We start from the raw sequence: 40,691 nt of genomic DNA, 5'->3' as shown, positions 1-40,691 counted from the left end.
TCAAGCTATTGCTAGCTTTCCGTTTTATTGTTTTGTTTTGTCATTGACGATTTATCCTTAGATAAATCACCCTGCACGTTTGGTTCGTCTTCTTTAATTTTCAAAGGTCTTGTTGTTATCGCGCTCTCGCGACAACTATCTTAGTTTATCATTTCTTGTGAACTTTGTCAACACTTTTTTGAAACTTTTTTTCGTTCCTCTGTTAACCAGTCCCTCAAGAGACAACTCAATCATTCTATCATCTTCTGTTGGTCTTGTCAACACTTTTTCGAAACTTTTTTTCGTTCCTCTATTAACCAGTCCTTCAAGAGACAACTCAATTATTCTATCACGACTTATATACATTGTCAACAGGTTTTTTGAGATTTTTTTACCTTTTTTTAACACTCCCTATTCTCTCTATTCTTCCAGTTCGTGATTCCCTTCTTGTAGAACCCATACGGACATGCTCTCTCGTACAACTCTTAATGTCAATCCAAGTTTAAATGTTCGATCTTGGAAAAATCTTCCACATCAATACACAGTTTATTTTTGACAACGTTCCTTCTTTGTTAACTTTTCAACAGCAATGTGAAGAGCTATATAGCTGATATTCTTTCCTGTTTATTATGTAGTGGTCGAATTTGCTCCTCATCGACTTTATAACTAGGCTATTTTTTCCAAAAACAAAAGTCGCTAGATTTTTCTAACGACTTTGTCATTATACGCGTTCAACTTTGCCTGATTTTAATGCACGTGCTGAAGCCCAAACTTTTTTAGGTTTACCATCAATCAAAACAGTTACTTTTTGAAGGTTTGGTTTAACTGCGCGTTTAGTTTGGTTCATAGCGTGTGAACGGTTGTTACCTGATACAGTCTTACGACCAGTGAAATAACATACTTTAGCCATTGTATCTTCCTCCTCATTTGATCAAATATATCGGATGTGCTAGCACCACATACCATACTATTCTAACAGAAAAGATTGGACTTGGCAAGAATTATTTTCATTTTTATTTTTTTAAAGTATCTATACTCATAGGTAAATATTTTAACACTACCGTTTGCGCCCCATCCATAATTCTTCGTTCTCTAAGTTATTACAGTCATGAAAACTTTGGAGCGGTTTATATTTTAACTGTTCTCTGCTCACTTCTATCGTAGATTTCTTCATAGCGAGAACTAGATCAAACTTAATCAACTATTATAATAAAAAGGATTCTCGAAAGAAAATCCTTTTTGGTTTAATCTAAGAAACTTATGCTTTGTTTGCTTGAAATCTGAGATTTCTTCGCAGTTACATTAAGCTTTGTTCGCTGAACCGAATACGTCGATACGCTCTTCAACAGATGCTTGGATAGCTTTCACGCCGTCTGCCAAGAATTTACGTGGGTCAAAGAGTTTTTTCTTATCGTATTCTGCTTCGTTTGCTTCATAAGCTGCTGCAAACTTACGAGTTGCGTTTGCAAATGCGATTTGGCACTCAGTGTTTACGTTAACTTTAGCAACACCCAATTTGATTGCTTCTTGGATTTGTGCATCTGGAATACCTGAACCACCGTGCAATACGATTGGGAAACCTGGTACAGCTTCAGTTAATTTACGCAAGTGGTCAAGGTCAAGACCTTCCCAGTTTGCTGGGTATGGACCGTGGATGTTACCGATACCTGCTGCCAAGAAGTCAATACCAGTTGCAACCATTGCTACTGCGTCTTCAATTGGAGCCAATTCACCAGTACCTACGATACCATCTTCTTCACCACCGATAGTACCAACTTCAGCTTCAACTGAGATACCTTTAGCGTGCGCCAATTCTACAACTTCTTTTGCTTTTGCAAGGTTTTCTTCTACTGGAAGGTGTGAACCATCAAACATGATAGAAGTGTAACCAACTTCGATACACTCAAGTGCATCTTCGTAGTGACCGTGGTCAAGGTGAATAGCAACTGGAACTGTAATGTTCATTGATTCAATCAAGTTTGCAATCAAGTTACGAGCTACTTTGTAACCACCCATGTACTTAGCTGCACCCATAGAAGTTTGAATAAGAACTGGAGCTTGTTTTGCTTCTGCTGCACGCAAGATAGCTTGAGTCCACTCAAGGTTGTTTGTGTTAAATCCACCAACTGCATAACCGTTGTCACGAGCTGCTTGGACAAATTTTTCTGCTGAAACTAATGGCATTTCGATAGCCTCCTAATATTTTTTGAGGTTGCACCTCATACTCTTCTATTCTACCATTTTTATTTTGAAAATGCTAGTTGAAACCGTCTAGTTTTGAGAAAACTTTCACATATCTTTTCATGAAAGCCATAATAACGCCTGTTTCGTATCATTCTTGTAATTTATGAACTAGCATATATCGTGCTCTGCACTTATCTAGACAAAGCAAAAGGACTAGCCTTAGCTAGTCCACTATGCGGAGAGTGGGACTTGAACCCACACGACCTAAAGCGGTCACAGGATCCTTAGTCCTGCGCGTCTGCCAATTCCACCATCCCCGCTTAACACAAGAACTAGTATATCATTAGGAACTGGCCTTGTCAACACTTTTTTTGAATTTTATTTTTTATTTTCACATTTTTTGCCAAAACGTATTAATTTAGCTGATTCTTTTGCAATATTCTACTATATGTAATACTTAAAACAATCTAGACAATGATGCCATATGGGGTGGTATTTCGTATTTTCTTCTATAAATACTAACATCTTTTTCGTTTATTTATATGAAATATAGAAGAAGATTGAATAATACCAATCTTCTTCTATAATGGTTATACTTATTTTTCATTCTCCATAGCTGCTGAAACAAAGGCTGTATACAAACCTTCAGGGCGATTAGGACGAGATTGTAGTTCTGGATGATATTGGCAGGCAACGAAGAATTTATTTTCTGGAATTTCAACAATTTCTACCAAACGGTTGTCTGGTGACACGCCTGAGAAAACAAAACCTGCTTTTTCAAATTGTTCACGGAAGTCATTATTAAACTCATAACGATGACGATGACGACGTTGTACAACTTCTTGATTATCATAAGCAGCTGCAGCCTTGGAGCCACGTTTGAGCTTGCTTGGATAAAGACCTAGGCGGAGAGTTCCTCCTAAATCTTCCACTCCAATTTGATCACGCATGATATCAATAATTGGATATTTGGTTTCTGGGTCTAATTCAAAGCTGTTAGCACCTTCTAAACCGAGAACGTGACGAGCAAATTCTACACAGGTCAGCTGCATTCCCAAGCAGACCCCTAGCATTGGCACGTCATTCTCACGAGCATAACGAATGGCTTGTATTTTCCCTTCTGTACCACGTTGTCCAAAGCCACCAGGAACGATAATTCCTTGTGCTTGTCCTAGACGTTCAGCTACGTTTTCTGCTGTCAAATCATTTGCATTGACCCAGTCCAATTCGATAGCAGCATCATTTGCATATCCTGAGTGTTTTAGAGCTTCAACTACAGAAATATAGGCATCTTGTAATTCTACATACTTACCAACTAAAGCGATTTTTACTTTTTTCTGGAGATTAAGAACCTTGTTTACCATTGCTGTCCACTCTGTCATATCTGCTGGAGGTACGTCGAGCTTCAAGTGATCACAAACAATTTGATCCATATTCTGCGCTTGCATATTTAATGGGATTTGGTAAAGATGTTCGACATCCAAGGACTCAATAACTGCTTCTGGAGCGACATCACAGAATTGTGCCAGTTTATTTTTAATTCCTTGTCCAGCAGGCTGCTCTGTCCGAATTACCAACATGTTGGGCTGAATACCTAGACCACGCAACTCTTTTACAGAATGTTGTGTTGGCTTAGTTTTCATTTCGCCTGCTGCTTTGAGATAAGGCAAGAGAGTTGTATGGATATACATAACATTGTCTGAACCGACATCTGCCTTCATCTGACGAAGCGCTTCAAGGAATGGCAAGCTTTCAATATCACCTACTGTACCACCCACTTCTGTGATGATGACGTCTGCATCTGTAGTACGAGCTGCACGCTTGATTTTGTCTTTCAAAGCATCTGTAATGTGTGGAATAACTTGAACTGTTGCCCCTAAGTATTCCCCTTTACGCTCTTTACGGAGGACTTCGCTATAAATTTTACCTGTTGTAACATTTGAATATTTGTTCAGGTTAATGTCGATGAAGCGCTCATAATGCCCAAGGTCCAAGTCGGTTTCTGCACCGTCATCCGTCACAAAAACTTCACCGTGTTGATACGGACTCATTGTTCCCGGGTCAATGTTGATGTATGGATCAAATTTTTGGATTGTTACCTTGAGACCTCGGTTCTTCAATAAACGACCTAGGCTGGCTGCTACAATCCCTTTGCCGATAGAGGAAACAACGCCACCTGTTACAAAAATATACTTTGTCATGCAAACTCCTTTTCTACGATTCAGGCTAATAGGAAGCAATTTATGGGGATACTTCCTGTTAACTTGAAGAAAAAACAAAAATAGCTCCCTATCGCTAGGGAGCTCCGACCTCAAAAGAGGTGCCCGATAGTATCTTATCGTAATTTGGTAGTCTTGTCAAATTATTTTTAAGAATCTAGGGGGATATAATTCTTATTCGTCGACGACCTCTTCATCTGAATACTCGTCGTCATCTTCACCTAAATCAACATCCTCTTCATCTAATTCGTCATCTGGGATAATTTCGTTGATTTCTGAATCATAGGACTCAACTTCATCTTTTTCGTCATCTGGATTTTCATCATCGTATTCTGATGATGCACTACCCGGATAGTTGTCCTCATCTTCTGGATCGTCATGTCCGTAGTCAATTGCATCCTCATCACCGTCCATGAAGGCATTGACACGTTTCTTCTTGCGTTTTGGTGCATCTTCATCATCTTCTTCAAGAGTAATCACTTCTTCGTCAATCTCATCGATTGCGTACCATGAACGTAATCCCCATTTGTTTTCGCCAAGTGGAATGAAGCTTCCATCCACATTCAAATCAGAATAGAAGGTTGGGAGGGCTGCGCGAATCTCGCTGTTTGATTTTTCAAGGTAGTTTTGAATTTCATTGACCAAGTCGTTGAAATACATTTCGTTGTCACGTCCACGTTCTTCCAAAATAGCACGGGCTACTTCAATCATGGAAAGTTCGCTTTTTTCTTGTCCTGCAAATACGTTAAGTTCCAAGGCTGTTCTCCTTTTTTGTCTTTCCTTTCTATTTTACGCTAAAAAAGGCAAATAGTCAAAGATAATCTTTATCGTTTTTCTGTAAAAAAATACCTGCAGAGCTCAGCGCTACAGGTATTTTGTTTACTATACTTGTTCTTCTAAACTTGGAAGGGAGATGGTCCGTTTGACCCCATCCTTATCTACAAGTCGAACAACTTTGCTTGTTGCATCATATTCGAAAGCTTCAAATGAGACTTTGTAACGGTCTGAGAGTATGACCAGACTTTGTTCAAAGGTTTTGAAGTCCATACCAAACTCTTCTGCTCTTCGTTTTAATTCTTCTGTAAACTCGTCAATTTCCTCGGTTTCTTCAGAAATAATTTCTTCATCACTCTCTTCCGTCTCTGTTTCTTCTGTTGATTCAGATGGTGTATTTGGTGTAAATACTCCCCAGCCATCGTCTGAAACTGGGCGTTCTTGTGGATTAGTCATGTAGTATTTAACCGTTGCTAGGAAATCTTCTAAATTATACCCTTCAGGACTTCTTGCACTACCTTGGTCAAACCATTTAAAGGATACATAGTGATAGTGATCTTGATGCGGAATTACCAGAGTCCCGTTACGTACTTCGGTCGCATAGCCAGCATTGTAGGTCAGTGCTTCGAAAGGCACGACTTTCTTCGCTTCCACTCGGTTATAAATTTCCTCTGCTGTTTCTTTGGCAACTTGTGGCTGTTCTGGCGTTGTTGTCTCGCCTGCACTTGCTCCTGTTTCAGTCGGTACAGGTGTTGACGGTGAACTAGAATTAGATTTCTCACGTTGAGCCACCATAGCCTCTGCTGGGATCAGCTCGCTTAAGTAATTCAAATCACTCTTGTTAATCCGATGATAACCATCTGTAATCACACGTGGAATGCGATAGTTATCCGTACCTATTTTCACTTTGGGATCTAATAGGTCTGCTGGATCAAAAATATAGCCATCTTTCGTTGTATATTTTCCTGCTGCCTTAGCTTCTGCCAACTCTTCTGCTGAGTGAACAATTTGCCAATTTTTCAAACCTGCACGTTTCTCAATCGGTGTGACATTTTTCGCCAATTCTTCAGCATCTCGTTTATCAAGAAGAGTTTGTACAGCTTCCAATTCTTCTTTAGATAAATCTTTCTTGGAAATTGAACGTAGAGAACCTCCTGTCGCTCTTGGTAGACTGAACGCTTGACTAAAGACAAAACTTGCTGGATCTAGTACGTCTTCCGCCGAGAAGATATAGCCATCATTTGTCGCAAATTTCCCTTTTGCACGTGCATCCATGACTTCTTCTGCTGTGTGAATGATTTGCCAATTTTTCAAGCCTAAGCGGTTTGCTTTAGGTGTTGCATTTAGAATTGGGGGAACAAGATCCGTTGCTTCTCCATCACCATGTCCACTTGTAGTCCAAGCAGATGGACGAATTTCAGGATGTTGCATGATATAGCGGATCGTTGCAATTTGTTCCTTACTCAACCATGTGTAAGGTAGGACGTGGATGTGATCAATGTGTGGAATAATAAAGGATTGTCCAGTATCATAGGTTGCATTCGCTCCCTTCATCGGAATTTGATCCATACCGACCAACATGGCTGGCTTAAGATCTCCTTCTGCAAGCGGTGCAATATCAAAGATATACTGCTTATCTTTTTCTGCCAAGGTCAACTCAGCAAAAGAGATCTTCATCAAATCTAGTTCGTCACGACCATATGTATAAGTTTTTCCACCTACTTCCATTTCATAAACAACTTTTCCAGCCAATTTACGTTTAGCCGTTACTTGTTTGTATTCAAATGCAGGGCGGTTTTCTTCTTGAATTGGTTTTACAGGTTTTGAATCATTCCCTTGACTTGGTGTTGTGGGTTTAGCATCGTTTCCTACTTGTTCAGATGTTTTCGGCGGCACTTGTTTGCCTGCCTTCTCATTAACCCATTCCTCTACTTGCTTGATTTCAAAATCTTCGAGTTCGCCAAAACCAACATAATGGAAATGATCTCCATGACTAGCTATCAACCCTTGATCATCAACTGAGGTAATAGAGTCTTTGCTAAAGGTGTATCCATCACTTGTAAAATATGCCTTACCATCTAACCCTTTTCCGTAAGCAGGAATTTGACGTCCCATATAAGAAACCACTTTCCCTGTTGACTGCTTCGGTTGTGTTGGTAATACTGGTTGTGTAGGCGATACCGGTTGCGTTGTAACCGTGCCGATTGGTGTTGCTGGACGATTTGGTTGTGTTGGTGTATGTTGGGAGTGACTTACTTGTGCGCCAGAAGAAACACCTGCTCCATTTACACCAATCATTCGAGAAATCTTCTCTTCTAGAGGAGACATCTGGCTGTATGGAATAAAGTGGTAATGATCGCCGTGTGGAACGATGACACCTGCTGCGGTTTTCTTCGTAATCGTTCTTGGGTCAAATACCAATCCATCTGCTTCTACATGGCGTTGAGATAAGGGTGTTGCATCCAATTGAGCCAATAAACTAGCCAAATCCTGACCTTGCCCCGCACTAATTGTTGTCTGTTGAGCTCTATTATTTCTATCGCCATATTGACTACCACTAGCCGAGCTCACACTTCCTTTTTGATTCCAGTAATCTTGAGCAGCCTTCAATTCGGCAGCTGATAAATCTTTTTTAGGAATAAAGTGGAAATGGTCGCCGTGCGGAACGATAAAACCATCTCCCGTGTCTTCAATAACATCTGTCGGATTAAAGACATAGCCATCGTCTGTTCTGTAGCGGCCGTCTTTACTATTTCCTGCTACCTGATTTTTGCTGTCAGCAGAAGAGATTCCTTTTTGCCGCTCCACTTCTTCTTTGCTACGAACATTTTTATGTTTGCTAGGGTCTTTTAGATAGAGATAGTATTTCCCATCAACTTTTATGACGTAGCCATCCTGGACTTCATTGATGATGTGACTGTCTTGTAAGACATAGTTTGGGTCCTTCATGACCAACTCTTCACTAAAAATCGCATCAAAAGGGACTTTGCCATTATAGTAGTGGAAATGGTCACCGTGTGATGTCACATAGCCTTGATCAGTAATTTTAACGACTATCTGCTCAGCGTCAATATTTTCCTTGGCAGAAACTTGATCAGGTGTTAATTGTTCAGCAACGGTAGTTTGTACACTTTGATTATCTTCAATATAGGACACACGATTTTTTTGCTCTTCCATCGCTTGGAAACGTCCAAGCTGATAGCTACAGAGACTCATCCCTAAAACAAGGGCGGCTACGGAGCCAACAACTGCTTTTTTCTTCATTTTTTCTCCTTTCGGTCGATAGAATTCGGCCTTTTATTTTAACTCTTGAGCTAATGTTTCTAAGACTTGCTCTAGATTTTCTAGATAGGTTAAATTATTTTCTGGATCTGCTTCAAGAGGATCCAACACTTTTAAATCTACACCTGTCGAACTCGCCAGTGCCTTGGCAAGTTTATCCGAGGCACCTTTTTCTGTAAAAATTGTTTGCACATTGTAGGTGTCAACAAATTCTTTAATTTCCGCCAACTGTCTAGGACTTGGTTCTTCCTCTGAAACTCCTGCGATCCCTAACTGCTTCAACCCGAAGCGTTGTGCAGTGTAAGAGAAGGCTGTGTGTTGAGTGACAAATGTTTTTGATGTGGCTTTTAAAAAGATTGGGCCATACTTGTCTGCCAACTTTTGCGCCTTTTCCTCTAAAGTTGCGGCATTTTGACGATAATAATCCGCATTCTTAGGATCACTTTCTGCTAAAAGTTCACCAATCGCAACAGCTTCCTGACCAACCAAAACCGGATCCAGCCATGTGTGGGGGTCATATAAACTAGCTTCATCAATCCCTTGACCAGCTTCCATGTCTTCTAACCCTGGAACCTTTGTCAGCGGTAAATTTGTCGAAGCCTCCAAAACCTTGACAGATGAACCTTGCAAATTAGGTTCCAAACGTCCTGCCCAGGATTCCAAAATTCGCGAATGATAGATAAAAACATCTGCATCGTATATGGCCTTTATGTCCGCAGCCGATGGTTCATAAGAGTGTATGCCCTGTCTTGAGCCAATCATTCGAACATCATTTTTATTCCCTGACACTTCCTTAACCAGTGAATAAATCGGGTAAAATGAGGTGACTATTTTCATTCCTGGCTGCACTTGACTCGCTTCCTTCTGAGCCGAGCAAGCTGCTAAAACAAAACCGAATAAGGCAACAAAACAGCCTCTTATCACTTTCTTTAACATAACTACCTCCTTTATTAACCAGTTAACTATATCACAAGAATATTAACCAGTCAAGTATTTTTTTAAAAAAAGATAAGACTTTCTTTTTATAAGCCAGTCTTACCTTTACTTAAACGAATTGTTTCACTCGTTTGATTTCTCCCCACTCACGCTTTCTCTTTTTATATCCAATAAAACTTGTCAGACGGACAATATTCAATACCCAATGCAAGAAAAAATATCTAAACAAGGTTGCCAGAAAGGCTTTACACAAATCCATAGGTCCAATAAATAAATCTTGCGAGTAGACGCGTTGCAAAAATGACGCAAAGGTGATCAGTGAGCAAAAAGTACTATAGAGGAAAAAGAGCGATATGAAAAATGAGATGTTTAGTTGATGATAGATCAACGAAAGTAGAATCACGAAACAACCGAAAGTCTCTATAAACGGAGCCAAAAATTCAAATAGCATATAGTAAGCATAGGAAAAATATCCCACCGCCCCAAAACGAACTCGCGATAACATTTTTCGGTATTTTTTTAGACATTGATAGAGTCCCAAGAACCAGCGACGGCGTTGTTTGCATAAATCACCGATAGAGCTCGGTGCTTGACTCCAACAAATGGCGCTGGTTTCATAGCAGATTCGATAAGGAATATTGTTATTTCTACAGAAATAATGCAATTTCATGACTAGCTCCATATCTTCTCCCAGTGTCTGCCTATCATAACCCCCAACTGCTATGACATACTCCTTGTAAAATAACCCAAAGGCACCTGATATGATGAGATTGGATTGCAAATAGTCCAATAAAATTCTACTCCCTAAAAAAGAACAGTCATATTCGATAGCTTGTAAACAGGGGAGCACCGACCACGGCAACTGGTAATGGCTGACCTCTCCGTCAGTTATTCGTACCCCTTGTGAAACTTGGACGACTCCACCAACAGATATGACATTCTCCCATTTCTGCATGGGACGGACAAGATTTTTCAGAGAGTTTCTTTGTAACATCGAATCTGCGTCGATACACAAAAAATATTCATGCTTTGCTGCGTTGATACCGAGGTTAAGAACATCCCCCTTGCCTCCATTTTCTTTTTCAATCAATGTCAGACAGACAGAACCAAACTCTTGTTCTGAGATTCTGTGATAAGGACGACAAGAAAGCTTGTAGTCAATTTTTCGTTGACTGTCCTTCATCTGAAAATACTCGCGAACTAGTTTTGCTGTTTGATCTTTTGAACCGTCATCTAATACAATGATTTCATAGACAGGATAGTCCAATTTCAATAAGGATTCTATGGTGGAAATAATAGTAACTTCCTCGTTGTAAGCTGGGACCAATATAGATATCGGTGGATAATTGCCCTCACTCTCCTCTAGCTTCCTCCGTCGCTTTCTATAGCGTTCATGGAGATGGATACCTCCTGTCACTACAGAAAGCAACAAAAAGCTTGCGTACAACACCAGGTAAGTTAAAAATAAGAAGCGTGAAATTGTTAAAAAAATGCTTAACCAAGCCATCCTTGTCCCCTTCTAATCAGCGCTTACGCTCGACCATTCGTGGTTTCTTATAAAAAAGTCTACGTTTGATAATATAAGCCATATTAAAGATTAAAATAGCAATGCAAATAATAATATAAAAGTACAACACATTATGTATCATTTCTCTTCCTCTTTCCAATAGTCTTTTAGCATGGTGTATGAAGTTTTTAGAACTCCTTCTACGGTAGGTCTATTCCATTTTTCCAAGCGATAGTTTTCCATCCGAATATACTCCCCTTTTTTCCACTCACCTAAACCAAGCCGGATAGAATCAATCGCTATCTCCGAAACACCATAATGTTGATAATAGTCATCGTGTACCCTTCCTTGTGAGGGGTTTGAAAAATTCAACAATTGCCACGGAATCCGAATTTCTATAACTTTCTCTCCAAAGTAAATATCCGCCTGCGAATCAAACTCTTTTGCTCCCCTCTGACTGTTTCCAGAACGTAGCCGTCCCGTTTCATAAAGCGGATTCCATTTATCTTCTCGTTCAGCTTTTTCCAAGTCTTCAAAAATCCGATTGTGTTTCAATACAAGCGATGCCGTTGTAAAGTGCGGTGAATCTTTTTTAGGAATGTCAACAAATGGGTCACTTCCGCTTGTTTGTTTGAGATAGTTAGCTCGAACTGCATCATATCTCTCCTGGACCAATAAACGGCTGTTGCTTTCCCCATCTATAGCTAGGAGAAAATCTGCACCCCCTAAAAAGTTCACTCCTTCAGCCTTCCATTCCATACTGCCGATCTTCGGTGTAATATCAATAGGAATCAGCCACCGATTTGCACCATCGGTCTTTACGGCAGTCTTTTGAATAGCTAAATATAAATAACTTTCATCCCCATCAACAAGTAATTTATTCCCGTTATTTTCAGTAATAGCTTGCTTTTTCCACTCCTCAAGCGAGCCATCAAGACTGTGATTCTTTACTCGATTTTCAAATGCCATCAAGCCGAAGCCTTGATTATTTGATTGAGCATCTCCCCATTGGAAACGGCTATGCCGGTCTGTTGTAAATGCTGTATTCCAAGTACGAGCACCCCAATCATCTTGCCAGGACTCAATGATTCCTCCTACAGCGCCCGTCTTTAAAAATGCACGAAAATCCCTAATCAACATTTCTCCCTGCTGTGTTTCTGTTAGGGGACCTTCTATTCCTCCCTGATTCAGGGCTGTAATGGCTCTAGAAGTCGAATAACCATAGCCAGAAATCAAGACAGGAACTTGATGATAGTGCGTTAGGAGACCGACATAATTTTCTGGGTAGTTTTCTTTTTTTATTTTTGTAACATCTTCTATCGAAAGACTTGGATTTTCCCCAAGGTAATCAAGTGCTTTAGGGTGATAGTCCAATAATTGATAGGAAGCAAATACGCCTGTTCTTAGGCGATCGCTTACCAATAGATTTTCAACGTTTAATTGAGCATATTTTGAAGCTTGCGCTGCGAAGGGTTTTCGATAGATAAACGGGTCTGTTAGGGTCGAACTGGCAAAACTCACCAAGTGTTGCCAGCCATATTTTTTAGTCTCATAAACAACCATTTCATCCAACACTTCAGCTAACATCGCCTCAAAAGTCGTGGCAGTCTGACCTGTACTGATATACTCTCCCTTATAAGAAGTCTGCTTCACTTGATGATTGGTATAAGCGACTGTCGAACCATTCCATTGGTCACCAACGATAAAACCAAGCACCCATTTGGAAACATCTTTCCGGTAGTAATGACTCCCCAAGTCGGTATTCCAGACTTTTCTTCGACCATGGATGACATCAACGGCATCTTTTACATCCTCCAATAGTCGTCCTCGATATTGGGGATGGTAGGCATCAATAGCTGTATTATCTCGAACATCGTCCACTCGAACCCCTTGTAAAAGATAAAGCGGCTTATCTGACTGACGATTGTGCTTATCCAAGGCAACATAAAAATCAACATCCATAATCGTTTTTACACGAATGGTATTGGCTCCCATGTCTGAGATACTCTTCATCCATGACAGGTAACGTTTCTCTCCAATAGCAAAATCATTTTGATGGTAGCCAGCTATGCCACTATCTATTGTTACCCCTTTGACAATAAAGGGATGCTCTCCACCCCTTGTTTTCCGTACCAATTCCTGATTGCGAACCTGAAAAGTATAATTAATAGTCTCTTCCGAGTACACCTTAGGGATATACAAACTTCCATCAAAATAATACAAATAACAACCGACCGTCAATATGCAAACCAGTATACTGACAACTATCAAATACTTTTTCATAGTCCCTCCTAATAATCGACTAGCGTATTTGTATTTTTGGATGGAGCACAATATTGATACAAGGTTTCAATATGCTCATCCAACCATTTCCCACGATCTTCAATAAAGGATTTTACAACATGCACAGCTTCTTCATAACTTGCTTGATTGCGTTCATAGGGCTGTAGATAGTTATGTTCATCCATTTTTTGCAACTGAAAGACATAGCCCCATTTATCATTATTTCTTTGAATGGCTGGACCTAAAAATTGAACTGTCTTGTCAATATGATCGTGAAGACGTTTGGTACTGAGCAGATTTTTGCGTAGTTGATGGTACTTATGAACCACTAAATCGATAAACTCCTTATCCTTGATCATCATGCTAAACCACGGAACCTCCAACATCGAGAAACCTGCTCGATCGTACTCTACATCGCTGTGGTTATCAAATGCGTTGTTAAAATCCCATACAGCAATCTTCATCTTGTCTCGCAAATCCTTGTAGAGATAGGTGGAGAATATTCCTGCATCCGTATTGCGAAAAAATTCATTGATAACAAAATAAGTCGCAAAAGCATTCTTGTCTACGTAGTGCCCGTACTGTTTTAAATCGTAGGAGTATAGGATTCTCTCAATCTTACTAATATCCTGCTGGATAAAGTCTTTTTGAGCTTCTGTTATTTTTCGGACATTTGGGTAGCGAATATCTAGCGATGACTGATCTGCTTGATAGGTATAGCCAACATAGTTATCGACTGGATTTTTTGCCTTATGCGGTCGGTCCCAAACAGCAATATATGATGTTTTCAAGGAGCGTTTGTCACTTTTTTCAACAGGAATTCTATGTACTCCCTGCTCTATACTCTCAACAATTAAATACAAACCTTGGTACTCTCCGTTAATCATCACTTCACTATAACGGACATTGGGAGCATACTCCATCAATTCGCCAGCTAGGTTATAGGATATATAATTTCTCAGCAGACTCCTATCCAGAAATGGACCATGCAAGACCCACTCGGATTCCTTTGGCATTCCCGCAACCGTGTGTTCTACATCCTCTCCTTTTTTATCGACAAAACGTAGTTTAATTGATTTCTTATCAAAATGCCGAGAGGAATTGCCACGATAAGCTATTTCCGCCAACGTTTCAACACGCGCCCCATCCCCGACACGGTTTACTTCATCTAATCTATCGTACAGCCGAACAGTTCCTCGTACAGATTGTTGTCTTGTGCCTCCTTCATTTTCTCCTCTTTCTAGAGGAATTACCTTCCCATCCAGAGTGTCAATTTCAATAATCGGTAGGTGGCTGGCCAAGTGCTCAACCGGACTCACTGGTTGGGCAGATATAGAAACTTTATGATGGTAAAATCGTTCTTTATGCTGTTTTAGGTCAAGTATCTGTAGACTAAAAACACCAAGCAGCAACCCGATAAAAACTAAGTAATACAGTATTTTTTGTTTCATAGATATTATCCATTGATATCATCACTTTGCGTCACGACATTAAAATAGTCTACCTCACCCAACTGATAGACTTGTTCAACTAAGCTATTATCTGCTGAATAGTATTTGTCATAAACACGCCGATTGACCTCAAAAATTAGCTCCAACATATCTGCTTTTGTATTTTTTACACGTTGAACAACATGTCCGTTAAAATACTGGAAGAAGAGTCCTTCCAAAGGAACTTCTAACTCTCGATTAGCTCGTACAATTAATAACATCCGATTTTCATTTTTAACCCTTCCCCAGATGAGAAGCAGCAAGAAAATCACACTACTTCCAATCATTGCCACTATATAATCTCCAACACCACAACAGATTCCAACTACAATCGTCCAAAAAATATAGGTTGTATCGCGAGAATCCTTCACTGCTGTCCTAAAACGAACCACCGAAAGCGCACCAACCATACCCAAGGACAGTGCCACATTATTCCCAATAACGGTCATAACAGTCGCAGTCAGTACCGTCAGTGTCATGAGCGATATGTTAAATTTTTTACTATAGGTCGTTCCAGCATGCGTATAGGCATAAGAAACGTAGATAACACCTCCTAAAATAGCTGCCACCACAATATGCATAATCATATCTTGGATTGTCAATGTTCCATGTTGTTCTAAAATATTTCGTAATAAATCTTTCATCTATCTTCCCTCTTAAAATCTATAATGTTTACTGATCATTCTTCCCATACAATATTTACTAGCACTCAATTCACTGCCATCCACCTCTGCCAACAAATCTTTGATATGCGACAATAGAAATCCATTGTACTTTACTTCTAAAATAACCAGATGAGGATCCAACAAACTGTATTGCAGCAGATGGTTATTAAAGATGTCGTAGGATGCTTCTGTCCCGCGTACTTGAAAATCAAACGTGATTCGAATATCGTTTTCAGGAGAAATAAAAGCTTTCCGACGGTATTCAATAATCGTCTTAGGTTTGTAACAGTACTGGTTCATACGGCAATAAAGTTCCGTCGCCAATTTATCTGGATAGGTCAATAACACTGAAGTGTTCCCTTCAACCAATGACATCGCATCACTTTTTGTCATCAAAAGAGAACGTTTCCGCTGATTATCTCCCTGCTTCTGCTTCAACTCTAATTTGGCATTTTGCGAACCATTTCCATAATTCCTTAAACGAATCTTCCGACGATTTTCAAGACCATCTTCTTTTTCCTGCCAATCAACATCTTCTAAAGAATCAAAATAGAGGGAACGTACACAGTAGCCATCTGCTTTACCATAACCATCTACTTTTAGTATTTTTTCTAACTTTCCGCTCAAATAATAATACATTTCTAACGGAAGTAGATACTTCTTCTCCTTCCGCAACACTTCATTAATCAAGCCATGTCACTCCATTCCTTTTGCCATTTTCTATAATAAAAAATACAATTGTATAGTTGTCTTATGATTATAGTATAGTTTTTTGCTAATTGCTTGACAACCCTTTTACTCAAAAAAACATATAAACTACAGAGGTGTGTATTTTGTCTATGCTATGCCATCTCTGCTCCAACATTTACTCCTCTCCTAGCACTCACTTACTCAAAAAACAAAAAACCCGACCAAAGTCGAGTTTTACAGACAAGTTGTTTCAATATAGCCTATCATCCTAGATGACCATCATTTTAATTATCCACAAAGCCATTTGCTTCATTTTTTATAATTTGAATGTACTTATAAATACTTACTTCTGACATTTTGAAAGCTGTAGCCACCTGTGGAATAGCATCCTTGAAATCAAAGAAACCTTTTTGATACAAGGAGCGTACAACTGCTATTTTTTCTGTTCTTGATAGTTTGAATCGCTCAACATCTTTCCCATGTGTTTCTTGTTCAATCGCAGCCTCAATCATACTACCAGCAGTTGTATAGAAATTTTCAACGATATTTGGTTCTTCATGTTCTACTTGCTCATTAGCCAGTTCTTCATTGACATCTTCCAAGGCCGACTCGAACAAGCGCTTCAAGGTTAGCATCTTTGATTTATCAGCATTGACACAAATCATGCCAAGCAATTCACCAGCATCATCTTTTATAAAGAAACTAGAGGAATACAATTCCTTTCCGCCCAAAGTTTTTGTACGATAATTTACCAGATAATCCTTTTCCTTATAAACCTTCGACTGGAGTACATCCAACACAAAATCCGTCGCCGGAGCACCAATATCACGGCCGGATAAATTATTTTTTATATAAATCAACGAGTGATCTAGTCCCTGCGAAAAGTCTTGTAGCACAACTTCGGTCTTCTTCCCCAAAATTTGAGCCAAAAAATCAACCAAGGGAATATAGTGATTTAATTTTGAATTCATACTCATATCCAGACTCCTTATACATTACTTGTATCACACCAGACTGAAAATCGCAAATTTTTAACACGAACATGCCAAATTATAGATTGTTTCCGAATAAATGGCCACAATCCGCAGTAAATCTTCCACTTCCATGTATTCATTCGCCTGATGCATGGTATCTTCCCTATCTGGAAATAGCGCACCGAATGCGACTCCTTCTTCCATCAGGCGAGCATAGGTAGCTCCTCCAATAACCAGCGGAGCTTCCTGTCCACCTGTTTGGTCTCGATAAACGTTTTGCAGGCATTGAACCAGCTCAGATGATGGAGAAACAAAATGTGGGCTCAACTTCTCATATCCAGTCACTTGGAAACATTCTCCCAGTTTTGATGCCACCAAAGTCTGAATCCTAGAGAATTCAATCCCTTTTGGATAACGGCAATCACACGAAATCAGCCCTCCAGCTTCTTTGGTGTAAGATACCTGACCAACATTTACTGTCAATTTACCCATCTCCGGATCCTGATAAGCAATTCCGAAACTTTCTCCAAATGAATCTTCATGGCAGTCAGCCAATAATGATAGAAAATCTTTTTGATTTGTAGAAACTCGTGAATACGCATCCAAAAAACGAGCCAGGTGGGTTGCTGCATTCTCCCCTAAAAATGGTTTGCTACCATGAGCGGATTGCCCTAATAATGTCAGGGTAACATTCTTCTCTCGTCTGCATATTTCACCAGTAATTCCAGAATAGGCATTTATAAAACGATAAAATGCTTGGGATATTTTTTCAGGTTCCTCTGCTTCAAGCACTACGACCGCCTTGTCAGGAACCATATTTACCTGCATACCGGCACGAAATTCTTTCAGATAAAAATCAGGACGATTCACACTACCAGTCGTGATTTGCAAAATACTAGTCCCCTTTTCACCATGTATAACAGGGAAATAGGCATCAGGAACCCAACCAACCTTGGGAAAACTACGGTATTTTTGATAAGCCTCCATACATTTCCATTCGCTTTCTTCATCACTTCCAATGATAAAACGAACGGTCTTCTTTGGATTTATTCCTAACCGTTGCAGTATTTTTATTGCAAAGATGGCACAGACCAACGGCCCCTTGTCGTCCAATACTCCTCGACCGTACAATCTTCCTTCTCGTAAAGTCGGTACAAAGGGATCTGACAACCACCCTTCCCCAACAGCAACAACATCAACATGTCCCATAATCCCAATAACTTCATCAGAACTGCCCCAGTCTGCTTGAACAACCAGATTATCAATTATCTCTGTTTTCAGCCCTGTCTCATTCAATAATGTTTCGACCGCATATAGAGCACGTTTAGGACCTGGTCCGACCGGACACTCCTCACTCGCTAGACTATCGTCTCGAACAGAGTTAATACTCACCAAGTCACAAATATCTTGTAACAACTCCTCTTCATACTTCTTTATTTCATTTAACCAGTTCATACTAACCTCTTATCTAAAAATAAAAGAACCAGATGGGAACTTCCCTATACTGGTCCTTTATACATTAAGCAAGTGCTTGTTCAAAATCTGCCAGTAAATCTTCGACATCTTCAATACCACAAGATAGGCGTAGAAGACTATCACTAATCCCTTGTTCAGCTCTTTCTTCTTCACTCAGACAAGCATGGGACATGGTTGCTGGATGCGATAAAATGGACTCTACACCACCTAGACTAACTGCTAAAATCGGTATCTTAATCATCTTAGTAAAGGCTAACATATCCTCTTTGGAGTAAAATTCAAAGGAAAGTACCGCACCACCATTTGCAGCCTGTCGCATCTGTACAGAATGATTTGGATGATTGACCAGACCTGGATAATGAACTTTTTTTACTTTTGGATGAGAAACTAAGTAGTCTGCAATTGTCTGCGCATTGTGTACAGATTGCTTCATCCGAAGCCCCATTGTTTTCATACCACGCAAAATCAGCCAAGCATCCTCAACACCAACAATTCCTCCGAAATTTTTTTGAAATAGTTTCAGCTTATGATAATATTCTTCGTTGTTCGTTGCAATCAGCCCTGCAACAACATCGCTATGGCCATTGATAAATTTCGTTACACTTTCAACAACAATGTCCACACCTAGTTCCAACGGCCTCTGATACAAGGCTGTCATGAAGGTATTGTCAATAACGGAAATCAAGCCATTTTCTTTAGCCACTTCAACCAAGGCACGAATATCTACTACCTTTAATAAAGGATTTGAAGGAGTTTCTATATAGAGCATCTTCGTCTGGTCCGTTATCACCTTACGAACCTGATCCAAATCAGCCATATCTACGAAACTTGTTGAAATGCCATATTGTGGCAAGATCTTCGTAGCAAATTGACATGTTCCACCATACACCTCAATAGGAAAGATGACATGGTCCCCAGCTTCCAATAACATCAAAACATTTGATATTGCGGCCATACCCGATGCAAATGCTATCGCAAAGGTGGCTTGTTCTAAGCAAGCCAAACCACTTTCTAACGCATCTGTTGTGGGGTTCGAAAAGCGTGTGTATAAATACTTTTGATGGTCGCAATACAATTCCGAATTATGAAAAGTTGAGGTTTGATAGATAGGAATCGAGGCCGCCCCTGTATATTCATCTAACACTGGATAACCATGTAACAACCTTGTATTGTCTTTCATTCCCTATACCTCCGCAATTGCTTCGATCTCTACAAGTGCTCCAAAAGGCAAGCGGCCTACTTCAAAAGCCGTTCTAGCAGGGTAGTCCCCATCAAAGAAAGTTTGATAGACAGCATTGAAACTTGCAAAATCCTCTATATTGTCTAAATAGACTGTTGTCTTGATAATATTTTTCATGGAAGAACCATTATCTTCTAAAATAGCTTGCACATTTCGCAATGACTGCGCAACTTGCCATTCGATTGATTCTGGCTGATCAATTTTGCCTGTTTCAACATTAATTGGTAGTTGTCCTGATGTAAAAATCAAATTTCCTACCTTACTAGCCGCAGAATAACTTCCTACCGCAGCTGGAATTTTTTCACTTGAAATACGTTCTACCATATTCGATTCCCCTCTTTGATTCCCCTTTTAATTAGTCGCTGTAGCAACTTTTGTTTGACTGTTTTTCCAAATCATCAGCACAATCGGCAAGATAACATAGCCGATAACCATGGCTGTGATTGCAAATACATTGGCTACGACCTCACCATTTTCCAGAGTGATGGTAAATTGTTGAGCCCAGCTAAATTTATAAAGCAATAATAATGTAAAGGCTAGTGCAAGACTTGGAATGAAGACATCAACAACTGGATTTTTCTTAACATCTTGCAATGCTTCTCCCCGTTCTTTGCCCAAATAGAAAACGATAACTGCCAATGGTACAATGATAAATTGAATAAAACGTGAGATTGAGCTAAGAACAATGATACTGCTCATATTGAAACCAAAAGCCATCGGTAATAAAATAGCAATCCCAATCGTGATAAGGAAGGAAGTCAGTGGGAAGCCATTTTCAGTACGTTTTGTAAAGGCACTTGGAATTTGTCCCTGCAAGGCCATCGCTTCCAAAATACGAGGCGTGTGGAAGGAAGCTGCCACATTGATACCAAACATAGAAACTAAAGCACCTATTACAATCATACTACGAATAATATTATTGTCAAATACTTCTGCCAAGGCTACAACTTCAGTAGTAGAAACAATCGCTTCTGGGTTAATCATCATAGCAACCCCAACAATACCAATATAAATAGCTGCCACAATAGCAATTGCCAATGGGATAGCTCGTGGTAAGTTTTTCTCTGGCGCTTCCATATCCTCAGAACCACTCGCTACACTTTCAAAACCAGTAAAGGCATAGAAAGCTGCAATAATCGCCATACAATAAGCACCCATGTCTAGATTGGCACCCAGAGTTTCGCCTGCACTATTCATAATGGAACTAATCGTACCAAATTGGTTAACATTGCCAAATAAGACAATAGCCAAGCCAACAACGATTGTAGTGACCAAAGCACCAACTTTTCCGATAGTAGAAAGGTTGTTGATGACTTCAAAAATTCTTGTACCGAATATATTTACAAGTAAGAGTACCGCCATCAAACAGATAAATCCGAGAGTGATATAGGTCATATTTGTATTATCCAACCCAAATATACCAAGGACAGTTTTTACTACCGCAGTCCCCATAACACCCCAGGCAATACTTGCTGCAATATAGCGAGTAATTCCGACATAAAAACCAACATTATCTCCGAATGCTGCCTTGGCATACGCATAGGCTGCGCCACCTTTAGAAACGTACTTAGCCGCTGCTGCAAAAGTAATCGCAAGCACTGAAGCAAATACTGCTGCCAGTAAATAGACCAGCAAGGCTTGTTGCCCCGTAGAAGCAACTACCGTACCTGGTGATAGGAAAATTCCCGTCCCGATAACGGAATTAATAGTCAGCAATACGATGGAATAAAAACCTAATTTCTTTTTCATGACCTTTTCCTCCTACTCTCAAACGGCCATTTCATATAAAATCTTTTCACTTGACATACCTTGCGTTGCTTCCACCAAGGCTTTAAAGAGACGACACATACCCGCATCGCAATGGTGTAACATTTCAGGATGCCACTGCACACCAATCATAAAAGGATAGTCAGTGCTTTCGATTGCTTCAATCACACCATCTCTTGCTCTCGCTACAACTCTGAAACCATCTCCAACCTTACGAATCACTTGATGATGGAAAGAGTTTACCATCACTTTTTTCTCTCCCAGCACGTGATAAAGTACAGAATCTTCTTCGATCTCGATGGAGTGAGTTGCCAAGTCTGGATGATGGGCTTGCCAATGCTTGATTGTCACACCTTCTGCATAAGATAAATCTTGCCAAAGACTACCACCGTGTGACACATTGATGATCTGACATCCACGACAAATCCCTAAGATTGGAATTCGCTTTTCTTTAGCTTTTTGTAAAAGTTGACTGTCGAACCAATCGCGCAATGGGAAAATATCCCCTAATTTCTGATCTGGTTCTTCATCATAATTCAAAGGATTGACATCGTGCCCCCCTGAAAGAATTAATCCATCAATACTACCAATATAGCCATCAATGACCGTCTCATCTTGACTAATCGGAATAATGAGCGGAATCCCTCCATTGCATATCACAGAGTTTACATAATCTTCATTTACATAAGCTCTATGATAACCAGGAAACATCCCTCCTGAATCAACGATAATACTCGCTGAAATCCCAATAATCGGCTTAGAACACTTTGATTCCATAGCCATCCTCCTTGTTTTATAAAATATTATATTTTCTTATAATTGAATTATAATATAAAAAGAAAACGATTACAACACTTTTTTATAAAAAAATATATTTTTTTATAAAAAAGTATCGTATCGCATTAAAAGATGATTAAACAAAAAAACCCGACTAGAGTCGAGTTTTCCAAATAATTATTTTACAGTTGCAGTGCTTGTAATTACTTCTACAGCTTTCTTCACAGCGATGTCGTGTTTAAGCATTTCTGGTGAAAGCAAGCTACGTACTTGTGCCACTTCCATATTGTAAGTTGCTGCCAAGTCTTCGATTTCTTTGTTGATTTCTTCTTCAGTTGCTTCGAAACCTTCTGCTTTAGCTACTGCTTCAACAACCAAGTTTGTCTTAGTACGTTTTTCAGCATCTGCTTCGTATTGTTTATGAAGGTCTTCACGAGTTGTACCAGTAATTTGGAAGTACATATCTGGTGAGATACCTTGTTGTTGCATACCACCCAAGAATTCATTGATTGCACGGTGAACTTCTTCGTGAATCATTTCTTCTGGCAATTCAACGATTTCAGCGTTTTCTACAGCCAATTCAAGAGCTGCTGATTCAACTGCATCGTCAAAGGAAACTTCTTTTGCTGCTTCCAATTCTTTGCGGTATTTAGCTTTCAACTCATCAAGTGTTTCTACTTCTTCGTCGATGTCTTTTGCCAATTCGTCATCCAAAGCTGGAACTTCTTTTGCTTTTACTTCGTGGATTTTTGTTACGAAGAGGGCTGGTTTACCAGCAAGGTCTGCTGCTTGGTAGTCTTCTGGGAAAGTCACTTCAACGTTTACTTCTTCACCAGCTGCGTGACCTACCAATTGCGCTTCAAAGCCTGGGATGAATTGACCTGAACCAAGTCCAAGTGAGAAGTTCTCACCTTTACCGCCGTCAAATTCAACGCCGTCGATTGAACCTACAAAGTCGATAACAACTGTATCGCCTTCAGCTGCTGGACCTTCTTTGATAACCAATTCAGCCAAGTTGTTGCGTGCAGCTTCGATTTTTGCATCAACTTCTTCATCTGTTACTTCTTTAGTAGCTTCTACTGAAACTGCCAAGTTTTTGTAGTCACCCAATTTTACTTCAGGTTTTGTCACAACTTCCGCAGTGATTGTCCAGTCTTGACCTTTTTCCATAGACACAACGTCGATTTTTGGTTGTGCAACTACTTCAAGACCAGCTTCTGCAACCGCTGCTTCATAAGCTACTGGTAACAATGCATTTACAACATCTTGATAAAGTGCTTCTTCACCAAATTTTTGGTTGAAAACGGCACGTGGCAAGTGACCTTTACGGAAACCTGGAAGATTGATATCTTTCTTAACTTTGTTGAAAACGCGGTCCAATTCTGGTTTGATTGCATCTTGACCGATTGTGAAAGTCAAAACGCCGCGGTTTGTTTCTTTTGCTTCAAATGATACAGACATTCTGTCATTCTCCTTAAAATTTTATTGCATACTCTTCATTATAACACAATTGACAGGGATTTCAACGATTTTATAACGTACTTTTGGGAAATGGCGGAGCTGGAAGCTAATCTTCTAATCTGGTTGTTGTCCGTCGTGGGCCAGCCACTTGCAGTCTGTTAAACTCATTTCGGAAAAGACCGCTTCAAAAGAAGAATCTTCTGGCGAGCAGGCATAGATTCCAAAATGGATTTTTCCACCGCCTTCATGTAAGTGGCAAATCCGCATCTGCTCAAAATGGATACCGTCTTTAGAGTTTTCAATGCAAAAATCACTGCCCCGTCGGCTCAAGCGGTAATAGGTTGACTTGACAGAAGCTGGTATTTCCTGAGTTGCCCAGTCTGAAAAGCCGTGATTGGTCACAACACTGCCCAAGTGCTGAAACTCCTCATTTTCATACTCAATCGAGCCCTTAATCCAGTTTTCCGAATCCTGATAAACCACGACACCACACTGGTCAAAGCGGGTATGACTATTGGAAAAATCTGTCTTTACTGTAAAGGAGAAATACTCTTCCTCCGTGTCCATCAAGAGCAAGGGAGCATTGTCATTAACAAAATTGTAATAGGTCTTCTGCCACAAGTCCGTATGAGCTTGGGTTGTGATTCTGATTTCCTTATCTGAAATTTGGTAATTTTCAGGTTCTCGTACCCAGTAAAAATTCTTGGTGTTCATTTGATTTCCTTTCATTTTTAGACTATTATACAGGCAAAAGAAAAAGAAGACAAGTAACTCAATCAGCTCTTTCAAGAGCAGGCTGGGGTGATTTTGGGGACTTTGCAGGCCTTGTATCGTCAAGATTAGCGGGTACTATTCCTCCAAAAAGGCTATCAAGGCTGTTGAAAAGACCTCTGCATTTTGGAAGATAGATCCGTGACCCGCATTTGGATAGATAATCAGTTGGCTGTTTTTGATTTTCTCATACATGATATAAGAGTTCTCAGTCGGAACTTGCATATCCTTGTCACCGTTGACGATCAGCGTTGGTTGCGTGATAAAGGCCATATCTTCTTGAGGATCTCTCCCCCAACGTTTGATAGCCTTCAACTGGGTCAAAAATCCTGGGACATTCATCTCCTTGTCTGCATACTCGGCTTTTCTTTCTCCCATACGACCCAGAACTTTTTCAGCTTCCAGTCGGCCTGCTTCATCGTGGTTGTAGAAGATGTAGCGTTTTGGATCCACACGCTCCAGACCAGCCTTCAGCATATAGCGGAAGGTTTTTCCTGTCACCTTATCCACTTCTACACCGCCACGAGGACCTGTCCCTGCAAGAATCAAGCGGTTAACCATTTGACTATCAAGACGAACGATTTCTTGGGCAATAAAACCACCCATAGAAAGACCGAGCAGGTTAATTTTCGTATGCCCCAAGGCCTTGATAATAGCATGAGCCTGCTCTGCCATTCCTGGAATCGAAGGAGCTACCTTGCCTTGACTGGCTCCGACACCAGGCAAATCAAGGACGATGATGTGCTCTTTTTCAGCCAGTAAGTCTAGCAATTTGGGATCCCAGTTGTCCAAGGTTGCGGCCAAATGGACCAACATGACCAAGGGCAGCTTAGACTTGCCCTTACCTAGTTCACGGTAGGCAATCTGATTGCCAGCGACAGTAATGTATTGATTTTTAATTGTGATATAAGACATAAGTACTCCTACTATTTAAAACTAAGGACAGTTTTTCCACGTGAGCGACCGTTGGCGACCTTGTCCAAGGCTGCGTTGACTTCTTCAAATGGGTAAACAGTGTCGATAGACGGTTTAATTTCTGACTTGCTGAAAATATCTGCCACTTCTTGTAGCTGTTGACCATTGCTTTCTACGAAGATGAAATGGTAGTGTACTCCGTAGCTTTCCGCCATTTTATCAAACTTGCGACCAACCAAGCCAAGCAGGATTTGTTTCCATTTTGGCAGGTTCATGCGTTTGGCAAATTCGCCATTTGGCATGGCACGGAGGGAAACCAACTGACCACCTTTTTTCATAATCGACATTTGTTTTTCAGTTTCTGCACCGCCAAGTGTGTCCAGTACATAGTCAACATTTTTAACTGTTTTAGTGTAATCTTCTGTTTTATAGTCAATAAAGCGATCTGCACCTAAAGCCAAGACACGCTCACCACTAGCACCATCTCCGTTGGTAATAACGGTCAAACCTTTAGCTTTGGCAATCGGAATGGCCATGCCACCGACACCACCAGTACCACCTGAGATGAAAATGGTCTTGCCAGCCTCTGCACCCATGAGGTCCAATGCCTGCATAATGGTCAGGGCAGTCAGGGGAACGGCAGCCGCTTCCACATCGGTCAGATAGGCAGGAACTTTGGCAAGGGCAGCAGCCTCTACCACCACATACTCGGCAAAGGCACCGATGTTGTCGAGGGGAAGACGACCAAAGACACGGTCACCAACCTCAAACTTGGTGACACTTGATCCAACTTCTGTAACCAGACCAACGATTTCATTTCCCGCTGTTTGTGGCAATTTGTAAGGGACAATCACTTTGACTTCACCACGAGAAATCATGTTGTCCAAAGGATTGACACCTGCTGCGGTCACTTTGACAAGGACTTGGTCTGGTTTGATGTTCGGTTTAGCAATGTCTGTTAGGTTTAGTGCGATATTGTTTTTGTTATAAGATGTGTGTTGTGCTGCTTTCATGGTTTACTCCTTTTATTCGTAGACTTGTATCTAATACAAGTCTAAGTTGTACTAAATAGAAACTGACTTGTGAAAGTCAGTTGGATTTTTTTGCCTTTTGATACAAGTTGGCAATAACCTGGGCCAAGCTTTCTTGGGATAATCTATCCTGCAAATCCTGCTCAATGGTCGCAAAGATTGGCTGGACAGCTCCTGCAATGTGCCGACCAACTGGGCAGGCTTGATTAGCATGTTGGTGCTGTTGAAAGAGCTGGATATGCGTGACTTCCTGGGTAGCATAGTAGATGTCCAGAAGGCTGATGTCCGCCGGACTCTTGCTCAACTCATAGCCAGCCTTGCCCTGCTGGGACTGGATGATGCCTGCATTCTTCAAGAGAGCGATGACCTTGCGGATATAACTGGCATTGGTACCGACGCTGGTTGCCAAGGCCTGCGACGTCATGACGTCACTACTCTCGCTAATCATCGTCAAGATATGCAAAGCTACTGAAAATTTGGTATCCATGGAAATCCTCCTTTTGAACTTGTATCAACCACAAGAACAAGTTTAGCAAAAAGAAATCCACTTGGCAAGGATTTTGTTTTCAAAAAAATCACAACCGCTTGGCTGTGACTAATTTTTCCGTATCTGATCTTCCTGATAAGCCGCACGAGCACCACCAATCAGTTTGGGGCGGCTGGCAAGGGCGGTGACATGGGCCTGACCAATCTCACGCAGACTGGGCCTGACGGGCACTTGGACGTGTTTGATGTGCATGCCGATAGCTGTGTCGCCGATGTCTACACCAGCCTGTGCGGTGATAAACTCGACTTCCACCGGGTCCTTCATATACTTGAAGGCAGCCAACTGACCGGAGCCACCTGCATGAAGAGTGGGTAAGACATTGACTATTTCCAAGTTCTTCTGGATTGCTAATTCACGCTCCACCACCAAGGCACGATTGAGGTGCTCACAGCCTTGGACAGCTAGATAAATACCTTTTGGCTCCATGATTTCCAAGATGGTTTCAACAACCACCTCACCAACTTCCAGACTGGAATTTTTCCCGATATGCCCTCCGATGACTTCGCTAGAGGACAATCCAAGGACAAATATCTGTCCCTTTTGAAGATTACTGAGGTCTAAAACTTCCTCGACAACTTGCTTAGTTTGGTCTTTAATTTCCTTTAATGACATGATTTACTACACCAATTCTTTCTATTGCCTGAGCCAAGACGTAACCAACTACCAAACCAACTGTGTTTTGCATGCTATTGCTTAGGACACTTTCAATGGCTTTGAGGTCATTAAAATAAAGTCGAGAAGCTAGATAATAACCTCCAACCATAGAGAGGGTCGCCAAGACTAAACCGAGAATCCGTTTCTTACCTGTCCAACCCGCAAAATAACCCTGAGCCCCGTGGAATACTAGACTAAAGAAAGCCCACTGGGGATAGCCTAGCAAGAAATCTATCAAGAGTCCTGCCAAACCGCCAACAATGGCTCCCTCTTTCTTGCCCAAGTAAAAGGCTGTAAAATATACCCCAACATCCAAGAGCGTGACAAAACCAGTTGCAGTTGGCACATAAACAAAGGCTAATACCAAGCTCAAGGCTGTTAAGATGGCTAATAATACTAATTCCTGTGTTTTTTTATTTCTCATATTGAATCACCCCATAATCATCTGATTTTTCAATCGCCGCATGGACAAAATCCTTGGACAGTCTGACTGCCTCGAAAGGTTCTCTTCCCAGCAAAAGCTGACTGGCAATGCTGGACGCAAAGGTACAGCCTGCCCCCACATTGTTTTCTGACAGCAGAGGCGACTGGAGCACCACCACTTCCTGACCGTCGTAGAAAACATCGACCGCCTCTGAGCCACCCAGACGATTACCTCCCTTGATGACCACCGCCTTGGCTCCCAAGTCATACAAGGCCACTGCCGCCTGCTTCATCTCCTCCACCGTTTTGATATCCTTTTGGAGCAATAGCTGAGCTTCTGCCAGATTAGGCGTGATGATGCTGACATAGGGAAGGAATTTCAAGAGTTCGTCCCGCAACTGGCTGACCTCAGTATCGTGCGTTTCCTTGCAGACCAAGACCGGATCCAAGACCACAGGAATCTCCTGGTGAGCCTTGATAAACTCCAAAGCCTGCTCTGCTATGTCCACCGTGGGAAGCAAGCCGATCTTAATCGCTGAAAAGGACACATCCTTCAAACTAGCTAGCTGCTGGGCAAACACCGCCGCATCTATCGGAATGACCTCAAAACCTTTTTCCGTCATGGCTGTCAAGCAAGTCACCGCCACAAACCCATGCAGGCCATGGACTGTGTAAGTGGTCAGGTCTGCATGGAGGCCGCCACCGCTGAAAATATCATTGCCCGAAAGCGCCAAAATATACTTAGTCTTCATAGATAATCTCCTTTAGATAGAGGCCATTTCCCGCCGCAGTCGGACCTGCCAAACCACGATCTTTTTCTGCCAAAATCCGCTTAATCTGCCCCACAGGCATGCGACCATTCCCAATTTTCAAGAGGGTCCCGACCATATTCCGCACCTGCTTGTACAAAAAACCGTTGCCTGAAAAGGTAAAAATCAAGAACTGCCGCCGCTGATCATACTCCATTGTCGCCGCTGTGATGGTCCGCACCTTGTCCTCCACCGAGGTCCCCGAAGCTGTAAAGCCTGTGAAGTCATGGGTCCCCACCAGATCTTGAATAGCTTCTTCTATCAAGCTCAAGTCCAAATCATAGGGATAGAAGGTCGCATAGTGCCGCATCATAGGATTCTTAGGTCGCCCAATATCCACCAAAAACTCGTAGGTCTTGCTGTGCTTGGCATAGCGGCAATGAAAATCATCTGCCACCTGCTCCACCTGGACCACATCAATATCCTCAGGGGTTTGGGTATCCAGGGCAAAGCGGAGCTTCTCCACATCTCGACTGCCAGCCAAGTCAAAGTGTATAACCTGACCGTAGGCGTGTACCCCTGCATCTGTACGACCTGCACCATGAACGGTTACAGGCTGACCACTATTCAATCTTACTAACGTTTTTTCGATTTCTTCCTGAACTGTACGGGCATGGGGCTGGCGTTGGAAACCAGAAAAGTCATGTCCGTCGTAGGAAATAATTGCCTTATATCTTGTCATGTTTTGATTGTAGCACAGGAAAAGTATGTAAACAAGTCATGAGACACCAAACTGTCCTATGACAGATTTCCTGTCTCAAAATTGACACAACCTCCCAAATACACTATAATGAAACTGAATATTGTATCTTAGAATTTTTATAAAATAATAACGAAAGGAGGAAACTATGGAACTCCATTCTCACCTCAATGCAGAAAACCAAACTGCTTTTGAACACGTCATCCAACATCTAAAAGAAAAGGGTGTACGCATTACCGAAACTAGAAAAGCAGTCGTTGCCTACATTATCGAAAGCGATGACCACCCTAGTGCTGAAATGATTTATCAAGATCTAATCCCTAACTACCCCAACATGAGTCTGGCGACTGTTTACAACAACCTCAAACTTCTATTGGAAGAAGGGTTCGTGACCGAATTGAAACGGACCAATGATAATACTACTTATTACGACTTTATGGGGCACGAGCACCTCAATGTTATTTGTGAAGTCTGTGGAAAAATTACTGATTTCATGGATGTAGAAATCCCGAGCTTGAAGAAGGAAGCTCATACCCAAACTGGTTACAAAATTACAAAAGAGGTGCTATCCATCTACGGCATTTGTCCTGATTGCCAGAACTAAAAGACGAATATCAAAGCGGCTTTCTGTCGCTTTTTTTATTTTCCTTTGAATTATCAGAACAATCTTATTTAGAATTATTATAAATAACTTGACTTTCTTTTTATAATTGTTATAATTAACTTAATTAAATGATAATTATTCTAAATAAGGAAGAGCAAATTATGACACTCGTAACCAACCTCAAACAACACAGCCACATCATCACGACCGCTCTCTGCTTGGCGCTCATTCTAATAGGTATCCTTCTGTTTCAGACTGGACAGGGATGGGCACCCATCCTCTTCATTTCAGCCTTTATCATCGGTGGCTACCAGTCTGCCAAGGAAGGCATTTCTGAGCTGATTTTCGATAAGCACCTGTCTGTCGACCTGCTCATGATTTTGGCTGCTATCGGCTCTGGTCTAATTGGCTACTGGATGGAAGGGGCTCTACTCATCTTCATCTTCTCCCTTTCTTCTACTCTGGAAGAATTAGCCATGGAAAAAAGCAAGAATGCTATTGCCGCTCTGATGAACATGACCCCTCCAACGGCTCGCAAAATCGAGGAAAATGGTGACATTACTGTCTTAGACACCGCAGCCATCCGCATTGGCAACCTCCTGCAAGTCCGCAAGGGTGACACGGTTCCACTGGATGCTACCCTCATCAGTCCCCAATCCATCTTTGACGAATCCATGATTACAGGCGAGCCGCTCCCTGCGGAGAAAATGGCTGGCGATGCTGTTATCGGCGGAACCATTAACCAAGGTCCAACTGTGACCGTACAAGTTACGGCTGAAAAAGGCGATGCCCTCTTCGATAAAATCGTCCAAATGGTCGAAAACGCCCAAGAATCCAAATCAAAAACAGCTACTTTCATTGAAAATATGGAAGATACCTATGTCAAGGTTGTTTTGGTGGTGGTACCACTCTTCATCCTCCTTGCTCATTTTGCTCTGGGCTGGGACTGGTTAACTGCCTTCTACCGTGGCATGATTCTCTTGACTATCGCTTCTCCTTGTGCCCTCGTAGCTTCTTCTTCACCCGCAACACTTTCTGCCATCAGCCGTGCGGCACGCAAGGGCATGATTATCAAGGGCGGTGACATTGCGGACAATATCGCCAATCTAGAGGCAATCGTTTTTGACAAGACGGGCACCCTAACCATTGGTAAACCTGAAGTTGTAGGTGCGACCTATCTTGGCGATGAGGAGCTTATCAAGCAGGTTGTTCAAGCAGTTGAAAAACAATCTAGCCATCCCATCGCTCAGGCTCTCATGACCTATACGGCTGACAGCTCCGCTATTGCCCTCCAAAGCCTAGAAGACGTGACCGGAAAAGGCTTGGTGGCAGGCTATCAGGACGACAGCTGGAAAATCGGTAAGGCGGGCTTTGTGGTAGATAGCTTGGTCAGTCCCCTGTCTGCGGACTTAGTTGCACAGATCGATGAGGCGGAAAGCACTGGGAAAACCCTGGTCTATGTCAGCCAAAATGATTTCCTTGTAGCGATTTTTATGGTGGAAGATAGTTTGAAACCTGAGAGCAAGCAGCTAATTGCCCAGTTGAAAGAGATGGGCGTGACGCCAATTCTCTTGACAGGTGACCAAGAAAAGACGGCTCGTTACGTGGCGAGTCAGGTCGGTATTGACCGTGTGATTGCCAACTGTCTGCCGACGGACAAGGCTGCTGTTATCCAAAAACTGCAAACCGAGTTTGCATCTGTCGGTATGGTGGGTGACGGTATCAACGATGCTCCTGCCCTGGCCCAAGCCAATGTCAGCTACGCTATGGGAAGCGGAACGGATATCGCTATGGAATCTGCCGACATCGTGCTCATGGAAGACCTGACACGGATTCCCTACTCCATTCGCCTGTCTAAGAAAATGCGGAGCATCATCAAGCAAAATATCATCTTTGCCCTGTCTGTCATCGCCCTTCTCATCATCTCTAACCTCTTCCAGTCTATCAACCTACCGCTCGGTGTGGTGGGCCACGAAGGATCAACGATTTTGGTGATTTTGAATGGGTTGAGATTACTGTATTTTAAATAGCTTCAGACCGCCAGTTGCTTGGCGGTTTTCTTATTATTCTTTTTTAAAAAAACGCTTGCATTTTAAAAATTATTGTTTTATAATAATTTTGCAGATAATATTATCATAAAACAATAATAATCGGAGGTTTGCTATGAAAACAAATCTACTCAAAACAGCAGGATTGGTTGCTGCATGTGTTCGCTTTTTCTTCTATTTTTTGATTGCTCTCTATGCCTTCTCTACATTGGCAAGTTTTAGCGGGGATTCTTTTGTAACACGTTCTTGGGAATACACCTTTAACAAACCCATTGACCAGATTGGTATCTGGCTCATCCTTTTAACAAGTGGATTGATCTTAGTTGTCTTGGCGGCACTCAGTCATATTGCCCACTTGATTCAAAAGCTATGCAAGTTGTTTCTGAAAGAAGATTATTTCGCTTCAGCTAGTCTGGAACTTTATCAGAAACTCTTCAGCAGTTTGCTCGTCCTGACTGCTGGGCAATTTTGCCTAACCAGCTTGATCGCCTTGACAAATGCTGCTGGACCAAACAACTTCCTCAATCTGCGTTGGTCAGATTTCATCCTCAATGCTCTCTTTATCTTCCTGACTTATTTTGTCTGGACCTTAGTACAAAAAGGGCTACAACTTGAAACCGAGAACAGCGAGTTTATCTGATATGGAAATGATTCGCGTAAACCTAGACAAGGTCCTTAAAGACCGACAAATGACTTCCAAGGACTTGGCGGAGCAAGTCGGCATCACCGAAGCCAATCTGTCCATTCTCAAGACAGGTAAGGCAAAAGGTATTCGTTTCAATACCCTGATGAGCATCTGCCGCATCCTAGACTGCCAACCAGGGGATATTTTGGAATATGTGAGTAGGGGTAAACACATAAAAAGAGATTAAGCAAACTGGATTTAAAATAAAAAATAGCTTAGGACCACGTCATTCAAGACGGAAATTCTAAGCTATTTTTGATTGTTCAAATTTTAATTGGAAGGATTTGCCAACCTCTTTTTAATAGGTCGCCAAGCGTTTTTCCAGCTTGAGCTGACCGAAGGCGTAGAGAGTGCAGATAGCCCAATAAATAAGGGCTACACAGATGTAAACTGTCATGTAGTCCGACTTAGCTCCGCCGACTATCTTAGCCTTATTGAAAATCTCTGGTACCGTAATCATGGCTGTCAGAGAGGTACTTTTGACCATGTCTAAGAGGACATTGCTCAGCGGTGGAAGGGCAATCCGAAAGGCTTGGGGAATGATGATTTTTCTGTAAATCACATTGGTCCGCAAGCCCAGGGAACGCGCTGCCTCCCATTGTCCCTTATCAATGGCCGAAAGAGATGCACGAATAATTTCAGAAATGTAGGCACTGGACATGGAGGTAAAGGCGATAATAGATGCGGAGATAGCATCTAGTTGTAGCCCCATGAAAGGCAATCCAAAATAGATGAAAAAGAGAAGGACCATGAGGGGAATTCCACGCATGAGAGAAATATGGGCCATAGCCAACCAACGCAAGGGTCCAAACTTAGACATCCGCATGAGGGCTACAAAAAATCCACAGAAAGTCCCCAAGGCAAAACCAATTAGGGATAGGGATAGAGTGTAGGGAAGTCCCTCTAAAATCTGTGGAATAGCCTCTCTTGCAATATCTGCATTAAAAACTGCCTGCCAGTTAATATACATATCTTCTCCTCTTTCCTAAAAACCAGATAGACCTTGCCAGTCTGTGACTGACAAAGTCTATACAAGATGCATTTAATTTGTTACAAGGTCTTATTCAACTTCGATAACTGGCAATTGGTCTGCATTTTCAACAGGAACTGTCAAATCTTGTCCTGCATAGTATTTCTCAGAAATTGCCTTCAAAGTTCCGTCAGCTTTCATCGCTTCAAGAGCTTCGTCAATTTTTTCTTTCAAGCTTGTGTCAGCCTTGCTCATGACAATACCTTGTTCAGTTGGATTGTATTTAGCCTCACCCATCTTCACTTTGATATCTGGGAAGTTGGCATTGACCCATTTGATAGCCATTACTTGTGTGTAGTAGTCGTTTGGAATGAAGTCTGTACGACCTGTTGAAACATCACGCAAGTAAACATCATTGGTTACGTTGTCATAGATAACTGGCTCTGCGCCTTGCTTTTCAGCAATTTTCATGTACTGAGTACCTGCGCCACCACCTGCTTTTTTACCAGTCCAGTCGCTCAAGTCAGCTGCTTCGATTCCTGATGAACCGTCTTCACGAACAATGTAGCCACCAACTGAATACTTGTAAGGGATAGAGAAGTTGTACTTTTCCTTACGTGCTTCTGTCATGTCAAAGTTGTTAACAGAAATATCGACCTTACCACTATCAACAGCTGTAAAGGCTTCTGCCACACCGATTTCTTGGTATTCGATTTCCAATTTCAAACGTTTACCAATTTCATTGATCATATCAATTTCATATCCGACCAATTCTTTAGCATCGTTGTAGTAAGAAGTTGGGAAAAGGGTACCTGGTGTTGCAACCTTCAAGACACCTGCTTCTTGTACTTTTTCCCATTGAGTCTGTTCAGCAGAAGAACTGCTAGTATTCGAACTTGAGCTAGAACATGCTGCCAAGGTCAAAGTAGAAACCAAGAGAGCTGAGGCCAAAACTTTTTTCAACATAAAACAATCTCCTTTGGAAGCCATAGCTTCCTTTTTACTTTTTCGGTGTTAACCCACCAACTTTTACAGGTTAACATTTTGAAAACGTTTTGGCAAATAATTGAACTGAAAAAATGGAGAAATTATGAATGCAGAAGTTCTGCTTGTTCTAACTGGTCTGCCACATAGAGTAACAAGTCTTCTCGACCTTTTGCTGCTGTGAATTGAACACCGATTGGCAGGTCTTGTGGAGTCTTATAAGTTGGCAAGCTGATAGCCGGTTGGCCGGTGATGTTTGCCTGTTGGGTAAAGGGTGTCCAGGCTAGACTATCTGCAAACATCTCCCAAATCAAGCTCTGCTGCTCTGCCATTGCCAACTCCTGCGTGTGCAACAAGCGGTCCAGCATCTCTTGCGAGTGAGTGAACTGGTCTAGCTTTGGAGCCACATCCGCCACGGTCGGCGTCAGAAGAAGGTCATAGTGCTGGTGGAAGTCCGCCATGCTGGCACTGTAACGGTCCCAATCCTGTAAGACTTTGGAATAGAGCTTGGCTGGGATGGTCTGCCCGCTCTGGTAAATAGCCCAGGTCATGACCTCCATGTCATCAGGGGTCATGGGACGACCCAGCCCCGCCTCAATCTCGTCAAACATCTGAGCTGTTTCAACACTGTTCATCAGGTAATAGGCCCGCATGACTTCTATTCCGTCCAAAACAGGACTTGTTAGCTCGATAATCTGGTGCCCCAGTGCTTCTAACTGAGGCAGAAGGGACAAGACAGCCTGTTTGGCATCAGCGGAAACCGAATTGCCAATCGGCGATTCCAGACTGTAGGCAATTTTCAGAGGTTTATCTTGTGGTGCAAAGAGACTCTGCTCAGACAGAAGAGCCAGAGGAAAGGGAGCCTCCACCTGATAGGTCTGCAAGTGATAGAGGAGGCGCTTGGTATCGCGGACCGACTTGGTCAAGGCAAAGTTGCTAGAAGCTCCCTGCCAGCCACGATAGGAGGTTGGACCAACAGGAATGCGGCCCCGACTGGGCTTAAGACCAATCAAACCATTGAAGGAGGCGGGAATACGGATAGAGCCTCCACCATCCGAAGCTGCTGCCAAAGGTACCATACCGGAAGCTACTGCCGCTGCTGCACCACCACTGGATCCACCTGCATTGCGGCTCAGATCTAGTGGCAACTTGACCGGCCCATGTAGGCTGGAGTCAGATATGTTCTTAAAACCAAACTCTGGCGTATTGGAACGGCCCAAGATGATGAAACCCAGATCCTTGAAAGCCTGAACCAACTTGTCTGTATGCCCTGCTCGGTAATTCTGGAATAGACGAGAGCCAGCTGTTGACAAGTGCCCTTCTTCATTTTGCCCCAAATCTTTCAACAAAAGAGGAATGCCGCCAAAGGCCTTATCTTGAAAATTCCCCGTTTCTGCTTCTTGCAGGGCTTGCTCGTATTGCTTGCTGACAACTGCATTGATAGCAGGATTTTCCTCTTCTATTCGTTCAATAGCTTCTACTACCAATTCTTTAGCAGAAACCTGACCTGTTCGAACAGCCAAGGCCATTTCCGTCGCATCTTTCCACATAGGCTTCTCCTTGTATTTTTTATTAGCTTATCATGAAAGTAAAAAATCAGCAAGCCACGCTTACTGATTTTGAGTATACCGATAAAAGCAATTTACAGCTCATCAAAAGCATCTTTTACCTTGTCAAAGAATCCTTTTTTATGAGGTTTGACATCAATATTTCCTGCTGCCGCAAATTCTTTTAAGGCTGAACGTTGGCGGTCATTCAGACCTGTAGGGGTAACAATGTTGACCGTCACATACTGGTCGCCAATTGCACCTCCGTTTATACTCGGTGCCCCCTTACCTTTTAATCGGAAAGTCTTACCAGTCTGTGTTCCTTCAGGAATGACCATATCCACATCACCATGAACCGTTGGTACATGAACAGTATCACCAAGAGCAGCTTGGACAAAGTTAAGATCTAATTTGTAATAAATCGTCGTCCCCTCACGTTCAAACTTGTCTGAAGCCTGAACTTGGATAATAACATAAAGATCTCCATAAGGACCACCATTAAAACCAGCCTCTCCTTGACCTGCCAGACGGATACGTTGTCCGGTTTCAATACCAGCTGGCACTTTGACAGTTACCGTATGAGCTTGTTTTTCGTGACCGGTTCCGCGACAAGTTGTACATGGATCCTTAATTTGTTTCCCACGACCATGACAGACATCACAGGTCATTTGACGGCGCATGGTACCAAGTGGTGTTTGCGTGTCCACATTAATAATCCCTGAACCGTGACAGCGTCCACAAGTTACTGGACTAGTACCAGGTTTAGCACCTGAACCCGTACAAGTCCGACAAGTCGCTTCACGGTGATAAGAAACTTCTTTCTCTGCACCGAAAATCGCCTCTTCAAACTTAAGGTTAACCCGGTATTGGAGGTCATCCCCCTGACGAGGAGCATTCGGATTGCGCGTCGCACCGCCACCACCAAAGAAGCTAGAGAAGATATCCTCAAAGCCACCGAAACCAGCTCCGTCGAAACCACCAAAGCCACCAGCTCCACCGCCGAAGCCACCATTGGCACCAGCAGGACCAAATTGGTCATAGGCAGAACGCTTCTGCGGATCACTCAAGGTTTCATAAGCCTCTTGGACTTCCTTGTATTTATCCTCCGCACCAGCCTCCTTATTGATGTCAGGGTGGTACTTCTTGGACAACTTCCGATAAGCTTTTTTTATCTCGTCCTGAGAGGCATCCTTAGAAACCCCCAGACGATCGTAAAATTCTGTGTTGTTCATAGTTTATGATACAAAAGGCGTTAAGAAAACCGTATGAAAATAGGAAACTGACGCAGTGTGTAAAACACACTAGGAAGTTTATCTTTTTCACTAGGTTTTTAGCCTGTGTTCGAATAAACGAACTTGTATTCCTTTCTTTAGAATGTTGAAAGTAGCCCGTGTTCGATTACGAACACTTTCCTTTCTGTAAAATCGAGATATGAAGTACAGTAATACCAATCCTCGCTAGAAGTTACTTAGCAAGCGTTTGGCAACTGCCCTACCTGACATTGGATTTTGCCCAGTTACAAAACGACCATCTTGTATAGCAAAAGAAGTGTAGGGAAGTTTCTTTTGAAAATCGGCTCCACGTTTTTTGACCTCAGTTTCCGTGATGAAGGGAACTTTTTTCAGTTTTCCACTTAAAATCTCTTCCCATTTGGTGAAACCAGTTATCTTCTTACCCTCGATAAGATAACGACCATCCCTAGCACGGATATTTAACAAGCCTGCAACACCGTGACAAACTGAGGAAATATATCCGCCTTGTTCATAAATAGAATTAGCAATTTCTTGCAATTCCTTGTTATCCGGAAAATCCCAAATTACACCGTGGCCACCCGTATAATAGATAGCGATGTAGTCCTCAGGTTGAACATCTTCTGGTTTAAGAGAATGTAGCAAGGCACGCTCCTTAAAATCAGCGCTTTCAGATAGTTGTAAATCTTCTTTGGAAACATAGGCCTTTTTCAGACTTCGCGGATCGATTGGAACACTTCCTCCTTTTGGACTGACATAATCCACTTCAAATCCTGCTTTGGTAACTTCATCTACAAATTCTGTCGCTTCTGCTAGCCACAGACCTGTTTTTTCTTCATCATTTTTGTATTGAGATACATTGGTCAAAACGACCAGTATTTTTTTCGTATTCATTTTACCCTATTTTCTATTTACCCAAAAACAGAGGCTGGGTTGCAACCTCTGTGATTGGAAATTTTATTGACGAATGATTTCTATTCTCGGGAAGGTGAGAATTGAGTTCGGGCTAAGAACTTCGGAAAAAAGATAACTTTCCATGTTCTAGATACTCAAAGAAATTCAAGACTAGGCTAGGCAACTGGACGAAGATTGAACTGGAGTTCATCGAGGAGAGTTAACGAAGCTTAGTAAAGAATTTCGAAGAGTACTACTTTTCAGTAAACTCGCCATCTACAACATCATCGCCTGCGTTGTTGGCTGTTTGAGCACCTTCTTGGCCTGCGGCTGCTTGTTGTGCTGCTGCAGCTTGCTCGTAGAGTTTCACTGCGAGGGCTTGGGCTTTTTCGTTGAGGTTTTCAAGTTTAGCCTTCATATCGTCCAAGTTGTTAGCTTCTTGGGCTGCTTTCAACTCGTCAAGTGCTGCTTGGGCTTGGTCGCGTTCTGCGTCGAAGCCTTTGCCTTCCGTTTCTTTCAGAGTTTTCTCAGTCGCAAAGATTGCTTGGTCAACATCGTTACGAAGATCTACTTCTTCCTTACGTTTCTTATCTGCTTCAGCGTTTGCTTCTGCATCTTTCATCATGCGGTCAATTTCTTCGTCTGTTAAACCTGAGTTGGACTGGATAACAATAGTTTGTTCTTTTTGTGTACCAAGGTCTTTGGCTTTTACAGAAACGATACCGTTCTTGTCGATGTCAAATGTTACTTCGATTTGTGGAATACCACGAGGTGCTGCTGGAATGTCTGTCAACTGGAAGCGACCAAGAGTCTTGTTGTCTGCTGCCATTGGACGCTCACCTTGAAGCACGTGGATATCAACAGCTGGCTGGTTGTCCGCCGCAGTTGAGAAGACTTGTGATTTAGAAGTTGGGATAGTTGTGTTACGGTCGATGAGTTTTGTAAATACGCCACCCATTGTTTCGATACCAAGTGACAATGGAGTTACGTCAAGGAGGACAACGTCTTTGACATCACCAGTGATGACACCACCTTGGATTGCCGCACCCATGGCAACCACTTCGTCAGGGTTTACAGATTTGTTTGGCTCTTTACCTGTTTCAGCTTTTACAGCTTCTACAACGGCTGGGATACGAGTTGAACCACCGACAAGGATAACTTCGTCGATTTCTGACAAGCTAAGTCCAGCATCTGAAAGGGCTTGACGAACAGGAACTTTTGTACGTTCTACAAGGTCGTAAGTCAATTCGTCGAATTTCGCACGTGTCAACGTCATTTCCAAGTGAAGCGGACCTGCTGCACCTGCAGTGATGAACGGCAAGCTGATTTGAGTTGATGTTACACCTGACAAATCTTTCTTCGCTTTTTCAGCCGCATCTTTCAAACGTTGAAGGGCCATCTTGTCAGCTGACAAGTCGATACCGTTTTCTTTCTTGAATTCTGCTACCATGTGGTCGATAATCTTTTGGTCAAAGTCGTCACCACCGAGCTTGTTATCACCTGCTGTTGCAAGTACGTCAAAGACACCGTCACCAAGCTCAAGGATAGATACGTCGAAAGTACCACCACCAAGGTCGAATACCAAGATTTTTTCATCTTTGTCAGTCTTGTCCAAACCGTAAGCAAGGGCTGCTGCAGTTGGTTCGTTGACGATACGTTCTACTTCAAGACCAGCGATTTTACCAGCGTCTTTGGTTGCTTGACGCTGTGCATCGTTGAAGTAAGCAGGAACAGTGATAACGGCTTTAGTTACTTTTTCACCAAGGTACTCTTCAGCGTAGCCTTTCAAGTATTGAAGAATCATAGCTGAGATTTCTTGTGGTGTGTATTCTTTGCCATTTGCTGAAACTTTTTCAGAAGTTCCCATTTTTGATTTGATAGAGATGATGGTATCTGGGTTGGTTACCGCTTGGCGTTTTGCCGCGTCACCAACGATGATTTCACCATTTTTGAAAGAAACAACAGATGGAGTTGTGCGGTTACCTTCTGGGTTTGCGATGATTTTTGATTCAGTTCCTTCAAGAACTGCAACTGCTGAGTTTGTTGTACCTAAGTCAATACCGATAATTTTAGACATGTGTGTTACCTCTTATTTTAGTTTTCTTTTATTCATTCATAGTTTACCGTCATTGCAGACGAGGTTTTTTCATAGTTT

At 41.9% G+C, this 40,691-nt stretch carries 36 protein-coding genes and 1 tRNA gene; 4 read left to right on the top strand and 33 right to left on the bottom strand.

The features are described 5' to 3' along the window. Positions 1 to 700: 700 nt before the first annotated feature. The 27 genes from rpmB to truA form a co-directional block, all read right to left on the bottom strand. Positions 701 to 889, bottom strand: coding sequence for a 50S ribosomal protein L28 (rpmB, locus tag NOL38_RS08260; protein ID WP_001140948.1), 189 nt, complete (start codon positions 887 to 889; stop codon positions 701 to 703). A 392-nt stretch (positions 890 to 1,281) separates the two neighbouring features. After that, positions 1,282 to 2,163, bottom strand: coding sequence for a class II fructose-bisphosphate aldolase (locus NOL38_RS08255; RefSeq protein ID WP_004195761.1), 882 nt, complete (start codon positions 2,161 to 2,163; stop codon positions 1,282 to 1,284). A gap of 234 nt (positions 2,164 to 2,397) precedes the next feature. Then, positions 2,398 to 2,483 (bottom strand) — tRNA-Leu (locus NOL38_RS08250). Positions 2,484 to 2,759: 276 nt separating this feature from the next. Further along, positions 2,760 to 4,364 (bottom strand): CTP synthase, encoded by a 1,605-nt coding sequence (pyrG, locus tag NOL38_RS08245; protein ID WP_011921913.1) that lies wholly within the window; start codon positions 4,362 to 4,364, stop codon positions 2,760 to 2,762. Positions 4,365 to 4,556: 192 nt separating this feature from the next. Further along, positions 4,557 to 5,138, bottom strand: a complete 582-nt coding sequence (gene rpoE / locus NOL38_RS08240) for a DNA-directed RNA polymerase subunit delta (protein WP_014637475.1) — start codon at positions 5,136 to 5,138, stop codon at positions 4,557 to 4,559. A 126-nt stretch (positions 5,139 to 5,264) separates the two neighbouring features. Then, positions 5,265 to 8,420, bottom strand: coding sequence for a pneumococcal-type histidine triad protein (locus tag NOL38_RS08235; protein WP_105120408.1), 3,156 nt, complete (start codon positions 8,418 to 8,420; stop codon positions 5,265 to 5,267). A gap of 33 nt (positions 8,421 to 8,453) precedes the next feature. Beyond that, positions 8,454 to 9,374, bottom strand: a complete 921-nt coding sequence (locus NOL38_RS08230; protein ID WP_044668423.1) for a metal ABC transporter solute-binding protein, Zn/Mn family — start codon at positions 9,372 to 9,374, stop codon at positions 8,454 to 8,456. A gap of 109 nt (positions 9,375 to 9,483) precedes the next feature. Then, positions 9,484 to 10,881: a glycosyltransferase family 2 protein gene (locus tag NOL38_RS08225; protein ID WP_277941890.1), complete on the bottom strand. Its 1,398-nt coding sequence runs from the start codon at positions 10,879 to 10,881 to the stop codon at positions 9,484 to 9,486. 138 nt (positions 10,882 to 11,019) lie between these two features. Then, positions 11,020 to 13,164 carry a hypothetical protein gene (locus NOL38_RS08220; protein ID WP_105120409.1) on the bottom strand — a complete coding sequence of 715 codons (2,145 nt, stop codon included), beginning with the start codon at positions 13,162 to 13,164 and terminating at the stop codon, positions 11,020 to 11,022. An 8-nt stretch (positions 13,165 to 13,172) separates the two neighbouring features. Next, entirely contained in the window at positions 13,173 to 14,615 is a 1,443-nt protein-coding gene (locus NOL38_RS08215; RefSeq protein WP_105120410.1) for a CotH kinase family protein, read from the bottom strand. 5 nt (positions 14,616 to 14,620) lie between these two features. Continuing rightward, entirely contained in the window at positions 14,621 to 15,298 is a 678-nt protein-coding gene (locus NOL38_RS08210) for a DUF4956 domain-containing protein (protein WP_024384678.1), read from the bottom strand. 12 nt (positions 15,299 to 15,310) lie between these two features. Further along, complete coding sequence (locus NOL38_RS08205; RefSeq protein WP_024401841.1) at positions 15,311 to 16,006, bottom strand: polyphosphate polymerase domain-containing protein; 696 nt, start codon at positions 16,004 to 16,006, stop codon at positions 15,311 to 15,313. 287 nt (positions 16,007 to 16,293) lie between these two features. Continuing rightward, on the bottom strand, positions 16,294 to 16,986 hold the full coding sequence (locus tag NOL38_RS08200; protein ID WP_228381195.1) for a helix-turn-helix transcriptional regulator: 693 nt from the start codon (positions 16,984 to 16,986) through the stop codon (positions 16,294 to 16,296). Between the two features lie 54 nt (positions 16,987 to 17,040). Then, positions 17,041 to 18,438, bottom strand: coding sequence for a dipeptidase PepV (gene pepV, locus NOL38_RS08195; protein ID WP_024410355.1), 1,398 nt, complete (start codon positions 18,436 to 18,438; stop codon positions 17,041 to 17,043). A 64-nt stretch (positions 18,439 to 18,502) separates the two neighbouring features. Further along, positions 18,503 to 19,639, bottom strand: a complete 1,137-nt coding sequence (locus NOL38_RS08190; protein ID WP_024384682.1) for a trans-sulfuration enzyme family protein — start codon at positions 19,637 to 19,639, stop codon at positions 18,503 to 18,505. Between the two features lie 3 nt (positions 19,640 to 19,642). Continuing rightward, a complete protein-coding gene (locus NOL38_RS08185) occupies positions 19,643 to 20,023 on the bottom strand; it encodes a Rid family detoxifying hydrolase (RefSeq protein WP_024384683.1) in 381 nt (126 codons plus the stop codon). A gap of 27 nt (positions 20,024 to 20,050) precedes the next feature. Next, complete coding sequence (locus NOL38_RS08180; RefSeq protein WP_044692398.1) at positions 20,051 to 21,448, bottom strand: APC family permease; 1,398 nt, start codon at positions 21,446 to 21,448, stop codon at positions 20,051 to 20,053. 18 nt (positions 21,449 to 21,466) lie between these two features. Beyond that, positions 21,467 to 22,243 (bottom strand): gamma-glutamyl-gamma-aminobutyrate hydrolase family protein, encoded by a 777-nt coding sequence (locus NOL38_RS08175; RefSeq protein ID WP_024401838.1) that lies wholly within the window; start codon positions 22,241 to 22,243, stop codon positions 21,467 to 21,469. Positions 22,244 to 22,420: 177 nt separating this feature from the next. Continuing rightward, positions 22,421 to 23,704, bottom strand: coding sequence for a trigger factor (gene tig, locus NOL38_RS08170; protein WP_105120411.1), 1,284 nt, complete (start codon positions 23,702 to 23,704; stop codon positions 22,421 to 22,423). 114 nt (positions 23,705 to 23,818) lie between these two features. Continuing rightward, on the bottom strand, positions 23,819 to 24,418 hold the full coding sequence (locus NOL38_RS08165; protein ID WP_044674110.1) for a DUF1349 domain-containing protein: 600 nt from the start codon (positions 24,416 to 24,418) through the stop codon (positions 23,819 to 23,821). Positions 24,419 to 24,553: 135 nt separating this feature from the next. Further along, the gene (locus NOL38_RS08160) at positions 24,554 to 25,390 is read right to left on the bottom strand and encodes an alpha/beta fold hydrolase (protein ID WP_044674108.1); all 837 of its coding nucleotides are present in this window, start codon (positions 25,388 to 25,390) and stop codon (positions 24,554 to 24,556) included. An 11-nt stretch (positions 25,391 to 25,401) separates the two neighbouring features. Further along, on the bottom strand, positions 25,402 to 26,403 hold the full coding sequence (locus NOL38_RS08155) for an NADP-dependent oxidoreductase (RefSeq protein WP_105120412.1): 1,002 nt from the start codon (positions 26,401 to 26,403) through the stop codon (positions 25,402 to 25,404). A gap of 76 nt (positions 26,404 to 26,479) precedes the next feature. Beyond that, positions 26,480 to 26,908, bottom strand: coding sequence for an Rrf2 family transcriptional regulator (locus NOL38_RS08150; RefSeq protein WP_024384690.1), 429 nt, complete (start codon positions 26,906 to 26,908; stop codon positions 26,480 to 26,482). 108 nt (positions 26,909 to 27,016) lie between these two features. Beyond that, positions 27,017 to 27,580, bottom strand: a complete 564-nt coding sequence (locus tag NOL38_RS08145) for a TIGR01440 family protein (RefSeq protein WP_105120413.1) — start codon at positions 27,578 to 27,580, stop codon at positions 27,017 to 27,019. Continuing rightward, positions 27,561 to 28,046: an ECF transporter S component gene (locus NOL38_RS08140; RefSeq protein ID WP_105120414.1), complete on the bottom strand. Its 486-nt coding sequence runs from the start codon at positions 28,044 to 28,046 to the stop codon at positions 27,561 to 27,563. Before NOL38_RS08140 ends, NOL38_RS08145 begins: the two co-directional genes overlap by 20 nt. Continuing rightward, positions 28,036 to 28,797, bottom strand: a complete 762-nt coding sequence (locus NOL38_RS08135; RefSeq protein WP_105255977.1) for a bifunctional hydroxymethylpyrimidine kinase/phosphomethylpyrimidine kinase — start codon at positions 28,795 to 28,797, stop codon at positions 28,036 to 28,038. The genes NOL38_RS08140 and NOL38_RS08135 overlap by 11 nt, the downstream gene beginning before the upstream one ends. Continuing rightward, the gene (truA, locus tag NOL38_RS08130) at positions 28,787 to 29,536 is read right to left on the bottom strand and encodes a tRNA pseudouridine(38-40) synthase TruA (protein WP_105157519.1); all 750 of its coding nucleotides are present in this window, start codon (positions 29,534 to 29,536) and stop codon (positions 28,787 to 28,789) included. Before truA ends, NOL38_RS08135 begins: the two co-directional genes overlap by 11 nt. Before the next feature lie 166 nt (positions 29,537 to 29,702). On the opposite strand from truA, the gene NOL38_RS08125 reads away from it, so the two are divergent. The 4 genes from NOL38_RS08125 to NOL38_RS08110 all read left to right on the top strand — a co-directional run bounded on the left by NOL38_RS08125 (position 29,703) and on the right by NOL38_RS08110 (position 33,078). Then, positions 29,703 to 30,158, top strand: coding sequence for a Fur family transcriptional regulator (locus NOL38_RS08125; RefSeq protein WP_172069713.1), 456 nt, complete (start codon positions 29,703 to 29,705; stop codon positions 30,156 to 30,158). A gap of 161 nt (positions 30,159 to 30,319) precedes the next feature. Further along, a complete protein-coding gene (locus NOL38_RS08120) occupies positions 30,320 to 32,188 on the top strand; it encodes a heavy metal translocating P-type ATPase (protein ID WP_277941891.1) in 1,869 nt (622 codons plus the stop codon). Positions 32,189 to 32,321: 133 nt separating this feature from the next. Further along, a complete protein-coding gene (locus NOL38_RS08115) occupies positions 32,322 to 32,846 on the top strand; it encodes a hypothetical protein (RefSeq protein WP_277941889.1) in 525 nt (174 codons plus the stop codon). A 1-nt stretch (position 32,847) separates the two neighbouring features. Beyond that, positions 32,848 to 33,078 carry a helix-turn-helix domain-containing protein gene (locus NOL38_RS08110; RefSeq protein ID WP_248018412.1) on the top strand — a complete coding sequence of 77 codons (231 nt, stop codon included), beginning with the start codon at positions 32,848 to 32,850 and terminating at the stop codon, positions 33,076 to 33,078. Positions 33,079 to 33,189: 111 nt separating this feature from the next. Here the strand turns inward: NOL38_RS08110 and NOL38_RS08105 are convergent, their stop codons facing one another. From NOL38_RS08105 to dnaK, 6 genes are all read right to left on the bottom strand, one after another. Continuing rightward, complete coding sequence (locus NOL38_RS08105; protein WP_248018411.1) at positions 33,190 to 33,861, bottom strand: amino acid ABC transporter permease; 672 nt, start codon at positions 33,859 to 33,861, stop codon at positions 33,190 to 33,192. A gap of 90 nt (positions 33,862 to 33,951) precedes the next feature. Further along, on the bottom strand, positions 33,952 to 34,827 hold the full coding sequence (locus tag NOL38_RS08100; protein ID WP_044687355.1) for a transporter substrate-binding domain-containing protein: 876 nt from the start codon (positions 34,825 to 34,827) through the stop codon (positions 33,952 to 33,954). A 122-nt stretch (positions 34,828 to 34,949) separates the two neighbouring features. Next, entirely contained in the window at positions 34,950 to 36,395 is a 1,446-nt protein-coding gene (locus NOL38_RS08095; RefSeq protein ID WP_277941888.1) for an amidase, read from the bottom strand. 92 nt (positions 36,396 to 36,487) lie between these two features. Next, a complete protein-coding gene (gene dnaJ, locus NOL38_RS08090) occupies positions 36,488 to 37,624 on the bottom strand; it encodes a molecular chaperone DnaJ (RefSeq protein ID WP_277941887.1) in 1,137 nt (378 codons plus the stop codon). 225 nt (positions 37,625 to 37,849) lie between these two features. Beyond that, positions 37,850 to 38,536 carry a type 1 glutamine amidotransferase domain-containing protein gene (locus NOL38_RS08085; RefSeq protein ID WP_172004243.1) on the bottom strand — a complete coding sequence of 229 codons (687 nt, stop codon included), beginning with the start codon at positions 38,534 to 38,536 and terminating at the stop codon, positions 37,850 to 37,852. Between the two features lie 253 nt (positions 38,537 to 38,789). Continuing rightward, complete coding sequence (gene dnaK, locus NOL38_RS08080) at positions 38,790 to 40,613, bottom strand: molecular chaperone DnaK (RefSeq protein WP_002943084.1); 1,824 nt, start codon at positions 40,611 to 40,613, stop codon at positions 38,790 to 38,792. Positions 40,614 to 40,691 lie beyond the last annotated feature (78 nt).

This window comes from Streptococcus suis (assembly GCF_029616525.1).
Classification (GTDB): domain Bacteria; phylum Bacillota; class Bacilli; order Lactobacillales; family Streptococcaceae; genus Streptococcus; species Streptococcus suis_AF.
The sequence above is the reverse complement of the archived record's forward strand: the minus strand, read 5'-3'. Positions and strand labels throughout refer to the sequence as shown.

Bases quoted from the DNA above. Each gene is read 5' to 3' on its own strand.
- NOL38_RS08095 (WP_277941888.1), bottom strand. From the start codon at position 36,395: ATGTGGAAAGATGCGACGGAAATGGCCTTGGCTGTTCGAACAGGTCAG.
- NOL38_RS08185 (WP_024384683.1), bottom strand. From the start codon at position 20,023: ATGGTAGAACGTATTTCAAGTGAAAAAATTCCAGCTGCGGTAGGAAGT.
- NOL38_RS08220 (WP_105120409.1), bottom strand. From the start codon at position 13,164: ATGAAAAAGTATTTGATAGTTGTCAGTATACTGGTTTGCATATTGACG.
- NOL38_RS08145 (WP_105120413.1), bottom strand. From the start codon at position 27,580: ATGTCATTAAAGGAAATTAAAGACCAAACTAAGCAAGTTGTCGAGGAA.
- NOL38_RS08200 (WP_228381195.1), bottom strand. From the start codon at position 16,986: ATGAGTATGAATTCAAAATTAAATCACTATATTCCCTTGGTTGATTTT.
- NOL38_RS08150 (WP_024384690.1), bottom strand. From the start codon at position 26,908: ATGGATACCAAATTTTCAGTAGCTTTGCATATCTTGACGATGATTAGC.
- pyrG (WP_011921913.1), bottom strand. From the start codon at position 4,364: ATGACAAAGTATATTTTTGTAACAGGTGGCGTTGTTTCCTCTATCGGC.
- NOL38_RS08085 (WP_172004243.1), bottom strand. From the start codon at position 38,536: ATGAATACGAAAAAAATACTGGTCGTTTTGACCAATGTATCTCAATAC.
- NOL38_RS08180 (WP_044692398.1), bottom strand. From the start codon at position 21,448: ATGAAAAAGAAATTAGGTTTTTATTCCATCGTATTGCTGACTATTAAT.
- NOL38_RS08105 (WP_248018411.1), bottom strand. From the start codon at position 33,861: ATGTATATTAACTGGCAGGCAGTTTTTAATGCAGATATTGCAAGAGAG.
- NOL38_RS08140 (WP_105120414.1), bottom strand. From the start codon at position 28,046: ATGAGAAATAAAAAAACACAGGAATTAGTATTATTAGCCATCTTAACA.
- NOL38_RS08225 (WP_277941890.1), bottom strand. From the start codon at position 10,881: ATGGCTTGGTTAAGCATTTTTTTAACAATTTCACGCTTCTTATTTTTA.
- NOL38_RS08165 (WP_044674110.1), bottom strand. From the start codon at position 24,418: ATGAACACCAAGAATTTTTACTGGGTACGAGAACCTGAAAATTACCAA.
- NOL38_RS08110 (WP_248018412.1), top strand. From the start codon at position 32,848: ATGGAAATGATTCGCGTAAACCTAGACAAGGTCCTTAAAGACCGACAA.
- NOL38_RS08235 (WP_105120408.1), bottom strand. From the start codon at position 8,420: ATGAAGAAAAAAGCAGTTGTTGGCTCCGTAGCCGCCCTTGTTTTAGGG.
- NOL38_RS08255 (WP_004195761.1), bottom strand. From the start codon at position 2,163: ATGCCATTAGTTTCAGCAGAAAAATTTGTCCAAGCAGCTCGTGACAAC.
- NOL38_RS08175 (WP_024401838.1), bottom strand. From the start codon at position 22,243: ATGGAATCAAAGTGTTCTAAGCCGATTATTGGGATTTCAGCGAGTATT.
- NOL38_RS08210 (WP_024384678.1), bottom strand. From the start codon at position 15,298: ATGAAAGATTTATTACGAAATATTTTAGAACAACATGGAACATTGACA.
- NOL38_RS08135 (WP_105255977.1), bottom strand. From the start codon at position 28,797: ATGAAGACTAAGTATATTTTGGCGCTTTCGGGCAATGATATTTTCAGC.
- tig (WP_105120411.1), bottom strand. From the start codon at position 23,704: ATGTCTGTATCATTTGAAGCAAAAGAAACAAACCGCGGCGTTTTGACT.
- NOL38_RS08115 (WP_277941889.1), top strand. From the start codon at position 32,322: ATGAAAACAAATCTACTCAAAACAGCAGGATTGGTTGCTGCATGTGTT.
- NOL38_RS08215 (WP_105120410.1), bottom strand. From the start codon at position 14,615: ATGAAACAAAAAATACTGTATTACTTAGTTTTTATCGGGTTGCTGCTT.
- NOL38_RS08190 (WP_024384682.1), bottom strand. From the start codon at position 19,639: ATGAAAGACAATACAAGGTTGTTACATGGTTATCCAGTGTTAGATGAA.
- pepV (WP_024410355.1), bottom strand. From the start codon at position 18,438: ATGAACTGGTTAAATGAAATAAAGAAGTATGAAGAGGAGTTGTTACAA.
- truA (WP_105157519.1), bottom strand. From the start codon at position 29,536: ATGACAAGATATAAGGCAATTATTTCCTACGACGGACATGACTTTTCT.
- NOL38_RS08230 (WP_044668423.1), bottom strand. From the start codon at position 9,374: ATGTTAAAGAAAGTGATAAGAGGCTGTTTTGTTGCCTTATTCGGTTTT.
- NOL38_RS08100 (WP_044687355.1), bottom strand. From the start codon at position 34,827: ATGTTGAAAAAAGTTTTGGCCTCAGCTCTCTTGGTTTCTACTTTGACC.
- NOL38_RS08160 (WP_044674108.1), bottom strand. From the start codon at position 25,390: ATGTCTTATATCACAATTAAAAATCAATACATTACTGTCGCTGGCAAT.
- dnaK (WP_002943084.1), bottom strand. From the start codon at position 40,613: ATGTCTAAAATTATCGGTATTGACTTAGGTACAACAAACTCAGCAGTT.
- rpmB (WP_001140948.1), bottom strand. From the start codon at position 889: ATGGCTAAAGTATGTTATTTCACTGGTCGTAAGACTGTATCAGGTAAC.
- NOL38_RS08155 (WP_105120412.1), bottom strand. From the start codon at position 26,403: ATGAAAGCAGCACAACACACATCTTATAACAAAAACAATATCGCACTA.
- NOL38_RS08125 (WP_172069713.1), top strand. From the start codon at position 29,703: ATGGAACTCCATTCTCACCTCAATGCAGAAAACCAAACTGCTTTTGAA.
- NOL38_RS08120 (WP_277941891.1), top strand. From the start codon at position 30,320: ATGACACTCGTAACCAACCTCAAACAACACAGCCACATCATCACGACC.
- dnaJ (WP_277941887.1), bottom strand. From the start codon at position 37,624: ATGAACAACACAGAATTTTACGATCGTCTGGGGGTTTCTAAGGATGCC.